Origin of the sequence: Qipengyuania huizhouensis (assembly GCF_019711635.1) — a bacterium.
Lineage (GTDB): Bacteria > Pseudomonadota > Alphaproteobacteria > Sphingomonadales > Sphingomonadaceae > Qipengyuania > Qipengyuania huizhouensis.
Genome location: NZ_JAIGNT010000014.1, coordinates 1 through 57671, shown reverse-complemented (window position 1 = coordinate 57671; position 57671 = coordinate 1). Strand labels below are relative to the sequence as shown.

Sequence of the window (57671 nt, the reverse complement as noted above, 5' to 3'; positions counted from 1 at the left end):
CACATGGTATCGGTGATGTCGAACGGATCGAGTTCGCCAATGGCGTAAAGGCTCTGTTGATGGCGAACAGTCATGAGCCTGGTCGTGTGGCGGTGAAAGTGCGGTTCGGTGCGGGGCTGCGTGCCTTCGATCCCGAAGATGCACCCTATATCGATCTTGGTCAGGTGGCGTTGATCCAGTCGGGGCTGGGCGAGCTCGGGCAGGAAGAACTCGACCGCATCTCGACCGGGCGAAAGATGGGCTTTGATTTCGGTATCGAAGAAGGCACGTTCACCTTTGGCGCCCAGACGCGGCGCCAGGATCTTGCCGACCAGCTTTATCTCTTCGCTGCGAAGCTAGGTATGCCGCGCTGGGACCCCAACCCGGTTATCCGGGCAAAGGCTGCCGGGCGGCTGGCCTACGAGAGCTATGCTTCCAGTCCCGGCGGCGTCCTGAATCGTGACCTCGAATATTATATCTATGACGAGAATCCGATCTTCCGCACGGCTTCGCCCGAGGAACTCGAAGCCACCACGGTCGAAGGCTTCCGTCAAGTGTGGGAGCCGATCCTGTCTCAAGGTCCGGTGGAAGTGCTGATTTTCGGCGACTTCGACCGCGAGGAGGCGATCGAAACGCTTTCGCGCACCTTTGGCGCTTTGCCAGATCGCAAGCCTATCCCTCCTGCCATGCTCGACCGTGCGATCGAGATTGCCCCGGCGGGGGAAACGGTGGTGCGCTATCACAAGGGCGAAGCGAACCAGGCAGCGGCAGTTATCTCTTGGCCGACGGGTGGCGGCATGGGCGAAATTCGCAAATCGCGCCAACTTTCTATCCTGACCGAAGTGTTCAGCAATCGGCTTCTCGATGCCATGCGAGAAAAGGCGGGGGCGAGCTATTCACCTTCGGTTCGACTGGATTGGCCAACCGATGTCGATAGCGGCGGGTCGATCACCGGTTTCGCCCAGCTACAGCCCAAGGACGTGCCGGTTTTCTTTGCCGAAGCCGACCGGATCGCACGTGAACTGACCGAAACGCCGCCGTCTGCCGACGAATTGGCGCGCGCCACCGAGCCGCTGCGCAACTATTACGAGCGGATATCGAGCGGGAATTATTTCTATTTGCTCGAACTCGAAGGCTCGACGCAGGACCCGCGGCGGATGCAGGCGCTAAGAGGTCTGATTAACGATTACTCGCAGACCACGCCAGAAGCCATGCTGGCGCTGGCGCGCGAATATTTCGGCGGAACTGCCGGCTGGCGTATGGCTGTGATACCCGAGGGTCAGCAACTCGCCACCCCGTCTGCCAGAGCCGGTTCGGCGCAAAGCGGTCGCTGAGGCGATCAGCGCAATCGCTCTTTTGCGCTGGCCAAGTTTATGCTGCTTGCGCGAAAAGGGCGTGTCGGCTTGGGTTTTGGCCTTAATTGATTGCAACTGGAATAATGATGGCACGCGAATGGGCACCCGATAGCTGGCAGACTTTCGAAGCGAAGCACCTGCCACGCTATGAAAGCGCCGAAGCTCTGGACGAGGCGACACAGGCGCTCTCCAGCCATCCACCGCTTGTCTTTGCGGGTGAAGCGCGTGCGCTCAAGGCGGACCTTGCTGAAGTAGCGCAAGGCAACGGATTTCTGTTGCAGGGCGGCGATTGTGCGGAAAGCTTCGCCGAATTCCATCCGAACAACATCCGGGACACTTTTCGTGTGCTGTTGCAGATGGCGGTCGTAATGACCTTCGCCAGCAAGAAGCCGGTGGTTAAGGTCGGCCGTATGGCGGGCCAATTCGCCAAGCCGCGCAGCTCTGATACTGAAACGCAGGGCGATGTGACCCTACCCAGCTACTTCGGCGACAATGTCAACGGCATCGAATTCGACGCTGAGACCCGTACCAACGATCCCCAGCGCATGGTCCGCGCCTATTTCCAGGCTTCGGCCACGCTCAACCTCCTGCGCGCGTTCGCTGGCGGTGGCTACGCAAACCTGCGGCAGGTCCACCAGTGGACGCTGGACTTCATGGGGCGTAGCCCCTGGGCAGACAAGTTCTCCGACGTCGCCGACCGGATCGGGGAATCCCTCGACTTCATGGAAGCTTGCGGGATCGACCCTGCAACCGTGCCCCAGTTGCAGGGCACCAGCTTCTACACCAGCCACGAGGCACTGCTCCTGCCCTACGAACAGGCGCTGACCCGCCGCGACAGCCTCACCGGCGACTGGTACGATACCAGCGCACATATGGTCTGGATTGGGGACCGTACGCGTTTCGAGGGCAGTGCACATGTCGAGTTTGCGCGCGGAATAGGCAATCCGCTGGGTATGAAGTGCGGACCGAGCCTGGAGACCGACACCATGCTGCGGTTGCTGGATACGCTCAACCCAGCACGCGAACCAGGTCGCATCACGCTGATCAGTCGCTTCGGACATGACAAGGTCGCAGATGGCCTGCCGCGCCTTGTCCGTGCGGTGAAGGCGGAAGGTCATCCGGTCGTGTGGAGCTGCGATCCGATGCATGGCAATGTCGTCAAATCGGAGAGTGGTTACAAGACCCGCCCATTCGACCGCATCCTGACCGAAGTGAAGGACTTTTTCGCCGTGCATCGTGCCGAAGGCACGCACCCGGGCGGCATCCATGTCGAGATGACCGGGCAGGATGTGACGGAATGCGTAGGCGGAGCTGTTGCCATTACGGACGAAGCGCTCAAAGATCGTTATCACACGCATTGCGATCCGCGTCTTAATGCTGCGCAATCGCTGGAATTGGCATTCCTGATCGCGGAAACGCTCAATGCCGAACACGCGCAGAAGCAGGCGGACGCAGCCTAGCGCAGCGCGCAACCGCCGGAACCTCTTGGCCTTTCGACCGTCTGGTTCGAAAGCTCGCTCGATCTCGGAATTGGCTTGACCAAGCACCGGACCCATGGTGGGCAACGTTGAATAGCGGCCTTTAAACCGATACTTAAATACGCCATGGTGCTCGCCGGTTGTCGCTGCCGGCAACTGCAAGAGGAGAGCAGGGCTATGCCCGGCGTTCAGGCCAGACAATCCGCGGCCACAGGGGATCTTGCAGAACGATACGCCAGGGTGCGCTCCCTGAGCGAGGCTCTGGTCGGACCCCTTTCCGAAACCGATGCCACTTTGCAGTCGATGGAGGATGCGTCCCCCGCCAAATGGCATTTGGCGCATGTGACCTGGTTCTGGGAAACCTTCCTCTTGCGCGACCACGAGGACGGCTATTCGCTTTATGACGAAGATTGGCCTTTCGTCTTCAATTCCTATTACGAAGCGGAAGGTAAGCGGATCGCGCGCTTTTCCCGGGGGATGCTCTCGCGACCCACATTGGAAAACATCCTTGCCTGGCGCGCCCATGTCGATGACGCCATGCAGCCCTTGCTTGAGCGCGAAGAATTGCGCCCACTTGTCGAACTCGGTTTTGCGCATGAGCAGCAGCATCAGGAACTACTGCTAACCGATATCAAGCACGCCCTCTTCCAGAACCCGCTTGGCCCCGCCATGTGGGACACACAGGTTCCTTCGGCGCGAAAACAGGCGGATGATTGGTATGAGCATCCCGGCGGCATTGCCCGGATCGGACACCAGTCGGATGGTTTCGCTTTCGACAACGAAGGCCTCGCACACCGTGTCCTGCTCGAACCTTTCGCCCTGTCATCGCGCCTCGTCACGAACGGGGAATGGTCCGAATTCATCGCGGATGGTGGCTATGATGAGGCGACTCTATGGCTGTCCGATGGCTGGGCCTGGGTCCAGGAAAACGGGGTTCGCGCGCCTTTGTATTGGCGTGAGCAACAGCATTTCACGCATAGCGGCTGGCAGGAGCGCGATCCTGACGCGCCGGTCACTCACATTTCCTATTACGAAGCAGATGCGTTCGCGACCTGGGCGGGCAAGCGTCTGCCGACGGAATTCGAGTGGGAAGCGATCGCCCGTGGTCAGGAGGGCGAACTGGCGGCACATGATCCGGCAAGCGGCAACCAGTTGGACGATGCGTCCCCGCCTCTCCCGATCGGCTCCGATAGCCTGTTTGGCGATTGCTGGCAGTTCACGCGTTCCGGCTATCTACCCTATCCCCGCTTCCAGCCAGCAGAAGGCGCGGTGGGTGAGTACAACGGTAAGTTCATGAGTGGGCAGTTCGTTCTGAAGGGCGCCAGCTGCGCCACCGCGCGGGGGCACTCGCGCGCCAGCTATCGCAACTTTTTCTATCCCCACCAGCGCTGGCAATACACGGGGCTGAGATTGGCAAAGGATTTATGAGTACCGAACAGGGAATAGCGCTCGTCGATCGCGATGAGGATGGTGTGGATCGTGCCTTTCGCGAAGATGTGCTTGCAGGCTTGCACCAGCGCCAGAAGGCCATTCCCGCGCGTTGGCTCTATGACGATGCCGGTTCGCAGCTTTTCGAAGATATTACCGAACTCGAGGAATATTACCCAACCCGCGCGGAAACCGAGATTCTCGAAGCTCGCGGTCAGCAATTCGCCGAGCTGATCGGCAAGGGCAGGGCAGTGGTCGAGTTCGGTTCGGGTAGTTCGGTGAAGACCCCGCTCCTGTTGCGCGCCATAGAGCCCGCCGCCTATGTCCCGCTCGATATTTCGGGCGATTTCCTGCGGATGTCGGCAGCCGCATTGGCGGAGAAGTTTCCCGCACTGAATGTCTATCCGGTCGAAGCGGATTTCATGCGCCAGGTGGAATTGCCGAGCGAGGTTTTCGGCGCGAAAAAACTGGGGTTTTTTCCCGGATCGACCATCGGAAACATGGTGGCCCGAACGGCGGTGGACCTGCTGCGCTCGATGCGCGCGACACTCGGGGCCGGACGGGACGAAATGCCACTGCTGCTCATCGGGATGGATCTCGTGAAGGACCGGCAGGTACTCGAAGCCGCCTACGATGATGCGCGGGGGGTAACTGGCGAGTTCAATCTCAATCTTGCTCGCCGGATCAACCGCGAACTCGGCGGAAACATTCCTGTCGATGCGCTACGACATCTGGCCCGATGGAACGACGATTTTGCGCGTATCGAGATGCATCTGCAGGCAGTGCGCGATATCGCCTTCACGGTCGCAGGCGAGAGCTTTACAATGAGCGAAGGCGAAACCATCCATACGGAAAACAGCCACAAATTCACGCGTCGAAGCGCGAACATGCTGTTGTTGGCGGGGGGCTGGGCTCCTAAAAAGCGTTGGACCGACGAGCAGGGCCGCTTTTCGCTAATCCTCGCCGAAGCAACGGAAAAGCGGGACGCGCCCTGATTTTTCCGGCCCATTCATCGACGCGATCAGTTCTGCTCCCTATATCTGCGTGATGGACCCGCAAAGCGCCTTCGACGCCATCGCAGAAGTCATCCGTGCAATTCCGCGATCCGGCCTGCTGGCCGGGACGATAGCCGCCCTTTTACTCGGCTGGATCGGCGCTCTGATGCTGCGCAACAAGATTGCCGGAGGGCGGCTGGTTCGCTCCGTCAGTACTATTGCACTGGTGGGGATACTCGCCACCGTATTCCTTCAACTTGCTCGTTTTGATCCGCGGCTGGACGCCGTGACCCAGATCGGCATGCCCGAACAGCGCATCGTGGGCGAAGAGACGCTCGTGCCCATGGCGGCAGACGGGCATTATTGGGTTGTGGCCGAAGTGAACGGCGTACCTACGCGGTTCTTGATCGATACCGGGGCCACGCTGACGGCCTTGTCCGGAGAAGCGGCGGCGCGTGCCGGTCTCGAACCTCGCACGGGCGGCTTGCCGGTCATGCTTAGCACCGCCAACGGAACGGTCACCGCCGAACTCACCACTCTCGGCCACCTGAGCTTCGGGAACATTGCTGCGGAGGGACTGGACGCAGTGATCGCACCCAATCTGGGCAATACCAATGTGCTGGGTATGAATTTCCTTTCGCGTCTAGAGGGTTGGCGCGTCGAGAACGGCGACCTGATCCTCGATCCGGGAGCTATTGCCGATAGCTGATCGTTTGACCTCGGCGGCAAGGTCGCTAAGGCCCCTTTCGATGGCCAGCAGCACTCCGCTCCCATCCCCGCCGCCCTTTGCCGAGCTGCTTGCAGCCGGGTCCGTGGCGCTGTTTCTCGATTTTGACGGCACGCTGGTGGACATCGCGCACGAACCTGGCGCCATCGACGTGCCCGATACGCTTGCTGATTCTCTTCACTCGCTGCGAGACCGGCTCGAGGGACGCCTGGCTTTGATAACCGGTAGGGCGCTCGACGATCTGGCCTCGCATTTGGGCGATATAACTCTATGCCGGGCAGGGTCGCATGGTGCTTCGAGGCTATTGCCCGACGGTTCGAGGCTCGGTGATGAGCCAGCGGCCCTCTCCGAGGAATGTGTGAGGGAGCTTCGTGCCTATGCAGAACTGCATGAACTCTTCTACGAGACGAAGTTGCATGGAGGAGCGCTGCATTATCGTGGGAGCCCCACCAAAGCCGAAGCGACCTTATCGTTTGCGCGTGAAGTTGCCGAGCGTCACGAACTCTGCGTTACCAGCGGTAAGAGTGTTGCTGAACTCGTCCGACCGGGCGCTGACAAGGGCGGTGCCGTGCGCGCTTTCATGGCGGAGCGTCCTTTTGCCGGATCGGTCCCGATCTTCATTGGCGACGACACGACCGATGAAGACGGAATGACTGCTGCAATCGAATTCTCGGGTTTCGGTATTGCCGTCGGGGAACGGGATAGCGAGGCTGCTCGCTATCACCTCGAAGATGTCGCTGCAGTGCACAAATGGCTGGATCTATGACCGAACCTAACCTCGAACTTTCTCCTATCGGCAATTGCCAGGTCAGCGCCCTGGTCGACGAAGCGGCAGGTTTTGTGTGGGGCTGCGTCCCCCGCGTGGACGGTGACCCGGTGTTCTGTTCGTTACTGAACGGCGACCGGCAGGACGAGGGCGTATGGCGGTTCGAACTGGAAGGACAGGTTTCCGCCACGCAGCACTATGTCCGCAACACACCGATCCTCGTCACCCGTCTCGAAGCGGAAGATGGTAGCGCGCTCGATATTTACGACTTCGCCCCGCGTTTCGAACGATCGGGGCGCATGTATCGGCCCGTGGCATTCATCAGGATCGCACGACCGGTGTCGGGCGCTCCCCGCCTGCGTGTTCGCCTCAAGCCGATGCGCAACTATGGCGAAGAACTGAGCAAGACTACGAGCGGAACGAACCATATCCGTTACCTGCTCGGCGATCAGACGATGCGGCTTACCACCGATGCGCCTGTCGGGTATATTCTCGAAGATTGTAGCTATCGCGTCGAAAGCGACCAGCATTTCTTTCTCGGGCCGGACGAGCCCTTCGTAGGCAACATCCGCAGCGAAGTCCGCGGAATGGAAGCCAATACGAGGAAATATTGGCAACACTGGGTTCGAGGCCTGCACATCCCGCTCGAATGGCAAGAAGAGGTCATCCGCGCAGCCATCGCATTGAAGTTGTGTCAGCATGAGGAAACCGGGGCGATCGTGGCCGCGCTGACCACCTCCATCCCCGAGGCGCCGGCTAGCCAGAGAAACTGGGACTATCGATTCTGCTGGATTCGCGACAGTTACTACACGGTCCAGGCCCTGAACCGGCTGGGCGCGTTGGATGTGCTGGAAAAATACCTCGCTTATCTTCGCAATATTATCGATCAGGCGCGGGGGGGACAAATTCAGCCGCTCTATTCGGTGATGGGCCTTGCCGAACTGCACGAATTCGAGGCCGAGAATCTTGCGGGCTATCGCGGCAACGGCCCGGTACGTATCGGCAACGCGGCTTACACGCAGGTCCAGTACGATTGCTACGGCCAGATCGTGATGCCGACCGCGCAGGCATTCTTCGACACGCGGCTCCTGCGGATGGCGGACGAGCGGGATTTCACTCATCTTGAAGAAGTAGGCGAGGCGGCGTGGGCCAAGCACGACAAGCCCGATGCCGGCCTCTGGGAATTTCGCACGCGACAAGAGGTCCATACCTATTCGGCAGTCATGTGCTGGGCCGCCTGCGACCGTCTGTCCAATGTGGCGGCACGGCTTGGCAAGGCCGATCGAGCTACCTTCTGGAAAGAACGCGCGGAGACCATCCGGGCCACCATCGATGCCCGGGCTTGGAGCGAAGAGGACGGACACTACGTCGCAAGCTTCGAGAGCAATTATCTCGACGCCAGCCTGCTTCAGATGGTCGAACTACGCTATCTGAAGCCTGACGATGAGCGATTTCTCGCTACATTCGAGGCTGTGGAGCGCGAATTGCGGCGCGGGGATCACATGCTGCGATATGCTGCCGAGGATGATTTCGGGGCGCCCGAAACAGCGTTCAATGTCTGCACCTTCTGGCTGATCGAAGCATTGCACCTGACCGGCAGGAGCGAAGAAGCGCGCAAGATGTTCGAAGCCATGCTGGGACACACGACGCGTTCCGGAATGCTAAGCGAAGACCTGGACTACACGACGGGCGAGCTTTGGGGGAACTTCCCGCAGACCTATTCGCTGGTAGGTATTATCAACTCAGCCGGTCATCTTTCGAAAAGCTGGAGCGAAGTGCGATGAGCGCCGACGCCCGCCTTGTTGTAATTTCCAATCGTGTTGCCGTACCGAAGGCGCGTGGAGCAGCGGGGGCGCAAGGTGGGCTTGCCGGCGCACTGCATTCCGCGCTCAAGAACCGCCAGGGTTTGTGGTTCGGCTGGTCGGGCAAACAAAGCGAAAGCGGTCGAACAGGGAATATCTCCACGCAGACCAGCGACGATGTCACCACGGCCACCATCGACTTGTCCGAAAGGGATATCGAGGAATATTACAACGGCTATGCCAACTCGACGCTATGGCCACTGTTCCACTACCGGCTCGATCTCGCCAAATTCGAACGCGAAACGGGGAAGGGCTACGAGCGCGTCAATGAACGTTTTGCGGAACTTGTCGCCCCGTTGATCGAACCTGACGATGTCGTGTGGGTGCACGATTATCACCTTGTTCCCCTTGGAGAGCGCCTGCGTTCCCGTGGGTGCAAGAACCGCATCGGTTTTTTCCTGCACATCCCTTGGCCCGCGACCCGGCTGTTCGTCTCGCTGCCCTATCACGAGCGTTTGGTACGCACGATGCTGCATTACGACCTCGTCGGCTTTCAAACACAGGAATGGCTCGATAGCTTCCTGCATTACTGCCGTGAGGAACTTGGTGCTGATGTGGACGAAGAGAGCGGGTCCGTTACGCTGGATGGGCGAACCACGATTGCTCGGGCCTATCCTATCGGGATCGACTGGGAACATTTCAGCAAACTCGGCGAGAAGGGAGAGGCCCGGCAAGCCCAGCAGCGCCTGATGAGTTCGACCCGGAGGCGCACCGCCATGATCGGTGTCGACCGCCTGGATTATTCAAAGGGACTGCCCGAGCGCCTCGACGGAATTTCGCGGTTCTTCGACAAGCATCCCGAACGGGTGCGCGACCTTGTTTTCGTGCAGATCGCCCCTCCGAGCAGGGAAGATGTCGAAAGCTATCAGGTAATTCGCGCTACGCTCGAACAGAAGACCGGCCAGATCAACGGTGCGCGCAGCGAAGTCGATGTCGTACCCGTACGCTACGTCAATCGGGGCTATACCCATGAGGAATTGTTCGGGTTCTTCCGGGCAGCGAAAATCGGGCTCGTTACACCTTTGCGCGACGGGATGAACCTCGTCGCCAAGGAGTACATCGCCGCACAGGACCCGGAGGATCCGGGAGTGTTGATCCTGTCGCAATTCGCCGGAGCGGCAGCGCAATTGCCGGACGCGGTGATGGTCAATCCGCACAGCCCCGACGATCTCGCGCATGCAATCCGGGTTGCTCTCGATATGCCGCTGGAAGAGCGCAAGGAGCGTCACGAGAAGCTGATAGGGACGGTGCGGGACGACAATGTCCAGAACTGGACCGAGACATTCCTCCGCGATCTCGACAACGTTCCGCACTGATCTCATTCTCCGCAATGATTATGTAGCTGGCCCCCCGCAAGCGTGGCTGCCACGGTCCTGTCCATGATTCGCAAACCTTTCCTCGACACCGAAGGCATTCACAACTTCCGCGATTACGGCGGCTGGACGACTCCTGGTGGGAGAAAGGTGAAGACCGGACTGTTGTGGCGTTCGGGGCAGCACATCGGCGCCAGCGACGCCGACCTGCTTGCCGTGAAGGCGCTGGACATCAGGACCGTCATCGACCTGCGCGGTATTTCGGAGCGTGAACGCAATCCTTGCCGGCGACCGTATGGCTTCGATGGCGAAGTTTTCTTCCATGATGGCGAAACCAGTTCCAGTCCGCCGCATATGGACGTCGACGAGAGCACCACGACCGAGGAATTCGCCCGCCAACGAATGATCGGTGTCTATACCCGTATGCCGCGCAATAAGGCGATGGTCTCGATGTTCGCCCGCTACTTCCGCCTGTTGGCGGAGCGGGACGGAGCCAGCCTTGTTCACTGCTTCGCGGGCAAAGACCGCACTGGCGTCGCCGCTATGCTGATGCTCCATGTTCTTGGGGTTAGCAGAGACGACCAGATGGCAGAGTTCCTGCGCACCAATGACGCGCCGACGCTCGAAGTGCTCGCTTCCCAGTCGGTACCGGGGATCGAGCAAAGACTTGGTCGCAAGCTGGACGAGGGTGCGATCCGGGCGCTGCTGGAGGTGAATGAGGACTATCTTCACACCTTCTGGCGGGAGGTCGAGGACGAGCATGGTTCGCTCGATGCCTTTGTCCAAGGCGCCTTAGGTGTGGACGAGTTGTTGAAGGACCGGCTTCGCGAACGCTTCGTGGCGTGACTCCGGCAAAGGCAATCCCCATATAGCCGCCTCACACAATTCCCATACGATCACGAGACAAGACATATGGCTACCCATCGCACCAAGATGCTGATCATCGGCTCCGGCCCGGCGGGTTATTCCGCTGCCATTTATGCTGCGCGTGCGATGATGGAGCCGATCGTGGTGCAGGGCCTCCAGCCTGGCGGCCAGCTCACCATCACTACAGATGTCGAGAACTATCCTGGCTTCGCCGACGTCATCCAGGGTCCTTGGCTGATGGAGCAGATGCAGAAGCAGGCCGAGCATGTCGGCACGCGGGTGATGTGGGACACGATCGTCGATGTCGATATCGGGGGCGGCTCGCCCTTCCGGGCAGTGGGCGATAGCGGGGACGAGTACATTGCCGATGTGCTGGTGATCGCTACAGGCGCGCAGGCCAAGTGGCTGGGCGTGCCGGGTGAAATGGAACTGGGCGGCAAGGGCGTATCGGCCTGCGCAACCTGTGACGGTTTCTTCTACCGCGGCAAGAAGGTCGCGGTGATCGGCGGCGGCAACACCGCGGTTGAAGAGGCGCTCTACCTTACCAACCATTCGGACGATGTGACGCTGATCCACCGCCGCGACGAATTGCGCGCGGAGAAGATCCTTCAGGAACGCCTGCTCAACCATCCGAAGATTTCGGTCATCTGGAACAAGACGGTGGAGAGCTTCGAGGCCGGCCCGAACGGCGCGCTGCATCATCTCAACCTGCGGGATACCGTGACCGGCGAAGACAGCACTTTCGAAGCCGACGGGGCCTTCGTGGCTATCGGTCACGCGCCCGCGACCGAACTGTTCAAGGGCAAGCTGCCGATGGACGATGGCGGCTATCTCCTCACCGAAGCGGGTTCGCCCAAGACCGACGTCCCGGGCGTGTTCGCGGCGGGCGACGTGACCGACCATGTGTACCGTCAGGCGGTCACCGCCGCTGGCATGGGCTGCATGGCCGCGCTCGATGCCGAGCGTTTCCTCGCCAATCTCGAGATTGATGCGGACGGGCATGCCCACGCCGCAGAGGCTGCCGAGTAAACCCCGGCTGAAGAAGGGCTCGCCCGCTGGCGAGCCCTTGCCAGCTCACATGTGAATGTCGAACGCCCAGATTGCGGCGTGGAAGATCAGCGCGATCAGCACGAGGCTCGACACCGCGAACAGCACGAAGCGCACCATCACCTTGTTGGCGGTGACCTGCACGACCGAGTGTATGATGCGCAGGCCGACGTAGATCCACGCCAGCAGCGCGTTCATCCCTTCGCCCCATCCGACCATCGCCAGCAGCAGGCAGACTGCGTAGAACAGGGTTGGCTGCTCGTGCAAATGGTTGTAATTATGCGCTTTCCACTGAACCTGATCGGGCAGCGCATCGTCCAGCCCCTTGGTCCTTCGAGCATCGTCGGGCTTGATGTTCGCCTTGCTCATCGCGGGGATACGCGTGGCGTACATCCAGAGCCACATGACCATGGTCCATGCCATGAGGACCACAACAGGTTGCAAGATGGCGGATTCGGTAATCACATTCATTCGTCAGGCTCCCATCATATCGGGGCGAGGGAAGGGTTGAAAAACAGCGTGGCCATCACCGCGCGAATGGCGAGAATGGTGAGTGCCAGGCTCGATAGCGCGAAGAACAGGAACCGTACCTTCACGACGTTGACGGTGGCCTGGTAGACCGAGTGAATGATGCGCAGGACCACGTAGATCCAGGCCAGCAGCACGTCCCACGATCCGGCTCCCATGATCGCAAGGATGATAACCGTCGGATAGAAGATCGTCGGCTGTTCCATCAGGTGAGCGTAATTATGCGCCTTCCAGTTGATCCTGTCGTCGATCACACCTTCCAGATCCTGGCCCCGACCGCCGGGCTTGGCTTCGCGCAGACCGCCGCCGCTGCCAAGCTTCTTCATCGCGGGCAGGCGTGTGAAAGCCATCCAGAAAAGCATGACGATAGACCACAGCACCAGTACTGCGGCAGGTGCGAGCATTTGAGCCTGCATCGTGAATTCCCTCCCTGTTACTTGACTGAACTGCTTCGAGATCGTCGCAAAGTCAAACGGCTGCCAGCGTTGCGGCAAAGCTTTCCGCATCAGTGTTTCCGCCAGTCAGCATGATGACGGTATCTTCGTCCAGCGGAACCTTGCCAAACAATGCTGCGGCGAGGGCTGCTGCGCCGCCCGGCTCCGCGACGAGGTTGAGCCGCGAAAAGGCGAAACGCTGGGCTTCGCGCACTTCCTCATCGGTGACGGTCACACCGGGTTCGGCGCGGCCATGCAAGACCTGCAGATTGATCGGCTTGGTCGCATCGGGCTGAAGCGCGTCGCAGATGGTAGCTGGCGGCTTATCGCCCACCCGCACGATTTCTCCTGCGGCAAGGGCCTGGCCGACCATATCCCACCCCTCGGGTTCGACAATATGGATCGCGCTTTCCAGGCAGGCGATAGCGAGCCCTGCCGCAAGGCCGCCACCGCCGCAGCACGCGACGATGCGAGAGGGCGTACGGCCCAGCTGCGTTTCGATTTCGACACCCGCGCTGCCCTGTCCCTCGATCACCCAAGGATCGCCGAAAGCATGAACCAGTGTAGCCCCGCGCGCCTCGACTTCGCGTGCGGCCACTTCGTCACGGTCCTCGCCGGGGCGGTCATAAAGCACAACTTCCGTCCCAAGTGCGCGGGTTGCCTCCAGTTTCACCTTCGGCGCATTGCGCGGCATCACTATGACAGCGTGGATTCCCAGTCGCCGCGCTGCCCACGCAACGCCCTGCGCATGATTGCCCGAAGATACGGCGACCACGCCGCGCGATCTCTCTTCCTCATTCAAGTTCGAAAGCCGCCACCAGCCTCCGCGGATTTTGAACGCGCCTACTGGCTGGAGGCTTTCCGCCTTTACGTGACAGCGCACTCCGGCAATCTCGACCGGAAGCAGGGGGCTGGGCGGGAGGATCTCGGTGATCGATCTGGTCGCGGCGAGCACACCGTCGCGATTCGGTACACGGAGATCGCTCATCGGTTCGTCGCTCCCAGGCAACACATGGACCGCCTGTTACACAGTCCAAGGCGAAAAAAGTTCACGGGTTCAGAGCCCTGTTTCGAATGCAGGGGAGAGGTGGGAAGGGCGATGGTCATGGCGTGCGCTATGCCTGATCCGGGCCCGTTAGGAAATGCGGCGAGCGGATCGTTTGGCGTGGCCTGCGCATTTCGCTAGGGGGCGCTAGATTCGCATTTTCAGGAAAGAGGTTTCATCCATGTCGACAGTTCTGGTCATCGGTGCGGGCGGCGTCAGCTCGGTCTGCGTTCACAAGATGGCGATGAACAAGGATATCTTCACCGATATCCATCTCGCCAGCCGCACCAAGTCCAAGTGCGATACGATCGCCGCAAGCGTGAAGGACCGCACCGGCGTCGACGTGGCGACTTACGAGATCGATGCGGAAGAAGTCCCGGCAATGGTGAACCTGATCAAAAAGGTGCAGCCCAGCCTCGTAGTGAACCTGGCTCTTCCGTATCAGGACCTGCCGATCATGGATGCCTGCCTCGAAGCGGGAGTGGATTACCTCGATACGGCGAATTACGAGCCCAAGGACGAGGCCAAGTTCGAATACCACTGGCAGTGGGCCTATCACGACCGGTTCAAGGAAGCCGGATTGATGGCGCTGCTGGGTTCAGGCTTCGATCCGGGCGTGACCAGTGTCTTCACCATGTGGCTGAAGAAGCACAAGCTGAAGAGCATCCGCCAGCTCGATATCCTCGACTGCAACGGCGGCGATCACGGTCAGGCCTTTGCCACCAACTTCAACCCGGAAATCAACATCCGCGAAGTGACCGCGCCTGCACGTCACTGGGAAAACGGCGAGTTCGTCGAAACCCCGGCAATGGGCAAGAAGGTCGAATTCGACTTCGAGGCTGTCGGGCCCAAGAACATGTACATGATGTACCACGAAGAGCTGGAAAGCCTCGCCAAGTTCAACCCGGAGATGGAGCGTGCGCGCTTCTGGATGACCTTCGGCGATGAATACATCAAGCATCTGACCGTGCTGCAGAACGTCGGCATGACGCGGATCGATCCGGTAAGGTATCAGGGCAAGGACATCATCCCGCTGCAGTTCCTCGCCGCCGTACTGCCCAAGCCCGAAACGCTGGGCGAAACGACCAAGGGCAACACCAATATCGGCGTGATCGCCACAGGCGAAGCACTCGACGGATCGGGCGAGAAGACCTTCTACATCAACAATATCTGCAGCCATGAGGCGGCTTACGAGGAAACCGGCAACCAGGCTGTTTCCTACACCACTGGTGTGCCCGCGATGATCGGATCGGCCATGATGGTTACCGGCAAGTGGAGCGGCGACGGCGTCTTCAACATGGAGGAATTCGATCCCGATCCCTTCATGGAGATGCTGAACCAGCATGGCCTGCCTTGGCAGGTGAAGGAACTGGATGGTCCGGTCGCATTTTAATGGAGTCCGGTTCACGCGAAGACGCGAAGATGTTGCGCCCGGACGAGATCGAGCGCACTGCCCGGATCGCCGTCGATTGCGGTTTTCATATTCATGACGATCTCGGACCGGGGCTGCTTGAAAGCGCCTATGAGGCATTAATGGCTGAAGCGCTGCAGCAAGCAGGGCTTGAGGTTCGGCGGCAGGTGTCGGTCCCCTTGCGGTATAAGGGCGTCGTCGTAGACAACGCGTTCAAGATCGATCTTCTGGTGGAAAATCGACTCATTCTCGAACTCAAGTCGGTCGAAAAATTAATGCCGGTTCACGGCAAGCAGGTCCTTACCTATTTGCGACTGACGCATTTGCCACTCGGCTTATTGATGAATTTCGGACAGCCGATGTTTAAGGACGGCCTCAAACGCATCGTCAACAAACATCGCGGTAGCCGTTTCGGAGACTGACCTCTTCGCGTCTTCGCGTGAAATTTATAGGAGCAAGGTCGAACTGTGGAAACTAGAGCTGGCGATCCGGGCGCCTTTGCCCAATTCGACCTGAACCGCGTCGATAGCCCCGCCTTCGTGGTGGATGCGGCGAAACTGCGCGCCAATTGCCAGGTGCTGGCCGAAATCCGGGACGAGGCGGACATCAAGGTTCTGTCCGCACTCAAGGCCTTTTCCATGTGGAGCGCGGCGCCGATCATCGGTGAATACCTGGACGGCGTATGCACATCCGGCCTGTGGGAAGCGCGGCTGGCGAGCGAATACTACGATGGCGAGATCGCCACCTATTCCGCCGCCTACAAGCCCGAGGAACTGGAAGAGGTCTGCCGCCTGTCGGACCATGTCATCTTCAATTCGCCCGGCCAGATGCAACGCGCCGCGCTGATCCTCGAAAATGCGCGAGCGAGTGGGCAGGATTTCGATACGGGCCTGCGCATCAATCCGCAGGTGCCGACCGGCGAGGTGCCGCGTTACGATCCGTCCAGTCCCGGCAGCCGTCTCGGCTTTCCGATCGACCAGCTGACGCCCGAGATCATGGAGCATGTCGAGGGCATCCATTTCCATAATCTGTGCGAGCAGGACCTCGAGCCGCTGCTGAGGACATGGGACCGCGTATTCGACGCGATCGAACCGTGGTTCGGCCAGCTCAAATGGATCAACATGGGCGGCGGCCATCACATCACCCGAGCCGATTACCAGCGCGAGGAGCTGATCGAATTCCTGCGCGATGCGAAGGAAGATACGGGCGCGGAGATCTATCTGGAACCGGGCGAGGCGGTTGCGCTGGATGCAGGTATCCTCGTCGGTACGATCCTTGATACCGGCTTCAATGGAGTGCCCGTCGCAGTCGCGGATATATCCGCCACTTGCCACATGCCCGACGTGATCGAGGCGCCCTATCGCCCGGCGATGCTGGGGGAGGCCAGCGAGCGCGAAATCCCGGAAGTGCGCATCGGCGGCCCTTCCTGCCTCGCCGGCGATGTGATCGGCGATTACCGAATTCCCGGCGGCGCAGAGATTGGCAAGCGCTTCGCTTTCCTCGACCAGGCGCATTATTCGATGGTGAAGACCAACACCTTCAACGGTGTGCAATTGCCGAGCATCTGGATGTGGGACAGCGAAACCGACCAGCTCGAGCTGGTGAAGGAATTCGGCTACGAGACCTTCCGCGACCGGTTGAGCTAGGTGCGTCCCGCCGCAACTCAGGCTCTGTGCGACCCGCGCAAACTTGCGGATATCGAGTCACATATTCACTTGCGTTTCATGACCGACAATTTATATGCGCCGCTCCCGCTGCCCCAAGGGGACTTCCTAACCGCAAGGCAGCTTGTCGTTTCATGGTCCGCCAGGACCGTTTAGGGGGTCCCTTGAGTTGCAGCATTTTCCTGACGCCCGGTCCGTAGTTCGCGCGCTCGCGCCCGACGAACCCATTATCCTCAACCGCCCGCATGCCGCGGCGCGCGCTGCCCGTTTCTTCGTCGAGAAGTTTCCGGGCAAGTCGCTCTATGCGGTGAAGGCCAATCCCTCGCCGGAGCTCGTGCAGATCCTCTGGGATAACGGCGTGACGCATTACGACGTCGCTTCGATCGCCGAAGTGCGCATGGTGCGTTCGGTGCTGCCCGAGGCGACGCTGTGTTTCATGCATCCGGTCAAATCGCCCGGCGCGATCCGCGAGGCCTATTTCCAGCATGGCGTGAAGACCTTCAGCCTCGATTCGAGCGAGGAGCTGGCGAAGATAGTCGACGCCACCCGCGCAGAGGACGGCAGCGAGGCAACCGACCTGCGCCTCTGCGTGCGCCTGCGCGTATCGTCGGAACACGCGGCGTTGAGCCTTGCCAGCAAGTTCGGCTGCGATCTCACCGAGGGACCGGCGCTGCTGCAGGAAAGCCGCCAGTATGCGGACTGGCTCGGTGTGTGCTTCCATGTCGGCAGCCAGGCGATGAGCCCGTTCGCTTATGTGCAGGCTCTGGACCGTACCCGTGCGGCCATTGCCGAGGCATCGGTGGTCATCGACATGATCGACGTGGGCGGGGGCTTCCCCAGCGTCTATCCGGGCATGGAGCCGCCGCCGCTGGAAGATTACTTCAAGATTATCCACCAGCACTTCTACGCGCTGCCGATCGCCTATAACGCCGAGCTGTGGTGTGAACCGGGCCGTGCGCTGTGCGCCGAGTACAGTAGCCTCGTGGTAAAGGTGGAGAAGCGCCGCGGCGAGGAGCTCTATATCAATGACGGCGCCTATGGCGCGCTGTTCGATGCGGCGCATGTGGACTGGAAATTCCCCGTTCGCGCGCTGGAAGACGATCTGATCAAGCCGGAAATGGACTTCGCCTTCTACGGCCCAACCTGCGACGATGCCGATTACATGCCCGGCCCCTTCGCGCTGCCTGAAGATATCCAAGCGGGTGATTATGTCGAAATCGGCATGCTCGGCGCTTACGGTGCGGCGATGAAAACCGATTTCAACGGCTTTGGCGCTGCGGAACGGATCATCGTGACGGACGAGCCGATGGCGAGCCTTTACGATGGCAGCCGCATGCGCCCGGCAGCGGACAATGTGGTGAGCCTGCGCTGAGCCCCGGCTCACCAGCACTTCCTATCCGATATTGAAACGAAAGCGGCCCGCACATTTCTGCGCGGGCCGCTAGCCGGTGAGAGGTCCGGCCGGGACGCCTGTTGGGGAGGGGGAGAGAGGCGTCCCTATTGGTTGCCGGTAGCTCAGTTGGTTTCCGGCTTATCGTCACCTTCTTCGCTATCTTCCTTCTTGTGCGCCGAATGATCCATCCTGGTATGGTCGACCGTGGTGGTGGTCTTGCCATCCGCGTCCGTGGTCCGGTCGATTGTCGTGCTATTGCCGGATGGCGTTTCGACCGACTGCATGGAATCGATCTCGGTCTCGACCTCTCCCATATCCGTTGTGGCGGTGGTGGTGGTCGTTTCGCGTGTGACTACCGCGCCTTCGCCATTGGCCGCGGGCGTGGCCGTGGTGGTTTCCGTCTCGATGCTGGTTTCCGCCGGGGGTGTTTCCTGCGCCGCCGCAGATACGCCGTGTAGTGCCATGAAAGAGCCGCTGGCGACCAAGAGAATGTTCTTCTTCATTTCTACTCTCCGCTTGCTGCCGGGAGGGGGATTTCCGGGCAATGGGGAGGGTCGCCTCGCGTTCCGCGCATGAATTTTGAATTAATGCAAAATGCGCTCGTCGCATGGAGAAAACCGCTGGCGGTCGGGCCGTTTTTGGGCGGCTGCGAGCGGAAAAATTATTTCGGTCGTGTGCAGTCCAGGCTCACGCCAAAGCTGCTGCCTATTGGCGAGGCCAAGCGACTCGTAAGGCCCGTATGCGAACCCTGCTGATCGACCTCAGCTGTGCCGGGTGCGATGCTTTTCGAGCACCGGAGCTACCCGTCCCAGCGCTTCGCCGATCAGATCGGGGAGTTTCTTCCGATCAAGCGGAAGTACCGCATTGTGTGCGGCAGCGATGCGGCGGGCTTCGGCCCATTCGATCCCCAGGTTGATCGCCCACTCGCGAAATTCGTCCGCCGCTCCGCTTCGCGGATGCAATGCCTTGGCAAGCGTGGGGTGGAACCCGAAGCGCCTGGTGAAGGGAAGCAGCGAAAGCGGAAAGCCCTTGCGCAGATAGACGAAGGTATCGTCGACATGGATCGTCCCGCTCGCCCGGTGAAAGGCAAGGATGGAGGAGAAATGCACGCTGTCGTCTTCGCAAACCAGCGGCACTCCGGCGGGCACGGAAAAATCGAAATCTGCCGAATATTTCTGCGCAAGTTCGTCCTGCTCGCAGCGGGTGTCGGACCACGGCAGGTCGGGAAGAACTTCATGGTGCCGGGCAGTACCGTAGAGAACCGCGTTCGGGAAAGCCTCATGCATCCATTCGCAGTGGACCGTGTGAAAGGGGTGCAGGTTGAGGATCGCCTCGACCTTGGCCCCGCCATCGGTCAGCGCGTCGACCTGCGCACGGATTTCGTCATCGAGAGGATAGCTGTCGAGAAAGACGAAATTCCCGGATGCGAGCCGGACGAGCGCACATTGCGTACCGATATCGAACAGCCCGCCGATGCGGAAACTTCCGCGTACGGACCAGAAGCCATCGCCGAAATCGATCAGTCTATCGCTCATTCAAACCCCACGAATCGCACTGCCTCGTCGACATTCTTGCGCTTGCTGACAACGGCATTGGCAGGAAAGCTCTCGTCCGGCCAGCCCATGGCGACGGCTTTCATGATTACCTGGTCGTCGGAGATCCCGGCATGTTCGCGGACGACGGGGCTTTGCATGATGCCCTGGCTGTTGATCACACAGCCAAGCCCGCGGGACCAGGCGGCGTTGACGAGCGAGGTCGTGACCGCTCCGCAATCGAATGCAGTATCATCGCTCCCGGAAAGTTCGCGGTCATAGGTGACGATTACGCAGACCGGTGCATCGAACTGCCGGAAGCCGCGCAGCACCCAGTCCTGACGGGCCTCCTTGTCGTCACGCGCAATTCCCATCGCTTCGAAGAGCTGTTTGGCGACACCGATCTGCCGTTCGCGGTGCACGCCGGCAAAGGGCTCGCCCCGGCGAAATTCGCGGCTGTCCGGCTCGCCTGCAAGTATCCGTTCGGTATTGCCCTTGCGGATACGGTCTAGCGGCTCGCCGGTGATGACGTGGAAATGCCAGGGCTGCGTATTCATGGAAGTGGGCGAGCGCATGGCGAGCGCAAGAACTTCCTCGATCAATTCGCGCGGGACGGGTTTGTCCAGATAGCCGCGAATGCTGCGGCGGCTTCGCACTATTTCGTCATAGGGTTGGTCAGGGCTGCCGCTCATAGTCTCTCCTCGATTTGAGGGAGGGATTAGCGCAGCCGGTTACCCCGGTAAAATCCGTTACGGCCTCGCGTTCGGCAGGCAGGTGCCGCTGCCGGGCGCAGTGAACATACGGCAATCGAAGAACACTGCTTCGCTTCCACCGGCGCCCCCTGCCATGAAGCTGAATCGCAGCGTGCGCCGGGCCTCCTCTGCCAGCGGGAGCCTGGATGGAATGTTGGCGGCATCGGTCCATCCCTGCACCCGGCAATACCCTTCGCCCGAACAAAGCTGGCGCGCGCGAGCGACAAGTTCGGACGGGGCATCGGTGGGCGAGATCAGCACGAAATGGACGCCCGCTCCCGGCGAAGGCGAAGCTTCTGCATCAGCGTCAGCCGCAGGCGTTTCCGCTACCTGTTCCTGCATGATGCTGCGCACTGCGGTGCCGCTTTCGAGCAGGGTGGGGAGAGGATTGGCTGCGGCCACCGCCTCGGCGGTCGCGCGCAGTGCCATCGGGTCTGGCTCGCCGCCGCTATACCGGGCGGAAAGCGCGCGCGCCGTCCCCCAGAACCCGCGCCAGCGGAAGAAGATGTGCGAGCCGACCTGGGCCACCTTGTCGAGCTCGTCGCTCCACCAGGGATACACATAGTCTGCGTGGAAATGGGTGCTGTTGCCGACCGGCGGATAGGTCGCACCGCCAAGCATTTCTTCCGCCCGGCGGCGCGATGCCTCCCACAGCTTGTCGCTATATCTGCGTGCAAGGGAGCCATCGCACGTGAAGCTGAACTGGCAACCGGTCGGGCGCTGCGATCCTTCGAAGACTACGCCGCATACCGAATTGGAAAAGGCCGGGTGGCGCACACGGTTGAGGATGACCTGCATGACCGCGCGCTGGTTGCCGTCGCCGCCACCGGCCTCCGCCATGCCGGCCAGCGCAAGGCAGTCGCGCGCGCGGAGCCTGTCTGCGGAGGAGCCATGAAAGGCGAAGGGGCGCGGATTGCCGGGTCCGACGGCAGCGAATTCTATCACCGCGTTGCGGGCCCGGGCCTCGTCCGGGGAAAGCCGGGAGAGAATGACGGTATCGTCCGCGGCGGCCGGAAGATCGTCGGTGGCCGGCAAAGTCTCATCCGTTGAGGCTTCGGCGAGACGCGAGTCAGTTATTTGAGATGCCGCCGTGTCCTTCGGTCCCCCGATTGCAGCCAGAGATATGAACACGGCGAGAAGGATGGCACTCACACCATAGAGAGGTCCGTTATTGCTGGAGAGGAAGGACGGCTGCAGTCGCATCGGACGTATTTAGGAAGCCGACAGGCACAAAACAGATGCCCTGCCTCAGGCATCTACCCACTTGCGGGCGGATTCGCGCCTGTGCGGACATCCCGGCCAGCAACAGGGGCGCTTTTTACCGTCGAGGACTTCTTCGTGGAGCCGAACTCGTCGTTTCTCGCGGGTGGCCTCCTGCTTGGCCGAGATTGCCCAGCAAATCCATTCGTTGCGGGCCAGCGGCGTCAGGGCCTGCCACTTTTCGGAAAGCGCCTGGTCCGATTCGAGCAGGGCCTTGATTTCATGCGGTGTGTCATGGCGAAAATCAGGATCGGCTGCCTTTGCCATCTCTTCCGCGCCTATGCCGCCCGGGCGAGTTCCAGTTCCATCCGATCCCAGATTTCGACCAGCGCGGCGACCAGTTCGTCCATCATGGTTTCGGTATGGGAAGGCCCGGGGGTGAAACGCAGGCGTTCGGTGCCGCGCGGCACGGTGGGGAAATTGATCGGCTGCACGTAGACGCCGTATTCGGCGAGCAGAATATCGCTGATCTTCTTGGCGCGGACCGGATCGCCCACCATCAGCGGGACGATGTGCGTGACCGAATTCATGACCGGCAAGCCGGCATCACGCATCTTGCCTTTCAGCAATGCGGCCGCCGCCTGCTGCGCGTCCCGTTCTTCGGAAGAACTCTTGAGGTGCTTCACCGCGGCGAGCACGCCCGCGACCAGCACGGGGCTGAGCGAAGTGGTGAAAATGAAGCCGGGCGCATAGCTGCGGATGCAGTCGATCACGCGCGTATCGGCTGCGATGTAACCGCCCATCACGCCGAACGCCTTGCCCAGCGTGCCTTCGATGATGTCGATCCGGTGCGCCGCTTCGTCACGTTCCGAAATGCCGCCCCCGCGCTTGCCGTACATGCCGACCGCGTGAACTTCGTCGACATAGGTCAGCGCATTGTATTTTTCCGCGAGGTCGCAGATCGCGTGGATCGGGGCGACGTCGCCATCCATCGAATAGACGCTCTCGAACGCGATCAGCTTGGGCGTGTCGGCATCCTCGGCCTCGAGCAGCTGTTCGAGATGCTCGAGATCGTTGTGACGGAAGACGCGCTTCTCGCAGCCCGAATTGCGGATGCCGGCGATCATGCTGGCGTGGTTCAACTCGTCGGAAAAGATCACGCAGCCGGGCAGCAGCTTCGCTAGAGTCGAGAGCGTTGCATCGTTCGAGACATAGCCGCTGGTGAACAGCAGCGCGCCGTCCTTCCCGTGAAGGTCGGCCAGTTCGCGTTCCAGCTCGACATGGAAGTGGGTGTTGCCGCCGATATTACGCGTGCCGCCTGAACCCGCGCCCACATCGTGCAGGGCGGCTTCCATCGCCTCGATAACCTTGGGATGCTGGCCCATGGCGAGATAGTCGTTGGAACACCAGACGGTGATCGGCTTCGGGCCATTATGGCCGTGGAAGCAGCGCGCATTGGGATAGGCACCCTTGTTGCGCATGATGTCGATGAACACGCGGTAGCGGCCCTCCGCATGGAGCCGTCCGATCGCTTCGTCGAAAATCTGGTCGTAGTTCACGCGGGATTACCCGTCACAGCGCCGCCCGTCTGCGGCAAAATATGGCGCTGCACATAGGCAAACGCGCCGGGCTTTGCCACCGCGATCTTTGCGAACGACTCGCAAATCCTCAGAACTTTTCGAGGATATCGATTCCATAGTTCGCAAAGGCCCGGTCGAGCTTCTCGAAGTCTGCCAGTTCACCGGTGGTCACGGCGAAATCGGGCTTTGCGCGGGCGAACTCCTGACCCTTCGTCAAGAAGGCGATCCGCTGCGCAATTCCCTGCGCGCCATGGACGAAGGTGATGTCCTTGCCCATCGCCTCGCGCAGTTCGGGTTCGAGCAAGGGGAAATGGGTGCAGGCAAGCACGACGGTGTCCAGTTCGCGCCCGCCGGGCTGGAGAACCAGAGCCTTCACCTCGTCCGCAACGGCACCGATGCTGACCTCTTCGCCGCGCAGTTTGGCCTCCGCGATCGCGACGAGGCCGTTGGCACCATGCCGCAACAGACGCTTGCCCGAGGCAAACTCCTGCTCGAGCTTGTCGACATAGGCCTGACGCATGGTCGCTTCCGTGCCGAGCAGGCCGAATGTGCCGGTGCGCGTGATGCTTGCCGCCGGCTTGATCGCAGGCACGGTGCCGACGATCGGCGTTTCCAGCACCTCGCGCACCATTCCGAGCGCAATGGTCGAGGCGGTGTTGCAGGCGATGCAGATCAGGCGCGGATGGTAACGCTCGGCCATACGCCCGAGCAGGCCGGCGACGCGTGCGGCGACCTCGGCCTCGCTCTTCGCACCATAGGGAAGCCCGGCGATGTCGGCCGCATAGATTACCGGTGCTGCGGGCAGGAGCTTGCGCAGTTCGCCAAGGACCGTGAGTCCGCCGACGCCGGAATCGAACAGCAGGATAGGGGAATTTTTGTCCAAAGCTTCGAATCCGTTCGGGCTGAGCTCTTCGAAGCCCTGCTTTTTCTTCCAAAACGGTCTTAAAAGGAAGTACGGCCCTTCGACAAGCTCAGGGCGAACGGTTAGGGAAAAGAAATGGATATCGGGACCGATTTTAGCATCAACATGCTCTGGGCCGCTCTGCTAGGCTATGCTTTTGGCTCGATACCCTTCGGCCTGATCCTCGCGAAACTCGCGGGCAAGGGCGACATCCGCCAGCAGGGCAGCGGCAATATCGGTGCGACCAATGTGCTGCGAACGGGGAGTAAGGGGCTGGCTGCGGCGACCTTGTTGCTCGACCTCGCGAAAGGCCTGGTTCCGGTTCTGCTCGCCTATCGATATTTTCCGCAGGAAGTGGGCTTTGCGGCGCTCTTCGCGGTGATCGGGCACTGCTTCCCGGTGTGGCTCGGCTTCAAGGGCGGGAAGGGCGTGGCGACCAATGCCGGGGTATGTTTCGGGCTCGCCTGGCAGCTGGGTGCGATTTATGCGGTAGTCTGGATCGCCGTCCTGGCGATCACGCGGATAAGCTCGCTGGCGGGGATGGCCGCGGTCGTCGCCGCTACAGTCGCTGCGGTGATATTCGGCTGGACCGCCTTGTCGGGATTTCTCGCGATTATCGCCGTGCTGGTAATCTGGCTGCACCGCGAGAATATCAAACGTCTGGCTGCTGGCACCGAACCCAAGGTCGGCTCGAAAGGGTGAACGAGGTCTGCCATCCTTCTCCTGCAATGTTGACGCAGGAAGAGGCTTTTGCCCGCATTCGCCTGCTGCGTTCGCCCAATATCGGGCCGGTCAGCTATTCCATGCTGCTGGCGCGATTTGGCACGGCGGCAGAAGCGCTGGCCGCGTTGCCCGATCTGGGTGGGCGGGGCGGAAAGCAATATCGTGCAGCGCCAGCCGACCGGATCGAGCGCGAAGTCGAGGCCGTCCGGAGGGCAGGCGCGAAATATCTCTTCCACGACCAGCCCGATTATCCGCGCCTGCTGGGCGAAATGGACGGCTCGCCGCCGATACTGACATGGCGGGGAGACATCTCGCTTGCGTCGAAGCCCTGCGTGGCCATGGTCGGCGCGCGCAACGCCAGCGCTGCCGCCGTCAAACTGGCGCGCGATTTCGCCAAGGGTCTTTCGCAATCGGGGTTCACCGTTGTATCCGGCCTTGCACGCGGGATCGACGGCGCGGCCCACGAAGGTGCTTTTCCGCAGACCACCGGGGTGATCGCCAGCGGAATCGACATCGCCTATCCACCGCAGCACTCCGAGCTTCAGGAGCGGATCGCGCAGGAAGGTCTGCTGCTGGCGGAACAGCCGCCGGGGACCGAGCCGCGCGGCAGCCACTTCCCCAGCCGCAACCGCATCATCGCGGGACTGGCGGCAGGTACGCTGGTGGTCGAGGCCGCAGTCAAGTCGGGCAGCCTGATCACCGCGCGGCTGGCAGGCGAGGCGGGCAGGGAGGTGATGGCGATCCCCGGCAGCCCGCTGGAGGCGCGCAGCCATGGCTGTAATCACCTCATTCGTGAGGGCGCGGTCCTGGTTCAATCGCCCGAAGACGTCACCGAACTGCTATCGGGTTTCGAAGGTGCGCCGCGCTCGACGTTCCGTGAGCCCGTTTCCCCATTCGAGTATACGCCCGAGGATCTGGCCGACGTAGAACCTGCGGACATTGCCAGCCTCCTGACCACGGCACCAGTCTATGTTGACGAACTCGTGCGCCAGTCGGGGCAAGGGGCCGCTGCGGTGCAGCTAGCACTGCTGGAACTCGAAATCGCAGGGCGTTTGGAGCGTCATGCTGCCGGGAAGGTCAGCCTGTCATCCTGACATTTGCCGCTCGTCAGCAACGGTTCATCTTCCCTACGCATTGTTATGTGACAGAATATCACGAGGTCTGCCGGGGAGAGTCGAGATGAAGAAGCTAATAGCCGGAGCCTGTTGCCTGTCCCTGCTGGCGCCGGGACCCGCAATATTGCAGGCGCAGAATAGCACGACGCCTATCACCGCATCATCGGTCCGTACCTATTGTCACACCCCTGCACCGCTACCCGAACTGGGCCGGGAAGCCGTCGTCAATCAGCAGCAGCCGCGCCGCACTCCGCCCCCACCGGCCATGGCTGTCGCTCCTACAGCCGATGTTGCAACGGAAGGTGCCGTACCGAGCGCGCCTCCGCCTCCGCCACCACCCCCACCGCCGCCTCCTGCCTCCGCTGGCGAGCGTGATGGAACCAGCGTCGTGGTCACCGGCAGCCGCATCGAGCGCGAGGAAGGGGCTGCCGCATCGGACGTCAGCCGTTCCATGCCCGGCTACCCGCCGCCCCCCTATCCCCCGCGTCCGCCGCAGCCGCGTCCGCAAAGCGGGTTGCTGACGGCGGGCGAACACGACGACCTCCTCAACCCCGAACTTTACGCCGATTACGTCCGCAAATCCGATCTCGGCCAGCGGGTGCAGGCACTGCCGGTGCTCGACACATCGCGCATCCTGCGGGTCGAAGCGCGCGATAGCCGCGGCCGGGCCGTTCCCTTCATGCCGATCGAGCTGCGCTGCGAGGATGGCAATTCGATCATCCTCAATTCGGTCGCCGATGGCAGCGCGGTGTTCTTCCCCGGCCTCGACCGGTTGAGCAATACAGTCTGGGTGCGGGCAGGCGGCAGCGAGTGGCGCATGCTGCGCGTTGCCGATGCCCCGGGCGCGCAGAGCGTCACGATCCGCAGCGACGATGCCGCCACACCAGTGCGCCAGCTCGACCTTGCGCTGGTGGTCGACGTGACGGGCTCGATGAGCGACGAGCTTCGCTTCCTGCAAGCGGAACTGCGCTCGATCATCGACTCGCTCGAAGCGCGGCACAGGGACATCGATATCCGCGTCGCCTTCAGCTTCTACCGCGACGAGGGGGACGATTTCGTCACCCAGACTTTCGACTTCGACAGCGATATCGCACGGGCGCAGACCCGGCTTGCCGCCCAGCATGCCAATGGCGGCGGAGATTACGAAGAAGCGATGCAGGATGCACTCGTCCGCGCCGCGCAGCTCGAATGGCGCGGAGATGCAGTGAAGTCGCTGCTGCTGGTCGGCGATGCACCGCCGCACGACGAGGATATCCCGCTGACTTGGCTCGCTGCCGAGCACCTGCGGGCGGAGCGCGTGCACGTGGTCCCGGTCGGTGCTTCCGGCGTGGCCGATGTGGCCGAATACGTCATGCGGGCGATGGCCGCGGCCACCCAGTCGCGTTACACCTTCCTTACAGACGACAGCGGGATCGGCAATCCGCATGCCGAGCCGGCAATCGATTGCTACCTCGTCACCCGGCTCGACCAGTTGCTGCGCCGCGTGATCGACAGCCAGATCTCCGGCCGCCGCATCGAACCGGAAAAGAACGAGGTTATCCGCGCGGTGGGACAATATGATGCAGGCAAGTGCATCCTGCCGCCCGATTTCGCACGCCGGTCGAAAGCGAACGAAGATGCTTGACGCTGTGTGAGGCCGATCCCCATTTTCGCGCGTATACGCACGTACACACGTAAGGGATTGCCTCACACCTCATGCAACTGGTCATCGTAGAATCGCCGGCAAAGGCGAAGACAATCGAGAAATACCTCGGCAAGGACTTCAAGGTCCTCGCCTCATACGGTCACGTCCGCGACCTGCCGCCCAAGGACGGCAGCGTTCGCCCGGACGAGGACTTCGCGATGGACTGGGAGCTCTATCGGGACAAGCAGAGCCGCTTCAAGGAAATCGCCGACAACGCCAAGAAGGCGGACCGGCTGGTTCTCGCGACCGACCCTGATCGCGAGGGCGAAGCGATCAGCTGGCACGTTCGCGAGCTGTTGCAGAAGCGCAAGGCCCTGCCTGCGAAGGTCGACCGCGTGACTTTCAACGCGATTACGAAGCAAGCGGTTACCGATGCGATGAAGGCCCCGCGCGAGCTCGACCAGGACCTGATCGATGCCTACCTCGCCCGCCGCGCGCTGGACTACCTTTATGGCTTCACCCTCTCGCCGGTACTCTGGCGCCGCCTTCCGGGTGCGAAGAGTGCGGGCCGCGTGCAGTCGGTCGCGCTGCGCCTGATCGTCGACCGCGAGATCGAGATCGAGCATTTCCGGGCCGACGAATACTGGTCGGTCCTTGCAAAGCTGGAGCAGGACGGGACCGAGTTTGATGCCCGGCTGGTCAAGTTCGACGGCAAGAAGCTGCAGAAGCTGACGCTGGGCGACGAAGGCAGCGCCAAGGCGGCGAAGAAGGCGGTCGAGGATTCGCGCTTCATCGTCGAGGAGATCGAAACCAAGCCGCTGAAACGCAGCCCCGCGCCGCCGTTCACCACCTCGACCCTGCAGCAGGAAGCATCGCGCAAGCTCGGCTATTCGGCCAGCCACACGATGCGTCTGGCGCAGTCGCTCTACGAGGCCGGACACATAACCTACATGCGTACCGACGGCGTGCAGATGGACGGCAGCGCGATCGATGCCTGCCGCAAGGCAATCGCAGATCGCTACGATGCCTATTACCTTCCCGACAAGCCGCGGTTCTACGCCACCAAGGCGAAAAACGCGCAGGAGGCCCACGAGGCAATCCGTCCGACTGATTTCAAACGCGACCGCGCGGGATCGGGGGATGAGGGCAAGCTCTACGACCTTATCTTCAAACGTGCGATGGCCAGCCAGATGGCTTCCGCCAATCTCGAACGCACCACGATCACCCTTCGCGACGGCACGGGCAAGCACGAGCTGCGCGCGACTGGTCAGGTGGTGAAATTCCCGGGCTATTTCGCGGTCTATCAGGAAGGCCGGGACGAACCCTCGGAAGATGACGAGGACGGTCTGCTGCCGAATGTGAGCAAGGGCGACAGCCCGCTCAAGAAATCGGTCGAGGCGAACCAGCATTTCACCCAGCCGCCGCCGCGTTTCAGCGAGGCCAGCCTTGTGAAACGGCTGGAGGAACTCGGCATCGGTCGTCCATCGACCTATGCCTCCACCCTCCAGACCCTGCGCGATCGAAACTATGTCCGGATGGAGAAAAACCGTTTCTTTGCAGAAGAATCGGGGCGTCTTCTCACGGCGTTTCTCGAACGGTTCTTCGAAAGATACGTGTCCTTCGATTTTACCGCCGGGATGGAGGGCGAACTCGATACCGTCTCCGATGGGCGCGAGGAATGGAAGAAGCTGCTCGCCGATTTCTGGCGCGACTTCAAACCCAAGACCGAAGAGGTGATGGAGAAAAAGCCTTCGGAAGTAACCGAGGTGCTGGACGAGTTTCTATCCGACTATCTTTTCCCCGAACGCGCCGACGGCAAGGATCCGCGCCATTGTCCGCTGTGCGAAACGGAGGGTCGCGAAGGCGGACGGCTGGCGCTGCGCGGAGGCCGCTACGGTGCGTTCGTCGCCTGTGCCAACTATCCCGAATGCAAGTTCACCCGCCAATTCGCCAAGCCCGGCAGCGATGGGGACGATGGCGCGAACGATGGCGCGATGGGCGAGGATCCGGAAACAGGCCTGCCGGTCGAGCGCAAGACGGGCCGTTTCGGCCCATATATCCAACTGGGCGAGGGTAAGGATGCCAAGCGCGCCAGCATTCCAAAGGATATCGACGACTTCGATCTCGAATGGGCGCTCAAGCTGCTCAGCCTGCCGCGCATCGTCGGCATGCATCCGGAAACGGGTAAGGAGATCGAGGCGAATATCGGCCGATACGGCCCCTATCTTCGCCATGATGGCAAATATGCCAAGCTGACCAGCACCCGCGATGTGTTCGACACCGGCATGAACGCCGCCGTTTCGCTGCTGGCCGAAGCGGCCAACCGCAAGGGCGGCGGACGCGGCAAGGCCGAACCGATCAAGACGCTGGGCGAACATCCGACCAGCGGCGGCGAGATCAAGGTGATGCCGGGGCGCTATGGCCCCTATGTTACCGACGGCACCACCAATGCCACGATCCCCAAGGACGTGAAGCCTGAAGACGTGACCGAGGCACAGGCCATCGAACTCATCGATGCCCGCGCAGCCAAGGGTCCGGCGAAGAAAAAGGCCAAGAAGAAGGCGGCGCCGAAGAAGAAGACCGCTGCGAAGAAGAAAGCTCCGGCCAAGAAGAAGGCCCCGGCGAAAAAGGACGCGGACTGATGGCGAAGGAGCGTTTCGAGCGCCACAAGCAACCTTGGAAATCCGAAGAGGCCGGCCAACTCCGCACGCTGGCCGGCAAGGGCAAGGGCCTCAAGGAAATCGCCAAGGCCATCGGCCGCAGCGAGGAATCGACCAAGGACTTCGCCAAGAAAAACAAGATCGAGATTATGAAGAAGCGGTAAGTGGCGGGGTTAGAGCCGGGCGTAGCCAATCACGACGCTCGCTGCCAAAGCCACCATGCTGGCTCCTAGCGCCAAGGCGGCCGGGCGGGCCTCGCGCTTCCCATAGGCGAGCGTCACGCCCAGTTTGACAGCCATATTAGCGAGGATCGTGCCCGCGATGGCCAGTGCTGCGAGGCCGGGTGCGATTGTGCCCGGTTCCAGCCCGCCTGCGGTAACGATTGCCGCATCGACGTCCATGCTGCCCATCAGCAGCAGGAGCACGGCGATGCCCTGCTCCCCGAATTCGCCCTGCGCCCAGCGCGCCGCGACGGCGGCGGTCGCCACGAAAATTACGAAGGTGAGCGCCGGCACCAATGCGATGGGATTGCCCGGCGGTGCGGGGCCGGTCGTTGAAGGAGCCTTGCGATAGAGCCACCAGGCCGCGGCAAAGCCGACGATCAGCGCTGGTGCGACGACGATCACGAAATGGGGGAGAAGGCTCGTCGCGAGGACCGCGACAAGCACGACGACCCGTAGATACATCACTGCGCTTGCCAAGGCGATTCCTGCGTTCTCTGCTCCGCCCCCGTTACCCACACCGATTTTCTGGGCGAAGGAATGGGTGACGGCTGTCGAACTGTAGGCCCCACCGATCACGGCGGTCGCGATCGTTCCGTGGCGAGCACCGAACAGGCGGTTGGCGACATAGCCGGCGAAGGAGAAGCCCGTGACGATGACTACCACGAGCCACAGATTGCGCGGCTCCCAGGCGTCGTATGGACCGAAGCGGCCCTCGGGCAGAAATGGAAACACCGCGAGCGCAATGACCGCATAGCGCGCAAAAGCCTTGATATCGTCTTCGTCCAACGCCCCGACCCAGCGATGCACCTCGTTGCGCAGCGCGAGGAGTAGCGTGACCACTGCTCCTCCTGCCACGGCCAGCATCGCCTCGCCCGACCCGGCAATGAAGCCGAAGCCCATAGTCACCATCGCGGCAATTGCCGATGTGGCATCGGGCCGGCCGTTGGCGCTAACCGCACGGGAATAGCCGATCGCCACTATCGCCGCGGCTCCGGCGACGAGCACACCCGCGACGATTTCATAACCCGAGAGTGCAAGCCGACCGGAGAGGCCGGCGGTGACTGCAAGCAGGGTAAAGGTCCGGATACCCGCAACTCGCTGGCCATCCTGGGCTCCGCGCAGCTTCCAGCCACGTTCCAGACCGATCATCAGACCGACGGCAAGTGCCGCGCCAAGATGGCTCAGGGTGTCTGACCAACCCATCGCCGCTAAAGCCTCAACGTGTCCAGTCGAGGCCCATTTCCTCGAACATTTCCTTGTCTTCGCTCCAGCGCTCGTCGGTCTTGACGTGGAGGAAGAGGTGGACCTTCTGGCCCAATAGTTCGCTCAGCTCCTCGCGCGCGGCCTGGCCGATGGCCTTGATGCGGCTACCGCCCTTGCCGAGCACGATGGCGCGCTGGTTGTCGCGCATCACGACGATCTGCTGGTGGATCTCGACGCTGCCGTCCTTGCGCTGGATGTATTTCTCCGGCCTCACGGCGCTGTCGTAGGGCAGTTCCTCGTGCAATTGCTGGTAGAGCTGCTCGCGGGTGATCTCTGCGGCCAGCAGCCGTTCGCTGGCGTCGGAGACCTGGTCTTCGGGATACATCCACGGACCTTCGGGCATCAGCTCGGCAAGCGCCTGCTTCATCTCGGGCACGCCGTCGCCGGTGAGCGCGGAGACGAAATAAACTTCGGAAAATTCGACCTTCTCGCCCAGCTCCTGCGCCAGTGCGAGCAAAGGCTCCTTCTTCGCCACGTCGACCTTGTTGAGCACGAGGATCTTGCGTTCGGGCCGGTCCTTCAGGGCCTCCACCAGAGGCTCCAGTTCGTGCCGCCGCTGCTTGATCGGATCGACCAGCAGCAGCACCGCATCGGCACTTTCCGCGCCTTCCCATGCGGCGCTGACCATCGCGCGGTCGAGCCGGCGCTTGGGCGCGAAGATGCCGGGCGTGTCGACGAGGATCATCTGCGTATCGCCGTGCAGGGCAATGCCCAGCATGCGGGCACGGGTGGTCTGCGCCTTGGCCGATGTGATCGCGACCTTCTGGCCGACCAGCTGGTTCACCAGCGTGGACTTGCCCGCATTGGGCGCGCCGATCACGGCCACGAGGCCGCAGCGCGATTCCCGCTCACCCTGAGCCTGTCGAAGGGTCATCCGAACTTCTCCATGAATTCCTTGGCTGCGGCCTTTTCGGCTTCGCCCTTGCTGTTGGCGGTGGCGGTGGCCTCGCCTACCTTGTGGACCTTTACCCGGACGGTGAACTGCGCCGCGTGATCGGGGCCGGAACGGTCGACCACTTCGTATTCGGGGGGCTTGCGGCGGTTACCCGCGGCCCATTCCTGCAATGCGCTCTTGGGGTGCTTGCTTTCGCCCGCGCCGCTTTCCAGCGCCGGGCGCCAGAGCTGGTGAACGAGATCGCGCGCCGCTGCGAAGCCGTTGTCGAGAAACTGCGCGCCGAGCAGCGATTCCATCACGTCGCCCAGGATATTGTCGCTATCCGTTCCGCCATCGGCGCGGGCCTGCTTCGAAATGCGCATATGTTCGGACAGGCCGATCCCGCGGGCCACGGTGGCGCACATCTGGCGGCTGACGATGGCGTTGAGGCGCTGGGCGAGCTTGCCCTCGGGCGCCTCGCTCCGTTCGTAGAGCCAGTGCGCTATGGACAGGCCCAGCACGCGGTCGCCGAGGAATTCGAGCCGCTCGTAATCGTCCTTCTCCCCCATGCTGCCGTGGGTGAGGGCAGCCAGCCAGAGGCTATCGTCGCGGACCGTGAAGCCGGTCGCCTCCAGCCAGCCGCGCGTTTCGGGCTTGAGGCCTTTCATATGTCGCTGCCGATCCGGTCCCAGCGGGCCGCGGTGAACCACGTCCAGGGCAGCAGCCATTCGGCGCTGCCATCGGTCGACCACAGTACCATGCTGGCGCGCGCCACCAGCAGGTCCGCATCGACAAGCCCCACGCCCCCACCGGGTGTGGCCGGGAAGCGGCTGTCGAGCGAATTGTCGCGGTTATCGCCCATCACGAAGATCTTGCCCTGCGGCACCACGATCGGCTCGAAATCGTCCTGCATGGAGCGCCCGAAATCGATCGTGGCATAGCTTTTACCGGAGGGCAGAGTCTCGATGACCTGGCGATAGCGACAGGTGCTTTCGCCCACGATAATTCCGCCATCCGTGCGGCACTGGGTGTTGGCGCTCATCGGGATGTCGACGAATCCGCCGCGTTCCTGCGGCAGGGGGTCGCCGTTGAGATAGACCGTTCCGCGCCGCACGGCGACCGTATCACCCGGCAGGCCGATCGCGCGTTTCACATAGTCGGTGCCGTCGACCGGATGCTTGAAGATCACCACGTCGCCGCGCTCGGGCAGGTCGGCGAAGATGCGTCCTGGGATCAGCGGAGCCTCGAACGGCAAAGAGAGGCTGGAATAGCCATAGGGCCATTTCGCCGCGACGAGATAATCGCCGTTGCGCAGGCCGGGCAGCATGCTTTCGCTGGGAATGGTGAAGGGCGAGAAGATGAAGCTGCGGAAGATCAGCACCACGGCCACCAGCTTCAGGACGAACTTGAGGAAATCTCCCCAGCTTTCCTGCTCTTCCTGCGGCGTGTCGGTTGCGGCGGTTTCTGCCGGATCGATATCGGCATCCGGCTGTATATGGCGGGGGTTCTCATTCATCGCCGAAAGCCCTAGTCGCACAGGCGCGACCATCAAAGGATTTTTGCCCGCCATGACCAAATCTGCCGCCGCTATCTGGACCGATCTCGCCAGCCTGCCGCAGCCTACCCTGCTCGAATTGTTCAGCGCCGAACGCGATGGCGGCGAGGGTGTGGACGAGCCGGGCGGGGCGGAGCGTGTGGCGATGCTTTCGGGCAGGATCGAACTGGCCGGCGATACCGCAGAGGACCTGATGGCACCGGGCGGCATACTGTTCGACTGGTCGAAGACCCATCTCGACCGCGCGGTTCTGGCGAAATTCGCCGAACTGGCCGAGGCGATGGACTTTGCGGGCCAGCGCCGCAAGCTGTTCGCGGGCGAGGTGGTGAATCCGACCGAAGGCCGCGCCGCCGACCACGCCACCCTGCGCGGGGTGGGCGACGAGGCGAAGGCGGAAGAAGCCGCCGCGCTGATCGACCGCATGGGCATGCTGGTCGAGGCGATCCACCAAGGGGCCCTCGGCGAGATCGAGCATCTCATCCATATCGGCATCGGCGGCAGCGCGCTGGGGCCCGCGCTGGGCGTGGACGCGCTGAGCCGTGACTTTGCCCGCTGCGATGTCCATGTCGTCTCGAATATCGATGGCGTGGCGCTGGAAGCGGCCTTTGCGAAATGCGATCCGGCCAAGACGCTGATCGCGGTGGCGAGCAAGACCTTCACCACCATCGAGACGATGACCAATGCCCAGAGCGCGCTCAAATGGCTGGCCGACAACGGCGTATCCGATCCGGGTGGCCGGGTGGTGGCGCTGACCGCCAATCCCGAAGGCGCGGTGGAATGGGGCGTCGACGAGACGCGCATCCTGCCGTTCCAGGAAAGCGTCGGCGGGCGCTATTCGATCTGGTCCAGCATCGGCTTTCCCATCGCCATGGCCGTGGGGATGGACGATTTCCGCGAAATGCTGGCCGGGGCAGCAGCGGTCGATGCCCATTTCCGCGACGCGGAGGTGGCCGAAAACCTCGTCCTGCGCGCGGCCTTCGCCGATCTCTACTACACCCGGGTGCGCGGTTGCCAGACGCGCGCCGTTTTCGCCTATGATGAGCGGTTGGGTCTGTTTCCGGACTATCTCCAGCAGCTGGAGATGGAGAGCAACGGCAAACGCGTGACTGCGGACATGCAGCCGGTCGACGGCCCGACCGCGCCCGTCACATGGGGCGGGGTGGGAACCGATGCGCAGCATGCCGTGTTCCAGCTCTTGCATCAGGGCACGCACCTGATCCCGGTCGATTTCATCGCCAGCATCGCCCCGGGCGACGCTCTGGACCCGGCGCATCATCGCATCCTGCTGATGAACTGCTTCGCGCAAGGAGCGGCGCTGATGGCGGGCAAGAAGGGCTCTGACCCGGCGCGCAATTATCCCGGCGATCGCCCCTCGGCCACGATCCTGTGCGACGATCTCGATGCCGCCACGCTGGGCGCGCTGATCGCCTTCCACGAACACCGCACCTTCGCCAATGCCGTGCTGATGGGGATCAATCCCTTCGACCAGTTCGGCGTCGAACTGGGCAAGCAGATGGCGAAAGCGATCGAACAGGGTGGCGAGGAGTTCGATGCGAGTACGGAGGGGCTGTTGAAGGTGGCGGGGTTAGGTTGACGAGGTGTCCGATTACGACGCCTGACCCTTTATCGTCATCCCAGCGAAAGCTGGGATCGCTATCGGTCAGGCGAGCCGTTCGTAGAGATCGCTCCATTCGGGATTGATCTGCTCGATCAACTCGATCTTCCACGCCCGTTTCCACGCTTTAAGCGCCTTTTCGCGCGCTATGGCAGCCGCGATGTCATCGTGCTTTTCGGCGTAGACGAGCCGTTTCAACCCATAGCGACGGCAGAATGATGAACCTTTGCCCGTTCGATGTTGCTCGATGCGGGGCGGAAGATCGGAGGTGACGCCGATGTAGAGTACACCGGCGCGCTTGTTCGTCATGATATAGACCCAGCCGCCCATTTTTCGGCCTATACACCAGGCGGAGAGCGATCCCAGCTTTCGCTGGGATGACGGGAGAGGGACGCTGTCGGCACTTTGACTAACACCGTCACTTCGCAATTCGATTGACTTTTTGCACTGCAGCATCCACATGACGGCCATCGAAGCGCGCTAGCCAGCGTGAAGTGGCGATTGGCAGACATCCATCGCCCCGGCCGCGCCTCGGTCAATTTTCCAAAGACTTCCCTTTTCACGCGGGTCGTTTGACACCCGCGCCGCGCGAGCTGTGACTCTGCGCGCCGCATATTATGCGAGCTAAACACTCAAACATGACACAGTTTACCGATCTCGGACTTTCGCAGCCCGTGCTCCAGGCCCTCGACATGAAGGGCTATACCACGCCGACGCCGATCCAGGCGCAGGCCATTCCTCCCGTGCTCGAAGGGCGCGACCTGATGGGCATCGCCCAGACGGGTACCGGCAAGACCGCCGCCTTCATGCTCCCCAGCATCGACCGGCTGCGCGATGCCGAAAACCAGACACCGTTCAAATCCTGCCGCATGCTGGTGCTTGCACCGACGCGCGAACTGGCCGGACAGATTGCCGAAGCCGCAAAGGACTATGGCGCACTTGCCGGTCTGAAGGTGCACAGCATCGTCGGCGGCACCTCGGTCAACAAGGACCGCAACAAGCTGCACCGCGGCACCGACATCCTCGTCGCCACGCCGGGCCGTCTGCTCGACCTGATCGACCAGAAGGCGTTCACGCTCGACAAGGTCGAAATCCTCGTCCTCGACGAAGCGGACCAGATGCTCGACCTCGGCTTCATCCACGCCCTGCGCCGGATCAGCGAGCTTGTACCGGACAACCGCCAGACGCTGTTCTTCAGCGCCACCATGCCCAAGCAGATCCAGGAACTGGTCGGCAAATATTGCCGCAACCCGGTCAAGGTCAGCGTGACACCCGAAAGCACCACGGCCGAGCGGATCGACCAGTATCTCTTCATGGTCCAGCAGGACGAAAAGCAGACGCTGCTCGAGATGATCCTGTCCGAGCGCCATGCAGTCCCCGGCAAGTTCGAGCGCGTGCTCATCTTCGCGCGGACCAAGCATGGCTGCGACAGGATCGTGAAGAAGCTCAGCCAGAGCGGCATCCCCGCCAACGCCATCCACGGCAACAAGAGCCAGCCGCAGCGCGAGCGCGCGCTGGACGAGTTCAAGCGCGCCAAGACACCGATCCTCGTCGCGACCGATGTCGCCGCGCGCGGGATCGACATCCCGGGCGTCAGCCACGTGCTCAATTATGAGCTGCCGAACGTGCCCGAACAGTATGTTCACCGTATCGGACGTACCGCGCGTGCGGGCCGTGACGGGGTGGCCATTGCCTTCTGCGCCGAGGACGAACGCGATTATCTCAAGGATATTCGCAAGAAGACCGACGCGGAATTCGAGCGTCTGCCGCTTCCCGACAATTTCCGCGCAGTTGTGGAAGGCGTCGGGCCGACCAAGCGCGAACAGAAGCCCAAGCTGGCGCGGCCCAGGGTCCGTCCCACGGGCGATGCAGCGGCCAGGAAGCCCAAGCAGAAGCACCCGGCGCGCAAGGGCCGGCCTGCAGGTGCGGGCGAAGGAAAGCCGCAGGGCGGTCGTCCGGGCGGCAACCGCAACCGCAATCGCAACCGGCGCCGCAGCCAGGGTTGATCGCGCAAGCGGTTGCCCTTGTAACTCCCACTCGCCATATCGCGCGCTCACGCTGACAGGAGCGCCGTATGGCTGACGAATACGATTACGACCTTTTCACCATCGGTGCCGGGTCCGGCGGCGTGCGCGCAAGCCGCGTGTCGGCGGCGCATGGTGCGAAGGTCGCGATTGCCGAGGAACACCGGGTCGGCGGCACCTGCGTCATCCGCGGCTGCGTGCCGAAGAAGATGCTCGTCTACGGCGCACATTTTGCCGAGGACCTCGAGGATTGCCGCCGTTTCGGCTGGGAGATCGGCGAAAAGAAATTCGACTGGAAGACCCTGCGCGACAATGTCCTTGCCGATGTCGACCGGTTGGAAGGGGCCTATACCGACACGCTCGAGAACCACGATGTCACGATCTTCAACGAACGTGCGGAGATAACCGGCGCTCACGAAATCACGCTCGCCAGCGGACGCAAGGTCACGGCGAAGAACATTCTGATCGCCACGGGTGCGCGCCCACGGATGCCGGAATGCCAGGGCGCGGAACACGCCATCAGCTCCAACGAGGTGTTCCATCTCGACGAACTTCCGAAGAAGATCATCATTGCCGGCGGCGGCTACATCGCGAATGAATTTGCGGGTATTTTCAACGAGTTCGGCTGTGAAGTTCACGTGGTAAATCGCGGCGACCGTCTCTTGCGCAGCTATGACGAAGCGGTCCGCGACCGGCTGCTCCAGATCTCGACGACCAAGGGAATCCAGTTCCGCTTCAATACGACCTTCGAATACATCAAGCCGTGCAAGGATGGCGGCTACTTCGTGAAGCTGTCGGATTGCGACGAGGAGAAAGCCGACCTCGTGTTGTTTGCCGTCGGGCGCATTCCCAACACCGAAAATCTCGGCCTCGACAAGGCCGGGGTCGTTATGGGTGAGAATGGCGAAATCAAGGTCGACCGCTTCTCCAGGACCAGCGTCGATCACATCTATGCCGTCGGCGACGTGACCGACCGCGTGCAGCTCACGCCGGTCGCCATCCGCGAGGGGCAGGCCTTCGCAGACACGGTATTCGGCAAGGGCGAACCGGTGGCGGTCGACCATAGCTGCATCCCCAGCGCAGTCTTCAGCCATCCGCCGATCGCGGCGGTCGGCATGACCGAGGGCGAAGCCAAGAACAAGCTCGGCAGCGTGAAGGTCTACCTCTCCGACTTCCGCCCGATGAAGAACGTCCTGGCGGGCCGCAACGAACGCAGCCTGATGAAGATGGTGTGCGATGGCGATAGCGGAAAGATCGTCGGCATCCACATGATCGCGCCGGAAGCGCCGGAGATGATGCAGGCCGCGGCAATCGCGGTGAAGGCCGGACTGACCAAGGCCGATTTCGATGCGACGACGGCGATCCACCCGACCATGGCCGAAGAACTTGTCCTGATGCGCTAGATGGCTAGGCTGCCGCCAAACACAGGTGGGAGCGCAGCATGACAGGCACGATACTGGTAACAGGCGGCACCGGCTACATAGGCGGGGAGGTCATCGACCAACTCCTCGCCAGGGGATACACCGTCCATACCACGGTGCGAGATGCAGCGAAGAGCGAAGCGAAACTGCGCAGGCGCTGGCCCGATGCAGGTGAGAAGCTGAAGGTCTTTTCTGCCGATCTCCTGTCGGACGAAGGATGGGCACAGGCCAACGCCGGGTGCGATGCGGTGATGCATGTGGCATCGCCGTTCCCGCTCGACGTTCCGAAGAATGCGGACGATCTCATCATTCCGGCTAGGGATGGAACACTTCGAGCGCTAGAGCATGCGCTCAGTGCCGGTATCAAGCGCTTCATTCACACCAGTTCTGCAGCGGCTATCGCCTATGGGCAACCACACAAGAACCATTTCGATTACACCGACTGGACCGACCTGACGAAGAAGCCACCGCCCTATATCCAGTCCAAGACCGTCGCCGAACGCGCCGCGCGCGACTGGGTAGCCATGAACGCGCCGGACATGGTATATTGCTCGATCAATCCGGTCGCCGTCTTCGGTCCGGTCTATGACGACGACATGTCCACCAGCGTCGAAATGGTGAAGAAGATCGTTGACGGCTCGATTCCGCTGATCCCGAACATGGGCATATGCATCACCGATGTGCGCGACGTAGCCGAGGCGCATATCCGCGCGCTCGAAGCTCCCGCCGACACGGTCCGCGGCGAACGCTTCCCGACTTCCCAGAAGTTCATGTGGATCAGCGAGATGGCCGATACGATCCGCGCACGGGTGCCAGAGCATGCCGGCAAGGTGCCTACCCGTCGGATGCCCGATTGGCTGGCGAAATTTCTCGCGCTTTTCATGCCCGAGATGCGGCAGATCAAGGGTGAGCTGGGAAATGTTCGCGACGTGTCGGGCAAGCATACCGAGGAGAAGCTGGGCTACCGCTTCATTCCCGCCGAACAGACGCTGGAAGACACGGTCCGCAGCCTCGTCGCGAAGGGTATAGTGAGGATCTGAGGTGTAGCGGGGTGCGTGCCGGATCGAGCGTGATTGCGCTCATTGCTGCGCCGCGTCACAAGGAAGCATGACGATTCGGGGCGCTTGAGGGACTTTATGCCATGAACATGCTGGCTTCACGCGGACAGCTTCGCGCCAGTTTCATTCGCTGGGCGCTCTTCACAGTGCCGCTATGCGTGTTGCTCGGTTTCCTTTCCGGGCAGCTAGGGGCTGGTGCGGATAGCGCGTGGTTCCAGGCTCTCGAAAAGCCGTCTATTTTCCCCGAGCCAAAGTGGTTCGGCATCGTCTGGACGATCCTCTACGTGATGATCGGGCTCTCGGTTGCCCTTGTTGCTTCGGCATGGGGAGCGCGCGGACGCACGGCGGCGCTGTGGATGTTCGCCGTTCATTTCGTGCTCAACCTCGCATGGACGCCCGTGTTCTTCTCCATGCAGCAGATCACTGCTGCCTTGGTCGTCATCGCACTGATCGTGCTGACCCTGCTGGCGGTGATCGCCCTGTTCTGGAAGGTGAGGAAACTCGCCGCGCTCCTGCTTCTGCCCTATCTCGCATGGGTCTGCTTCGCCACGCTGCTCAACTACGAATTCATGCGCCTCAATCCCGATGCGGAAAGCGCGGGACGCGGCGATGCGATCGAGCGGGTGCGCATCGGCAATTGAACTGCAATCGTTGCCAGCCTAGATAGCTGTTATGCAAAGCCAGAATCCGATGATCGCCGATTTCGTCAAACTCGCCAATTCGGCGGCCGGAACGCTTGCCGGCATGACTCGTGAAGCACGTGAGACGGCACGTGAACGCGCCAAAGAAGCTTTTGGCGGGATGGATTTCGTTACTCGCGAGGAATTCGACGCGGTCAAGACGATGGCGGCCAAGGCACGCGAGCAGGCCGAAGACCTTGCCGCCCGTGTCACCGCGCTGGAAGCCAGGCACAAGTGAAGTATGCCTCTGCCGCAGGGTAGGGGTTCTCAATGCAACTTCGTGCACCCGCTATCCTGATCGCTGCCCGCTCTCATGGCGAGACGGCGGTAATAGCGCGGTTATTCACCGAGAAAAGCGGAGTGGCGGCGGCCTATGTCGCAGGCGGACGTGGAAGACAGCTACGCCCGGTCGTGATTCCGGGCAATCTGGTCGAAGCCGAGATCCGTGCGAAGTCCGACAGCCAGCTACCTTTCGCGCGGCTGGAGCTGGCACGAAGTCGCGGCCCCTGGTTGACCGAACCGCTACCTGCCGCTGCCATTGCGTGGACCTGCGCGCTCACCGCGAGCGTCCTGCCGGAACGCAGCCCGTATCCCAGCCTTTACCGGGCGCTCTCCGCCCTGCTCGACGCGATCTGCAACGCGCCGTCGGCGCGGGGTTGGGCACCGGCGCTCGCATCCTATGAAGTACTGTTGCTGCGCGAGATGGGATATGGCGGCGCCAAGCCGGAGATAGCGGGGCTTGAGCAAGCTCTGGAAATTCTGCGTGCCAGTGAGGCCCCGATTGCCCGCTATCTGCTTGCCGATACCCGCGCCGACGTTCTAGCCGCTAGGTCTCTCCTGATGCAGCGGCTCGAACGGATGGCCTGAATGAAGATTGCGATTTTTCCCGGTGACGGGATCGGCCCCGAAGTAACTGCCGAGGCGAAGCGCGTGCTAGAGGCGCTCTCGCTACCACAACTCTCGCTGTTCGAGGGTGATGTCGGAGGAATAGCCTACCGGCGGCATGGTACGCCCCTACCGGAGGAAACGTTGAAGATGGCTCGCGCTGCCGATGCAGTGCTTTTCGGTGCAGTCGGCGATCCTACCTGCGATGAGTTGCCGCGCGAGCACAGGCCCGAACAAGCCATCCTCGGCTTGCGTAGCGAGCTCGGCCTCTTCGCCAATCTGCGACCTGCGGCGGGCTATCCCGGGCTCGAGGATATGTCGTCGCTGAAACCCGAAGTGGCACGCGGGATCGACCTGCTCGTGGTGCGCGAACTGAACGGCGATGTCTATTTCGGCGAGAAGGGAGAGCGTGCCAGCGAGGACGGACGCGAGGGGTGGGACGCCATGTCTTACAACGAAACCGAGGTGCGGCGCATCGCCCATATCGGATTCCAGGCCGCGCAGAAGCGGCGAAAGCGCCTCACCAGCGTGGACAAGGCGAACGTGCTGGAAACCAGCCGCATCTGGCGCGAGACGGTGATCGAGGTCGCGCGCGAATACCCCGACATCCAGCTCGATCACATGTATGTCGACAATGCCGCCATGCAGATGGTGCGCAGTCCTGGCCAGTTCGACGTGATCCTGACCGGAAACCTTTTCGGCGACATCCTTTCCGACCAGGCGAGCGCATGTGTCGGCTCCATCGGCCTGCTCGCCAGTGCCAGTCTCGGCGAACGACGGACCGAATTCGGCACGTTCGGCCTTTATGAGCCAATTCACGGCAGTGCGCCCGATATTGCCGGGGAAGGAAAGGCCAACCCCGTCGCTGCGATTCTCAGCCTGGCTATGCTGCTGCGCCACTCGCTCGGACGGGAGAGCGATGCGGGCCGGATCGAACGCGCCGTGGCGCAGGTCGTGGCCAGCGACGTGCGCGGCGCGGACCTCGGGGGAACCGCTTCTACCGGTGAGATCGGTGATGCCGTCCTGAGGGCGCTTGCCGCAGTGTCTTGAATTCCCGATTGATCCGCGCCAGTCCGCAACCATGGCGCTCGTCCTCGCGATCATCCTCCCTACGCTGAATGAGCGCGACAACCTTGCTCCGTTAGTAGAACGGATCGAACAGGCCCTCGGCGCCCACGGCTGGGAAGTGCTCATCGTCGATGACAATTCGGCAGATGGGACCGCCGATGAGGCACGCCGTCTTGCGCGCAGCGACAATCGAATTCGCGTGATCCAGCGGATCGGCAGGCGCGGCCTTTCAAGCGCCGCCATCGAAGGTTTCTGCGCCACCGCCGCGCCCTTCGTTGCCGTCATGGATGCGGACCACCAGCATGATCCCGCGCTGCTCGCGCCGATGCTGGAGGCGGTGAAGTCCGGCGAAGTCGATGTCTCGGTAGCAAGCCGTTTCGCAGAAGGCGCGAGTACGGAGGACTGGGCAAGCCCCGAGCGGGAAAGGATATCCGGCCTTGCCAATCGGTTGGCGAGGAAGCTGACCGGCGCGGAGCTATCGGATCCGATGAGCGGCTATTTTCTCCTGAAGACGGATACCGCGCTGGCACTCGTGCCGAAGCTTTCGGGCATCGGGTTCAAGATACTTCTCGATCTGCTGGCGACGTCGGACCGGCCGCTCGAGGTGCGCGACTTTCCGATGAATTTTGCGCAGCGCCGCGCGGGCGAAAGCAAGCTCGATCGCGCCATAGCGCTCGATTTCCTCGCCGGACTCTACGACAAGACATTCGGGCGCGTCATACCTACACGATTTGCCCTGTTCGGGACGGTCGGGGCGTTGGGGGTGCTGGTACACCTCGCCACCCTCTACCTTTGTTTACTCGTCGCAGGGGCGCAGTTCGCCTGGAGCCAGGCCGTTGCGACTCTGGTTGCGATGACTTTCAATTTCTGGCTCAACAATTTCCTGACCTATCGCGACCGGCGTCTGAAGACCGTAGGCGAGATCCTGCGCGGCTGGGCCAGCTTCGTCGCAGCATGTTCCATCGGCGCCCTTGCCAATGTAGCTGTGGCAAGCCTGCTTTATGCCCGCGACATCCACTCGCTTCTTGCCGCACTGGTCGGGATCGTGATCGGATCAGTATGGAACTACGCGCTATCGAGCCGCTTCGTCTGGGGCCGATACTGATAACCTAGATCCAGCTGGTGAGCCAGGTCCAGGTGCGGAAGCTGTTCGCGTGGGCGAGAGGTTCTGCCGCCAGCACCTCGTAGAAGAACGCGAACAGGAGTACGCTTGCGACCAGCACGCCGCTGGTAAGGCGTTTCCAGCCAGCCTCGCGCAAATCGCTCAGGGTAAGTGCCAAGCCGATCAGCATGACGGTGCTCGGCAGGAAATAGTGGTAGTAGAACTGAACCGGTTTAGCGGCGAGGATCCAGAAACCGAGGCTGATAGTATAAAGCAGCGCCACAGCGCCATGCAGCGGTTTTCTGGCTGCAATCCCCTGCCACGCACACCACAAAAGGGCGGGCAGCCCAATTAACATGGTCAGCGGGTTGCCGATCAGGATCACCCCGCGCTGCGCCCCGTCTATCGGTTCGTAAAGGTACCAGATCGCGCGCCAGTTGATCACCCATTCGGGCCAGGTCGACTGATAAGGATGGGCTTTGAGCACCTGCGTCTGCAAATCGAGCATCAAAAGGTGATGCGCCACGATTCCGTCGGTTATCGCATTCGTCGTATAGAAATAGCCGGGGAGAAAGGTTGCTGCATAAATCGCAAGCGGCAGCAAGCCGAGCCAGACGAATGCCTCGACCAATGTTATCCCCGGCACCGGCATGCCGCGCCGGCTTATGAGCAGGCGGCGGCGACCGGCAAACCAGCGCAGAACGAAGAAGGCGAGGCCGGGCAAGGCTGCGATGACCAGCGCATTCCATTTCGAAGCCATGGCCAGGCCGAGCGCAATCCCGGAGGCGATCAGGCGCCTGCGCCCCATCTCGGGTTCGCGCATGGCAGCGGCCATCTGCCAGAAGGCCACTGCCAAGCCGGCAATCATGAAGATATCGAGCATTGCGATGCGAGAATGGACGAAGAGGTGAAAACCGGTCGCCACAAGTATACCGGCGGCGATCGTCGCATAGCGATCAAGCGTCCCGAACCAGACGCATCGCATGATTGCTAATAGTGCCACGGCACCGGCCACCGATGGGATGAGGCGCCAGCCCCAGGGATTGTCGCCGAAGATCGCGATACCCATTGCGATCATTTCCTTGCCGAAAAGGGGATGCTCCCGGTTCGAAAAGGTCGACAGGTCGAGCAGGTCTCGCGCAGCAGGAAGGTAATGGATCTCGTCGAAATAAGGCGCACTGGGAATCGCGAGATTCCATAATACCAGCACCCAGAAAGCGAAGGCCAAGGCGGCGCACCATCGGATTGGGTCAATCGGTTGCTCGGGCGCGCGGCTCATCGGTTATCGCGATTAAGCGAGCGTATTGATGCTGACAACAGCCTTTGCTTGCCGCGCTCCGGCTCCGTGCTATCCCGCTTGCCATGAAAAAGACTACTGGCACCGACCGCAAGATCACCAGCAACTGGCGTCCCGCCACCCAAGCCGTACGGGGTGGAACCTGGCGGAGCGAGCATGGGGAAACGAGCGAGGCGTTATTCCTTACTTCCGGCTACACTTATGACGACGCGCAGACGGTGGCGGATCGCTTCGCGGGCGAGGTCGAAGGGATGACCTACTCGCGGCTGCAGAACCCGACTGTCGCGATGCTGGAAGAACGAATAGCGCTGATGGAAGGCGCGGAGGCCTGTCGCGCGCAGGCGAGCGGTATGGCCGCCATGACCGCGGCACTGCTATGCCAGCTCTCTGCTGGCGACCATGTGGTCGGTGCACGCGCGGCTTTCGGTTCATGCCGGTGGCTGCTCGACCATTTGCTGCCGCGCTTCGCGATCGAGACGACTATAGTCGACAGCGCGGATAACGAGGCCTGGGAAGCGGCGATCCGTCCGAACACTAAGGTGTTCTTCTTCGAGACGCCAGCCAATCCCACGCTGGATGTGGTCGACCTCGCCCATGTCTGCGGCCTCGCGAAGTCGCGCGGAATCACAAGCGTTGTCGACAACGCCTTTGCCACCAGCGCTCTGCAACGGCCAATGGATTTCGGGGCCGATGTAGTCGCCTATTCGGCGACCAAGCTGATGGATGGCCAAGGCAGGGTGCTCGCCGGCGCGGTATGCGGTTCACGCGAATGGATCGAAGAAGTGCTGTTGCCATTCCAGCGAAATACCGGACCGAATTGTGCCCCCTTCAATGCCTGGGTGGTGCTGAAAGGTCTCGAAACACTCGGCTTGCGTGCGCAACGGCAAAGCGAGAGCGCGGTCGGGCTTGGCCGTTTCCTCGAAAGCCGGGTCCCCCGTATCCTGCATCCCGGCCTCGAAAGTCATCCACGCCACGCGCTCGCAATGAAGCAGATGAGTGCAACCGGACCGATTTTTGCGCTGGATGTCGAGAGCCGCGAGAAGGCTTTTTCCCTCCTCGATGCGCTCGAACTGATCGACATCTCGAACAACATCGGTGACGCGCGCAGTCTCATGTGCCATCCTGCGAGCACCACGCATGCCGGAATGAGCGACGAGGATCGCGCCGACATGGGTGTGACAGAGGGACTTCTGCGCATCAATGTCGGGCTGGAGGATATCGAAGACCTGAAGGAAGATCTCGATCAAGCCCTCAAGAAAGCCGGGTTTTAGACCAAGACTTTCATGTCTGTGATTTTCGGGTCAGATTTTTTCCCGGAACGATCTCGACAAGGTCGAAAGCTATCCTTTCGGAGCAAGTCCTGAGCCGGCCGGGGCTCTGCTATCAGAGAGCGATTGCGGCGAGCACGACCTGCGCGGCGAGCATCAGTTCGATGCGTCCTTCACCGTCTTGGTCTGCAATCAACCGGTTTATGAAAGCGAAAAACATTTCGCGTCCCCTTTCCCGAAATGCAATATGACCCTTGCTGCTTATGATTTCTTGATACAATCTGGTTAACCGATCTTAAGACGTTCGGATAAGCATGCGTCATACCCTTGCACGTTGGTGCGCAACCATTAGGTTGAGCGAGTGATCAAGGAACTCTTCCAGCATAGCGCCATGACCGATGGCATTACTGTCCGGGTTGCGGTGAACTTCCTGCCCGAGCAATCGCAGCCGGAAGCTCAAAAGTGGTTCTGGGTCTATCACATCCGTATAGAAAACGCATCTCACGAGCGGGTCCAGTTGATGACCCGTCACTGGCGGATTACTGACGGTATCGGGATGGTCGCCCATGTTGATGGCGACGGCGTGGTTGGGGAGCAGCCGGTCCTCAATCCGGGCGATAGCCATGATTATGTTTCGGGTTGTCCGCTCGATACCCCTCACGGCACGATGGAGGGCTTTTACACCTTCCACCGTGAGGATGGAGAGCCGTTTGAAGTCCGTATTCCGTTCTTCCCGCTTGCGGCCCCCGCAACCGCCAACTGACCGCTAATCGTCGCTTTCGAGTTCGTCCTCGAAATCATATGTGCCGATCTTGATCTTCGGTTTGCGGTCCATCCATTCAGCAAGAATCTCGAGCTCGTTGGTCAACGGCCAGGTGGCCAGCGCGGCGCGACTTTCGTCGAGGTAGAGCACAAGCGACTTTTTCTTCAGTCTCAATCTGCTGTTGCCGAGCGAGTTGCGTGAGCCGGCTCCGAGACGGCGAGCGAGGCGGAAACTGAGGCCCCACGTCAACCCTTCGCGCAAATCCTCGTCATCGGCGAGTTCTCGGAGCTTTGCCGGCAGTTCTGTCCGTCCAAGACTTCCGAACAGGGCGGCGCAGATCATCGCACGGTCCCGTGCCGAACATTCGATCCAGCGCTTGTCGAGAGCCCATTCGGTGGCATGATTGACTCGCAGATTGGGCTCGACCCGCTGGAGCGCTGCGGCGAGCTGGGCTGCAGCCAGACGCAGACGTTCGTTACGCTTGCCCTTGCCGTTGGCAAGTTCGACCGTCCAGCCCGCGACCCGCGCTGCGTCGGTCACCGGCGCATCACGCTGTTCGGCGAAAGCATGGACACCCGATAAAAGCGGATCGTGCGAGCGCTGTAGCTCATTTAGTCGCGAATAGAGCAGGCCCTCACGAATGCCCCAGCTCGAAAAGACAAGTTCATCCGGCTGCAATTCGTCCAGCAGCGGCAGCAACAAGGCGGCAGCGTCGGGGAGATACGCAGCACGCATGTCGCTGATCCCGGGAATGGTTTCGAGCTCTGCCGGATCGGAGTTGCACAAGGCCTTGGCGTGGCGCTTCGTATCTTCGACCGAGAGACAGAAGCCATGAGGGTCGGTAAGCGGGTAATCGACCGCCTGCATCGCGTAATGGGCCAGGGCGCGCCATGTTCCCCCGATCATGTACAGCGGGCCGGAATGGGTCTTGGCCCAACCGACACTTTCCAGCTTTTCGTGTACGGTATTCGTCAGATTCCGATCCGTTGCTCGGAAGGAGGGTAGGCGGAGCGTGCCGAAAGGCAGGCTGACTGCATCGCGGCAATCACCAGCTCCGATCGAGACCAATTCAAGACTGCCGCCCCCCAGATCGGCGACGATACCCTCCGCCCCCGGGAAAGCCCCGATCGCACCATAGGCCGACGTGCAGGCTTCTTCTTCGCCGGTCAGCAAGCGTGGTTCCAGACCCAGGTCGGCCACCTTGTCGAGAAACTCCCTGCCGTTCTCGGCGTCGCGTGTTGCGGCTGTCGCTACTGTCTGGACATCTTCGATCCCGCGATCCCGGATCAGAAGCGCGTAGCGGCCAAGCGCGGCGAGGGCTTCCTCGCTCGCTTCGTCGGGAATGCGGCCGGTTTCGGAAAGATCGCGCCCCAGCCGTGCCGCGACCTTTTCGTTCCAGACGGTTTCAGGGGCACGCCCGGTCCCTTCATAGATCACGAGGCGAACGGTGTTCGACCCGATGTCGATAACTGCACGGGGCGGGTGGATCAGGCGGCGCTGCCACTTGGGGCTGCGGGTTTTGGATTTGTTCACGCTTCACGCCTCGGCAGGGTTAGGTGCGGCACGTCATGGCTGTCCAGTGCAGATCCGCGCCCCGATAGAGAGGGGTTGGACATGAAGTATTCGTGGCAGTTGAAGCCGCTCTCGCCCTTGCGCATCCGCCGGTACTGACCGTCCGTATCGAGCTGCCAGCTTTGTTCGGTATCGAGGATGTTGGCGAGCATGACCTGTTTGAGCAACTGATCGTGCACTGTCTTGTTCGTTACCGGGACCAGCACTTCCACCCGGCGTTCGAGATTGCGGCTCATTGCATCTGCACTGGTCAGGAAAACCTTCGCCTGGCGGCTCGGCAGTTCTTTGCCATCGGCGAAGACCCACATCCGGGCGTGTTCCAGAAACCGGCCGATGATCGACTTCACACTGATGTTTTCGCTCAGGCCTGGAATACCTGCACGCAGCGAGCAGATACCCCGGACTACCATGCGGATCTCCACGCCGGCCTGGCTGGCTTCGTAGAGCTTGTCGATCATGGCACGATTGGTGATGGAGTTCAGCTTAACCCAGATACCGGAAGGCTTGCCCGCCTTGGCGTTGGCGATCTCCACATCGATCATGTGGTAAAGTTTCTCGCTCAGTCCGATAGGCGAAATGGCAAGATGCTCCAGATCGTCTGGTTCGATATAGCCGGTGATGAAGTTGAACATCTTGGCGGCATCGCGCCCCAGCGCCGGATCGGCGGTGAAATAGCTGAGGTCGGTGTAGATCTTGGCGTTTACCGGATGGTAGTTGCCGGTGCCGAAGTGGCAATAGGTGCGGTAGCCATCCTCTTCGCGCCGCACAACGAGGCTGACCTTGGCGTGGGTCTTCCACTCGGTGAAGCCGTATATGACTTGTACGCCTGCCCGTTCCAGTTCGTTGGCCCAGCGGATGTTGCGTTCCTCGTCGAAGCGCGCCTTCAGTTCCACCACAGCCGTCACAGCCTTGCCATTCTGTGCTGCCTCCACCAGCGCGGCGATCACGGGAGACTGGTCGCCCGCGCGATAGAGAGTCTGCTTGATCGATACGACATTGGGATCGATCGCGGCCTGATGGAGGAAATCGACCACCACCTCGAAACTTTCGTAAGGGTGGTGAATGACCATGTCCTTCTCGCGGATCGCGGTGAAGACATCGCCATCATGCGCCAGCACGCGCTCGGGATAGCGCGGCGAAAAGGGGGTGAACTTCAGATCGGGCCGCGGCTCGCCGCAGATCGCGTCGAGATCGCGCAGGCCCAGCATGCCGCCTGTCTTGACGATCATGGCTGCATCGACGTCGAACTGATCGCGCAGGAGCGCTTCGGCCGCTGCATCGCACTCGTCATCCAGTTCGAGCAGGACAGCGCGGCCGCGTCGCCGACGCTGGATAGCGGTGCGGTAGAAGCGGACCAGATCCTCTGCCTCGTCCTCGACCTCGATATCGCTGTCGCGCAGCACGCGAAAAATGCCGTCGCCGAGAATCTTGAAACCGGGGAACATCCGGTCGGCGAATTTCGTGACGAGCTGTTCGATGGCAACATAGATCGCCTGTTCGCCCGGCACACGCACATAGCGCGGCACACCGCTCGGGATCAGGACCATCTCGACCAGCTCGCCCTTGCGCTTGCCGCGCTTCAGGCGGAAGAGGACGCCCATCCCTCCGCTGGCGACAAAGGGGAAGGGGTGGGAAGGATCGATCGCCTGCGGTGTGATCAGCGGGAGGATATCGGTCTCGAAATATTCCTCCAGCCATTGCTGCTGCCCTTTGGGAAGCTCTTCGACCAGGGCAATGACGATACCTTCCTCCGCTAGCAATCCGCGTAGGATCTCGAGGCTTTCCTGCTGGCGATGCTCAAGTTCGAGAACCTGTTCGCGAATGGCGTCGAGCTGCTGCCGGGGGCTGCGACCATCGATTCCGGTTGTCTCGATACCGCGCTGCAGTTGTCCTTCCAGACCCGCGATACGTACCGTGGTGAATTCGTCGAGGTTGCTTCCCGAGATTGAAAGAAAGCGAAGTCGTTCGAGTAGCGGGTAATTGGCATTCTCGCTCTCGGCTAGCACGCGGCGGTTGAAGCTTAGCCAGCTCAATTCCCTGTTCACATAGCGATCTTCCGCCGCATCCGGTGCGGCGGGAAGATCGCGCACCGGTGTTTCGTCACCGGTAGTGCCGGTGGCGGGATTCATCGCATCGCCAAGGGTCACAGGAGGACCTTTCGTCTCATTTCAGCGCAGGTTAGGACGCTGGCTGGCTATTGAAAAGACTTTCGCCCCGCCACCGGTTCTGCCGCCCTGTCAGAAGAGGGTCACATTTCAGCGTAGCGCGCAGCCAGCTCGTCCCAGAGTGCGGGTGTGGCGGCACCGAGCAGGCCCTTGCGGTCCCATTCGTCCACCCGATAGGACGAGCCATCGGGCCGCGCGACCCTGCCGCCCGCTTCCTCCAGCCACAACGCTCCCGCAGCATGGTCCCAGGCCAGCGTGCGCTCGAAGATCGAAACATCGTTTTCGCCCAGCGCGAGACGCGGATATTGTTCGGCGGCGCAGTAGGGGATGTCGACCAACTGGTAATTGGGCGAAATATGCCGGCGGGTGGCCTGCCGACGCGCTTCTTCCATGAAGATCAGCGAAATGGCGGCAACGGGCGGGTTCTTGCCTGAACCGCGCGAAAATATCCGCTCGCCGTCGATGAGCGCGCCTGCTCCTCTGTGTGCGACGCAGAAGCGGCCCGACAGGCAATCGTAGATCCAGCCCGACTGCGCCAGACCGCCATCGGCACGCGCGATAATGATCCCGAAAGGCGGCTTGCCGCAGGCAAAATTTCGAGTTCCGTCGATCGGGTCGACGATCCAGCAGGGAGAATCGAGCCGCGCGAGGATCGTGGGATCGGCATGGGCCGCTTCCTCGCCCACGAAATCGATTGTGTCATCCAGCCGGGACAACCCCTCGCGGAGCAATACTTCGGATTCCTTGTCGGCGATCGTGACGGGATCGTTACCGCCCTTGTCCTCGACCTCCCCCTCGGCGAGCTTGCGGAAACGTGGCAGAATCGCCTGCTCGGTCACACGCTTCATCAGCGTGAGAATTTCGTCGTCGAGTTTGCTCACGAACGATAGTCCGCGTTGATCGAGATATAACCGTGCGTCAGGTCACAAGTCCATACGGTCGCGTGGCCATCGCCCATTCCGAGGTCCACGTCGATGCGAATGTCCTGCCCCGCGAGATGCGCTGCCACGGGCGTCTCGTCGTAATCGGCCAGCGGCTGACCGTCCTTCGCCGCCCAGGTGCCGCCGAACCCGATCGATAGCCGATCGCGGTCGGCCGGCTCGCCCGCCTTTCCTATGGCCATGACCACGCGGCCCCAATTGGCGTCGCCGCCAGCGATTGCGGTCTTCACAAGCGGTGAGTTGGCGATAGCAAGCCCGACGCGCCGTGCACTTGCGGCACTCGCTGCGCCGGTCACGGCAATCTCTATGAATTTCTGCGCACCTTCCCCATCGCGGACCACGAGCTGGGCCAGTTCCAGACATACACCGAGCAAGGCGGCATAGAAGGCATCAGCTCCGGTATCTTCCCACGAGGAAAGCGCTGTATTTCCTGCCTTTCCGGTTGCGAATGCCAGCACGGTGTCACTTGTCGAGGTGTCCCCATCGACGGTAATGCAGGAAAAGGTTTCGTCATTCGCCTTGGACAGCATTTCTTGAAGGAATGCCGGTTCCACCGCAGCGTCAGTGAAAATATACCCGAGCATGGTCGCCATATCTGGCGCGATCATTCCGCTGCCCTTGATTATTCCGGCAAGTTCGACCCGCCTGTCGCCCAGCATCGCCATGGCGGCCGATCCTTTGAGAAACGTGTCGGTGGTGCCGATGGCCTCGGCAGCTTGTTCCCAACTGCATGGTTCGGCTGCCAGAACCGCGGCCACTCCGTTTCGCGCCTTGTCCTTGGGGAGTGGGACGCCGATTACGCCGGTGGAAGAGACGAACACTTCGCTCGGCTCGCAATCCAGCGCTTCGGCGACTTGCGCCATGATCTGCTCCACCGCCTCGCGCCCGCGGACTCCGGTAAAGGCGTTGGAATTACCGGCATTGACGATCAGCGCGCGCGCCTTGCCGAGCTTGGCCTGCTCGCGGCCCATTTCGACCTCGCTCGATGCACACGCCGACTTGGTGAAAACCCCGGCCACGCTGGTGCCCTGGGTCAATTCTGCAAAGGTGAGATCGGCGCGGTCCCAATTCTTGTAACGAGCCTGCGCCACGCGCAGCGTCACACCGTCAATGGCGGGCAGGTCGGGAAAGGGGCGCGAGAGGGGCGAAGAGGGTAGATCCATCCTCAGTGCGCTATACCGCGCTGCATCGACCTGCAAGCACCGCTCGCCGCGGAAAAATCACGCTCTGCTCTTTAATCCTTGGCCTTTGTGCGCTATCTCGACGGGCAATCATGCTGCGCCAGCTTCTTGCCCTTCTTGCTCTTTTGACCGGCCTTGCCGCCATTGGCGCGCCTGTCCAGGCTGCGGTGAACAGTGCTGTGGGTGTTGGTGTTGAGCAGCCGTCGGACTCCCGAGATACCGAGACCCGCGATGCGCAGAATGTCTGTGCTGACAAGCAGCGCAAGCAAAAGCTGCGCGGCGAGAAGGTAACGCCCTGCAAGAAGCAGGAACCCGTTACGGTTTATATTCCCTCGGTGATGTTCGGCGTCGACCGCGCTTACGAATAGCCCTTCCGGCACATTCAGATACGCTTGCCCGGCACCGACTATGTGCGCGGGTATTCCGCATACGATCCCCCAGATATTCAAGGTCTTCGCCCACCCATGTTCAATACGCTCATGAAGTCCGTTTTCGGCTCGTCCAACGACCGTTACGTCAATTCCATCCGCAAGATCGTCGATCAGATTAACGCGCTCGAACCCCAGATACAGGAACTCAGCGACGACGAACTCCGCGCGCAGACGGACAAGTTTCGTCAGCAACTGGCAGACGGCAAGACGCTGGATGATATCCTGCCCGAAGCCTTCGCAACCGTGCGGGAAGCTTCGGTTCGCGTCCTCGGGATGCGTCACTTCGATGTGCAGATGATCGGCGGTGTGGTGCTTCATCGAGGTGAAATCGCCGAGATGCGCACGGGTGAGGGCAAGACGCTGGTGGCTACGCTCGCCACCTATTTGAACGCGATCGAAGGCAAGGGCGTGCACGTCGTCACGGTAAACGACTATCTCGCCCGCCGCGATGCGGAATGGATGGGCCAGTTGCACAACTTCCTCGGCCTGACCGTAGGTGTGATCGTCCCCAATCTCGGGGAAATGCAGCGCCGTGATGCCTATGGCGCCGACATTACGTACGGAACGAATAACGAATTCGGTTTCGATTACCTGCGCGACAACATGAAGCACGATCGCGGCCAGATGGTGCAGCGGCCCTTCAACTTCGCCATTGTCGACGAGGTAGACTCCATCCTCATTGACGAAGCCCGGACCCCGCTGATCATCTCTGGTCCTACAGAGGACAAATCGGACCTCTACGTGTCGATCGACGAGATCGTGAAGAAGATCGAGCCCGAGTGGTACGATGCGGACGAGAAGACCAAGAACATCACCTGGACGGAAGAAGGCACGGACGCGATCGAGGCAATGCTGACGGAAGCCGGCCTTCTCGAAACCGACAATCTCTACGACGTCGAGAATACCCAGGTGGTCCACCATCTCGACCAGGCGCTGAAAGCGAACATCATGTTCAAGCGCGATACGGACTACATCGTCAAATATGAGAAGAAGATGCAGCCCGACGGGACCATGGCTGAAGAGGGCAAGGTCGTTATCATCGACGAATTCACCGGCCGCATGATGGAAGGCCGCCGGTGGTCTAATGGCCTGCATCAGGCGGTTGAAGCCAAGGAAGGTGTGAAGATCGAACCGGAGAACCAGACTCTCGCTTCGATCACGTTCCAGAACTACTTCCGCATGTATCCTAAGCTGTCCGGCATGACCGGTACTGCAGCCACTGAAGCAGCGGAATTCTGGGACATCTACAAGATGAACGTGGTCGAAATTCCGACCAATGTCCCCGTCCAGCGCATCGACGAAGAGGACGAGTTCTACAAGAACACGCAGGACAAGTTCCAGGCAATTGCCAAGGCGATCAAGGAAAAGAACGAAATAGGGCAGCCGGTACTCGTCGGTACGGTCTCGATCGAGAAGTCCGAATTGCTCTCCAGCTTCCTCGACAAGGAAGGCGTGAAGCACGAAATCCTCAACGCGCGCCAGCACGAACGAGAAGCACATATCGTGGCGCAGGCTGGCCGCATCGGGGCGGTAACAATCGCGACCAACATGGCGGGACGCGGCACCGACATTCAGCTGGGCGGCAATGCCGAATTCCGGATCGACGATGAACTTTCCGAACTTGCGGAGGATGATCCGAAGCGTCAGCAGGCAGTGGATCGGATCAAGGCTGAGGTCGCGGCGGAGCGCGAGCGTGTGCTCGAGGCAGGAGGCCTGTTCGTCCTGGCGACAGAGCGCCACGAAAGTCGCCGCATCGACAACCAGTTGCGCGGACGTTCGGGTCGTCAGGGGGACCCGGGTCTCAGCCGTTTCTATCTCTGTCTGGAAGACGACCTGCTGCGTATCTTCGGTCCGGACACGCTGTTTGCTCGCATGATGAACTCGAATCTCGAAGACGGTGAGGCAATCGGCTCGAAATGGCTCTCCAAGGCCATTGAAACTGCACAGAAAAAGGTCGAGGCGCGCAATTACGAGATCCGTAAGCAGGTCGTCCAGTACGATGACGTGATGAACGATCAGCGCAAGGTTATTTACGAACAGCGCGCCGAAATCATGGACAGCGAGGCAGTGGACGATGTCGTGGTCGATATGCGCCACGATGCTATCAACGCGATCGTTGGCGAACACTGCCCACCGGGTTCCTATCCCGAGCAATGGGATATGGATGGTCTCAAGGCCAAGGTAGAGGACGTCTTCGGCATGTCCTTCCCGATGGAAGAGTGGCTTGAAGAAGATCATATAGAGCCCGAACTGATCGAAGAGCGCATTCGTGAGGAAGCCGACAGGCGCATGGAGGAGAAGATCGCCAAGGCTGATCCTTCGATCTGGCGCCGGATCGAAAAGAGCCTGCTCCTCCAGGAACTCGATCACCAGTGGAAGGAGCACCTCGCCACTCTCGACGCGCTGCGGCAGGTCGTGGGTTTGCGGGCCCATGCGCAGAAACAGCCACTGAACGAATACAAGCAGGAAGCTTTCGCGCTGTTCGAAAGCATGCTCGACAAGTTGCGTGAAGATGTGACAGCGAAGCTGCTAACAATCCAGTTGGCAGAGCCGGCCCCACTCCCTCAGGTGAACCTACCGGATCTGCCCGACTTCCTTACCGGCCATATCGACCCACTCACTGGCCTGGACGATTCAAACGATGGCGACGGTTCGGACCAACGCGCTGCTCTGTTTGGCGCACTGGCGGGCAGCGCGCGCGCTGCCGTGGGCCCCGGTGGCTCGGTTACCGAAAACCCGTATGCCGACAAGCAAATTAGCCGTAATGACCCGTGTCCGTGCGGTTCAGGCAACAAATACAAACATTGTCACGGAGCGATACGCGCGAAGGTATGATGAGCACCTTTCGCGCGATGCGTGAATCGAACAAGGCAGCGTGGGTTTGATCTGGCTCATCGCCGCCTTTTTCATTACGGCTTTGCTCTATGCGAGTGTCGGTTTCGGAGGCGGATCGACCTACAACGCTTTGTTGGCGCTATATGGTGTGGATTATCGTATCCTTCCGTTGATCGCGCTGTCCTGTAACATTGTGGTTGTGGCGGGCAGCACTGTTCGGTTCGCTCGCGCAGGCGTTACACCCTGGAGAGAAGCGCTGAAATTAACCGCATTCGCGGCTCCGGCAGCAATTCTCGGCGGCCTGACTCCGATCGGTGAGGGGACTTTCCTGACTATTCTGGGCGTCAGCCTTGTTGTGACCGCGATGACCATGGCGTTTCCGATTGCTAGTTCCGAGGGTGAACCCCGTCGCTGGGCTTGCTCGGTCCTATTCATGGCGGCTCCGCTGGGGTATCTCGCCGGGCTTGTCGGTATTGGCGGCGGAATTTTCCTGGCACCGCTTCTCCACCTGACGCGTTGGCAAAACGCCAAAGCCATAGCAGCGACTGCGAGCCTGTTCATCCTGGTCAACTCGTCCTTCGGTCTCGCAGGCCAGATATTGAAAGGCGGAGAGGGGCGTTTTCTGGCCGCTGTTGATTATGGACTGCCTTTAATCGTTGCAGTCGCAATCGCTGGACAAATTGGAAGTCTACTGGCGCTAAAATTCCTGCCGCAGCAATGGATACGGTGGGGAACCGCCTTGCTGACCGCATGGGTGGGCTTGAGGCTGCTCTTAGCGATCCGAGTTGGATTATAACCCAATCCCACTAATACATTGCTACATTACAAGTATATGCGAGAATTGCGCGTAAGAAAATGAGGCGTTCCCCACGTGTTCCCCCCACCGAGTTTCCGATAAGCCGCGTATACTAACGGACGCGTGCGGCTGGCGACGAAAGTGATTTGAAGTCCAACTTGTCGCTGGCTTTTAACTGACGCACGTCTCTAAGCCATTTAGGCCCTGTTGACAAACTGGATTCACAATCGCTGCGAGATGTGATTCAAGATAGCTTTTGCGGAGGTTATCTTGG

Annotated in this window: 53 protein-coding genes (1 of these 53 running past the window's edge); 33 read left to right on the top strand and 20 right to left on the bottom strand. The window is 61.3% G+C overall.

Annotated elements, in window-relative coordinates; genetic code table 11:
* The 10 genes from K3180_RS11360 to trxB all read left to right on the top strand — a co-directional run.
* Positions 1–1313 carry the 3' end of a M16 family metallopeptidase gene (locus tag K3180_RS11360; RefSeq protein ID WP_221540961.1) on the top strand. 1624 nt of this gene lie to the left of the window's left edge, so 1313 of the gene's 2937 nt are visible here — the last part of the coding sequence; the start codon falls outside the window, past its left edge; it ends in the stop codon at positions 1311–1313.
* Between the two features lie 107 nt (positions 1314–1420).
* The gene (locus tag K3180_RS11355; RefSeq protein ID WP_221541005.1) at positions 1421–2794 is read left to right on the top strand and encodes a class II 3-deoxy-7-phosphoheptulonate synthase; all 1374 of its coding nucleotides are present in this window, start codon (positions 1421–1423) and stop codon (positions 2792–2794) included.
* Between the two features lie 195 nt (positions 2795–2989).
* A complete protein-coding gene (egtB, locus tag K3180_RS11350) occupies positions 2990–4240 on the top strand; it encodes an ergothioneine biosynthesis protein EgtB (RefSeq protein WP_221540959.1) in 1251 nt (416 codons plus the stop codon).
* The gene (egtD, locus tag K3180_RS11345; protein WP_221540957.1) at positions 4237–5235 is read left to right on the top strand and encodes an L-histidine N(alpha)-methyltransferase; all 999 of its coding nucleotides are present in this window, start codon (positions 4237–4239) and stop codon (positions 5233–5235) included. The genes egtB and egtD overlap by 4 nt, the downstream gene beginning before the upstream one ends.
* Positions 5236–5287: 52 nt before the next feature.
* The gene (locus K3180_RS11340) at positions 5288–5944 is read left to right on the top strand and encodes a retropepsin-like aspartic protease family protein (protein WP_221540955.1); all 657 of its coding nucleotides are present in this window, start codon (positions 5288–5290) and stop codon (positions 5942–5944) included.
* 40 nt (positions 5945–5984) lie between these two features.
* Positions 5985–6728 (top strand): trehalose-phosphatase, encoded by a 744-nt coding sequence (otsB, locus tag K3180_RS11335; protein WP_221540954.1) that lies wholly within the window; start codon positions 5985–5987, stop codon positions 6726–6728.
* Positions 6725–8512, top strand: a complete 1788-nt coding sequence (locus K3180_RS11330) for a glycoside hydrolase family 15 protein (RefSeq protein WP_221540951.1) — start codon at positions 6725–6727, stop codon at positions 8510–8512. Before otsB ends, K3180_RS11330 begins: the two co-directional genes overlap by 4 nt.
* On the top strand, positions 8509–9906 hold the full coding sequence (locus tag K3180_RS11325) for an alpha,alpha-trehalose-phosphate synthase (UDP-forming) (RefSeq protein WP_221540950.1): 1398 nt from the start codon (positions 8509–8511) through the stop codon (positions 9904–9906). The genes K3180_RS11330 and K3180_RS11325 overlap by 4 nt, the downstream gene beginning before the upstream one ends.
* Positions 9907–9969: 63 nt before the next feature.
* Entirely contained in the window at positions 9970–10749 is a 780-nt protein-coding gene (locus K3180_RS11320) for a tyrosine-protein phosphatase (protein ID WP_221540948.1), read from the top strand.
* Between the two features lie 66 nt (positions 10750–10815).
* Positions 10816–11799 carry a thioredoxin-disulfide reductase gene (gene trxB, locus K3180_RS11315; RefSeq protein WP_221540947.1) on the top strand — a complete coding sequence of 328 codons (984 nt, stop codon included), beginning with the start codon at positions 10816–10818 and terminating at the stop codon, positions 11797–11799.
* Positions 11800–11844: 45 nt separating this feature from the next.
* On the opposite strand, the gene K3180_RS11310 is transcribed toward trxB, so the two are convergent.
* From K3180_RS11310 to K3180_RS11300, 3 genes are read right to left on the bottom strand one after another with little or no spacing between them, the layout of a single operon-like run.
* Positions 11845–12288 carry an MAPEG family protein gene (locus K3180_RS11310; protein ID WP_221540945.1) on the bottom strand — a complete coding sequence of 148 codons (444 nt, stop codon included), beginning with the start codon at positions 12286–12288 and terminating at the stop codon, positions 11845–11847.
* Positions 12289–12302: 14 nt separating this feature from the next.
* The gene (locus K3180_RS11305; RefSeq protein WP_221540944.1) at positions 12303–12761 is read right to left on the bottom strand and encodes an MAPEG family protein; all 459 of its coding nucleotides are present in this window, start codon (positions 12759–12761) and stop codon (positions 12303–12305) included.
* 52 nt (positions 12762–12813) lie between these two features.
* Positions 12814–13767 carry a threonine ammonia-lyase gene (locus tag K3180_RS11300; RefSeq protein WP_221540943.1) on the bottom strand — a complete coding sequence of 318 codons (954 nt, stop codon included), beginning with the start codon at positions 13765–13767 and terminating at the stop codon, positions 12814–12816.
* Between the two features lie 238 nt (positions 13768–14005).
* Between K3180_RS11300 and K3180_RS11295 the strand changes: the two genes are divergently transcribed.
* From K3180_RS11295 to K3180_RS11280, 4 genes are all read left to right on the top strand, one after another.
* Complete coding sequence (locus K3180_RS11295) at positions 14006–15217, top strand: saccharopine dehydrogenase family protein (RefSeq protein WP_221540942.1); 1212 nt, start codon at positions 14006–14008, stop codon at positions 15215–15217.
* A 29-nt stretch (positions 15218–15246) separates the two neighbouring features.
* A complete protein-coding gene (locus tag K3180_RS11290; RefSeq protein ID WP_221540941.1) occupies positions 15247–15657 on the top strand; it encodes a GxxExxY protein in 411 nt (136 codons plus the stop codon).
* Positions 15658–15702: 45 nt separating this feature from the next.
* Positions 15703–16881, top strand: coding sequence for a carboxynorspermidine decarboxylase (locus K3180_RS11285; RefSeq protein WP_221540940.1), 1179 nt, complete (start codon positions 15703–15705; stop codon positions 16879–16881).
* Between the two features lie 187 nt (positions 16882–17068).
* On the top strand, positions 17069–18271 hold the full coding sequence (locus K3180_RS11280) for a type III PLP-dependent enzyme (protein ID WP_221540939.1): 1203 nt from the start codon (positions 17069–17071) through the stop codon (positions 18269–18271).
* Between the two features lie 143 nt (positions 18272–18414).
* Here K3180_RS11280 and K3180_RS11275 read toward each other — a convergent pair whose 3' ends face one another.
* From K3180_RS11275 to murI, 7 genes are all read right to left on the bottom strand, one after another.
* Positions 18415–18795 (bottom strand): hypothetical protein, encoded by a 381-nt coding sequence (locus K3180_RS11275; RefSeq protein ID WP_221540938.1) that lies wholly within the window; start codon positions 18793–18795, stop codon positions 18415–18417.
* Positions 18796–19053: 258 nt separating this feature from the next.
* Positions 19054–19827, bottom strand: a complete 774-nt coding sequence (locus K3180_RS11270; RefSeq protein WP_221540937.1) for a hypothetical protein — start codon at positions 19825–19827, stop codon at positions 19054–19056.
* Positions 19824–20516, bottom strand: coding sequence for a nitroreductase (locus tag K3180_RS11265; RefSeq protein ID WP_221540936.1), 693 nt, complete (start codon positions 20514–20516; stop codon positions 19824–19826). The genes K3180_RS11270 and K3180_RS11265 overlap by 4 nt, the downstream gene beginning before the upstream one ends.
* Before the next feature lie 57 nt (positions 20517–20573).
* Positions 20574–21728 carry a cell wall hydrolase gene (locus tag K3180_RS11260; RefSeq protein WP_345719471.1) on the bottom strand — a complete coding sequence of 385 codons (1155 nt, stop codon included), beginning with the start codon at positions 21726–21728 and terminating at the stop codon, positions 20574–20576.
* Between the two features lie 96 nt (positions 21729–21824).
* Entirely contained in the window at positions 21825–22103 is a 279-nt protein-coding gene (locus K3180_RS11255; protein ID WP_221540934.1) for a YdeI/OmpD-associated family protein, read from the bottom strand.
* An 11-nt stretch (positions 22104–22114) separates the two neighbouring features.
* Complete coding sequence (gene hemA, locus K3180_RS11250) at positions 22115–23335, bottom strand: 5-aminolevulinate synthase (RefSeq protein WP_221540933.1); 1221 nt, start codon at positions 23333–23335, stop codon at positions 22115–22117.
* Positions 23336–23444: 109 nt separating this feature from the next.
* Positions 23445–24239 (bottom strand): glutamate racemase, encoded by a 795-nt coding sequence (gene murI / locus K3180_RS11245; protein WP_221540932.1) that lies wholly within the window; start codon positions 24237–24239, stop codon positions 23445–23447.
* Between the two features lie 114 nt (positions 24240–24353).
* On the opposite strand from murI, the gene plsY reads away from it, so the two are divergent.
* From plsY to K3180_RS11220, 5 genes are all read left to right on the top strand, one after another.
* Positions 24354–24959 carry a glycerol-3-phosphate 1-O-acyltransferase PlsY gene (gene plsY / locus K3180_RS11240; RefSeq protein WP_221540931.1) on the top strand — a complete coding sequence of 202 codons (606 nt, stop codon included), beginning with the start codon at positions 24354–24356 and terminating at the stop codon, positions 24957–24959.
* A 26-nt stretch (positions 24960–24985) separates the two neighbouring features.
* A complete protein-coding gene (dprA, locus tag K3180_RS11235; protein ID WP_221540930.1) occupies positions 24986–26074 on the top strand; it encodes a DNA-processing protein DprA in 1089 nt (362 codons plus the stop codon).
* An 85-nt stretch (positions 26075–26159) separates the two neighbouring features.
* Positions 26160–27719 carry a vWA domain-containing protein gene (locus tag K3180_RS11230; protein ID WP_221540929.1) on the top strand — a complete coding sequence of 520 codons (1560 nt, stop codon included), beginning with the start codon at positions 26160–26162 and terminating at the stop codon, positions 27717–27719.
* 71 nt (positions 27720–27790) lie between these two features.
* Positions 27791–30361, top strand: a complete 2571-nt coding sequence (gene topA, locus K3180_RS11225) for a type I DNA topoisomerase (protein ID WP_221540928.1) — start codon at positions 27791–27793, stop codon at positions 30359–30361.
* Positions 30361–30543 carry a hypothetical protein gene (locus K3180_RS11220; RefSeq protein ID WP_221540927.1) on the top strand — a complete coding sequence of 61 codons (183 nt, stop codon included), beginning with the start codon at positions 30361–30363 and terminating at the stop codon, positions 30541–30543. The genes topA and K3180_RS11220 overlap by 1 nt, the downstream gene beginning before the upstream one ends.
* Before the next feature lie 9 nt (positions 30544–30552).
* Here the strand turns inward: K3180_RS11220 and K3180_RS11215 are convergent, their stop codons facing one another.
* The 4 genes from K3180_RS11215 to lepB are packed head-to-tail and all read right to left on the bottom strand — an operon-like array spanning position 30553 to position 34256.
* On the bottom strand, positions 30553–31806 hold the full coding sequence (locus tag K3180_RS11215; protein WP_221540926.1) for an MgtC/SapB family protein: 1254 nt from the start codon (positions 31804–31806) through the stop codon (positions 30553–30555).
* A gap of 13 nt (positions 31807–31819) precedes the next feature.
* A complete protein-coding gene (gene era / locus K3180_RS11210; RefSeq protein WP_221540924.1) occupies positions 31820–32740 on the bottom strand; it encodes a GTPase Era in 921 nt (306 codons plus the stop codon).
* A complete protein-coding gene (gene rnc, locus K3180_RS11205) occupies positions 32737–33408 on the bottom strand; it encodes a ribonuclease III (RefSeq protein ID WP_221540921.1) in 672 nt (223 codons plus the stop codon). The genes era and rnc overlap by 4 nt, the downstream gene beginning before the upstream one ends.
* Positions 33405–34256, bottom strand: a complete 852-nt coding sequence (gene lepB / locus K3180_RS11200; RefSeq protein WP_221540919.1) for a signal peptidase I — start codon at positions 34254–34256, stop codon at positions 33405–33407. The genes rnc and lepB overlap by 4 nt, the downstream gene beginning before the upstream one ends.
* A 52-nt stretch (positions 34257–34308) precedes the next feature.
* On the opposite strand from lepB, the gene pgi reads away from it, so the two are divergent.
* Positions 34309–35889, top strand: coding sequence for a glucose-6-phosphate isomerase (pgi, locus tag K3180_RS11195; protein ID WP_221540917.1), 1581 nt, complete (start codon positions 34309–34311; stop codon positions 35887–35889).
* Positions 35890–35955: 66 nt separating this feature from the next.
* On the opposite strand, the gene K3180_RS11190 is transcribed toward pgi, so the two are convergent.
* Complete coding sequence (locus K3180_RS11190; RefSeq protein WP_221540916.1) at positions 35956–36240, bottom strand: GIY-YIG nuclease family protein; 285 nt, start codon at positions 36238–36240, stop codon at positions 35956–35958.
* A gap of 308 nt (positions 36241–36548) precedes the next feature.
* Between K3180_RS11190 and K3180_RS11185 the strand changes: the two genes are divergently transcribed.
* The 8 genes from K3180_RS11185 to K3180_RS11150 all read left to right on the top strand — a co-directional run bounded on the left by K3180_RS11185 (position 36549) and on the right by K3180_RS11150 (position 44151).
* The gene (locus tag K3180_RS11185; RefSeq protein WP_221540914.1) at positions 36549–37916 is read left to right on the top strand and encodes a DEAD/DEAH box helicase; all 1368 of its coding nucleotides are present in this window, start codon (positions 36549–36551) and stop codon (positions 37914–37916) included.
* 68 nt (positions 37917–37984) lie between these two features.
* A complete protein-coding gene (gorA, locus tag K3180_RS11180; RefSeq protein ID WP_221540913.1) occupies positions 37985–39337 on the top strand; it encodes a glutathione-disulfide reductase in 1353 nt (450 codons plus the stop codon).
* A gap of 38 nt (positions 39338–39375) precedes the next feature.
* Positions 39376–40395 (top strand): NAD-dependent epimerase/dehydratase family protein, encoded by a 1020-nt coding sequence (locus tag K3180_RS11175; protein ID WP_221540911.1) that lies wholly within the window; start codon positions 39376–39378, stop codon positions 40393–40395.
* Between the two features lie 101 nt (positions 40396–40496).
* Entirely contained in the window at positions 40497–41054 is a 558-nt protein-coding gene (locus K3180_RS11170) for a TspO/MBR family protein (protein WP_221540909.1), read from the top strand.
* A gap of 31 nt (positions 41055–41085) precedes the next feature.
* The gene (locus tag K3180_RS11165; protein ID WP_221540908.1) at positions 41086–41331 is read left to right on the top strand and encodes an accessory factor UbiK family protein; all 246 of its coding nucleotides are present in this window, start codon (positions 41086–41088) and stop codon (positions 41329–41331) included.
* A 32-nt stretch (positions 41332–41363) separates the two neighbouring features.
* Entirely contained in the window at positions 41364–41960 is a 597-nt protein-coding gene (recO, locus tag K3180_RS11160) for a DNA repair protein RecO (protein ID WP_221540906.1), read from the top strand.
* A complete protein-coding gene (gene leuB / locus K3180_RS11155) occupies positions 41961–43028 on the top strand; it encodes a 3-isopropylmalate dehydrogenase (protein ID WP_221540904.1) in 1068 nt (355 codons plus the stop codon).
* A 31-nt stretch (positions 43029–43059) separates the two neighbouring features.
* Positions 43060–44151: a glycosyltransferase family 2 protein gene (locus K3180_RS11150; protein ID WP_221540902.1), complete on the top strand. Its 1092-nt coding sequence runs from the start codon at positions 43060–43062 to the stop codon at positions 44149–44151.
* 4 nt (positions 44152–44155) lie between these two features.
* On the opposite strand, the gene K3180_RS11145 is transcribed toward K3180_RS11150, so the two are convergent.
* Positions 44156–45376 (bottom strand): phospholipid carrier-dependent glycosyltransferase, encoded by a 1221-nt coding sequence (locus K3180_RS11145; protein ID WP_247710509.1) that lies wholly within the window; start codon positions 45374–45376, stop codon positions 44156–44158.
* Between the two features lie 134 nt (positions 45377–45510).
* Between K3180_RS11145 and K3180_RS11140 the strand changes: the two genes are divergently transcribed.
* Positions 45511–46716 carry a trans-sulfuration enzyme family protein gene (locus K3180_RS11140; protein ID WP_221540898.1) on the top strand — a complete coding sequence of 402 codons (1206 nt, stop codon included), beginning with the start codon at positions 45511–45513 and terminating at the stop codon, positions 46714–46716.
* A gap of 361 nt (positions 46717–47077) precedes the next feature.
* Positions 47078–47476, top strand: coding sequence for a Co2+/Mg2+ efflux protein ApaG (apaG, locus tag K3180_RS11135; RefSeq protein ID WP_221541003.1), 399 nt, complete (start codon positions 47078–47080; stop codon positions 47474–47476).
* A 3-nt stretch (positions 47477–47479) separates the two neighbouring features.
* On the opposite strand, the gene K3180_RS11130 is transcribed toward apaG, so the two are convergent.
* The 4 genes from K3180_RS11130 to argJ form a co-directional block, all read right to left on the bottom strand.
* Positions 47480–49009, bottom strand: coding sequence for a Ppx/GppA phosphatase family protein (locus K3180_RS11130; protein WP_221540895.1), 1530 nt, complete (start codon positions 49007–49009; stop codon positions 47480–47482).
* Complete coding sequence (locus K3180_RS11125; RefSeq protein WP_221541001.1) at positions 49006–51177, bottom strand: RNA degradosome polyphosphate kinase; 2172 nt, start codon at positions 51175–51177, stop codon at positions 49006–49008. Before K3180_RS11125 ends, K3180_RS11130 begins: the two co-directional genes overlap by 4 nt.
* 119 nt (positions 51178–51296) lie before the next feature.
* Positions 51297–52061, bottom strand: coding sequence for an inositol monophosphatase family protein (locus K3180_RS11120; protein ID WP_221540998.1), 765 nt, complete (start codon positions 52059–52061; stop codon positions 51297–51299).
* A 29-nt stretch (positions 52062–52090) separates the two neighbouring features.
* Complete coding sequence (argJ, locus tag K3180_RS11115; protein ID WP_221540892.1) at positions 52091–53317, bottom strand: bifunctional glutamate N-acetyltransferase/amino-acid acetyltransferase ArgJ; 1227 nt, start codon at positions 53315–53317, stop codon at positions 52091–52093.
* A gap of 110 nt (positions 53318–53427) precedes the next feature.
* Here argJ and K3180_RS11110 point away from each other — a divergent pair, with 110 nt between their 5' ends.
* The 3 genes from K3180_RS11110 to K3180_RS11100 all read left to right on the top strand — a co-directional run bounded on the left by K3180_RS11110 (position 53428) and on the right by K3180_RS11100 (position 57397).
* Positions 53428–53703, top strand: coding sequence for a hypothetical protein (locus K3180_RS11110; RefSeq protein WP_221540891.1), 276 nt, complete (start codon positions 53428–53430; stop codon positions 53701–53703).
* A 96-nt stretch (positions 53704–53799) separates the two neighbouring features.
* A complete protein-coding gene (gene secA, locus K3180_RS11105) occupies positions 53800–56601 on the top strand; it encodes a preprotein translocase subunit SecA (RefSeq protein ID WP_221540889.1) in 2802 nt (933 codons plus the stop codon).
* Between the two features lie 46 nt (positions 56602–56647).
* Positions 56648–57397 carry a sulfite exporter TauE/SafE family protein gene (locus tag K3180_RS11100; RefSeq protein ID WP_221540887.1) on the top strand — a complete coding sequence of 250 codons (750 nt, stop codon included), beginning with the start codon at positions 56648–56650 and terminating at the stop codon, positions 57395–57397.
* Positions 57398–57671: the final 274 nt, after the last annotated feature.

Coding starts and splice junctions, on each gene's coding strand:
- K3180_RS11355 (WP_221541005.1), top strand. CDS start 1,421: ATGGCACGCGAATGGGCACCCGATAGCTGGCAGACTTTCGAAGCGAAG.
- egtB (WP_221540959.1), top strand. CDS start 2,990: ATGCCCGGCGTTCAGGCCAGACAATCCGCGGCCACAGGGGATCTTGCA.
- egtD (WP_221540957.1), top strand. CDS start 4,237: ATGAGTACCGAACAGGGAATAGCGCTCGTCGATCGCGATGAGGATGGT.
- K3180_RS11340 (WP_221540955.1), top strand. CDS start 5,288: ATGGACCCGCAAAGCGCCTTCGACGCCATCGCAGAAGTCATCCGTGCA.
- otsB (WP_221540954.1), top strand. CDS start 5,985: ATGGCCAGCAGCACTCCGCTCCCATCCCCGCCGCCCTTTGCCGAGCTG.
- K3180_RS11330 (WP_221540951.1), top strand. CDS start 6,725: ATGACCGAACCTAACCTCGAACTTTCTCCTATCGGCAATTGCCAGGTC.
- K3180_RS11325 (WP_221540950.1), top strand. CDS start 8,509: ATGAGCGCCGACGCCCGCCTTGTTGTAATTTCCAATCGTGTTGCCGTA.
- K3180_RS11320 (WP_221540948.1), top strand. CDS start 9,970: ATGATTCGCAAACCTTTCCTCGACACCGAAGGCATTCACAACTTCCGC.
- trxB (WP_221540947.1), top strand. CDS start 10,816: ATGGCTACCCATCGCACCAAGATGCTGATCATCGGCTCCGGCCCGGCG.
- K3180_RS11310 (WP_221540945.1), bottom strand. CDS start 12,288: ATGAATGTGATTACCGAATCCGCCATCTTGCAACCTGTTGTGGTCCTC.
- K3180_RS11305 (WP_221540944.1), bottom strand. CDS start 12,761: ATGCAGGCTCAAATGCTCGCACCTGCCGCAGTACTGGTGCTGTGGTCT.
- K3180_RS11300 (WP_221540943.1), bottom strand. CDS start 13,767: ATGAGCGATCTCCGTGTACCGAATCGCGACGGTGTGCTCGCCGCGACC.
- K3180_RS11295 (WP_221540942.1), top strand. CDS start 14,006: ATGTCGACAGTTCTGGTCATCGGTGCGGGCGGCGTCAGCTCGGTCTGC.
- K3180_RS11290 (WP_221540941.1), top strand. CDS start 15,247: ATGTTGCGCCCGGACGAGATCGAGCGCACTGCCCGGATCGCCGTCGAT.
- K3180_RS11275 (WP_221540938.1), bottom strand. CDS start 18,795: ATGAAGAAGAACATTCTCTTGGTCGCCAGCGGCTCTTTCATGGCACTA.
- K3180_RS11270 (WP_221540937.1), bottom strand. CDS start 19,827: ATGAGCGATAGACTGATCGATTTCGGCGATGGCTTCTGGTCCGTACGC.
- K3180_RS11265 (WP_221540936.1), bottom strand. CDS start 20,516: ATGAGCGGCAGCCCTGACCAACCCTATGACGAAATAGTGCGAAGCCGC.
- K3180_RS11255 (WP_221540934.1), bottom strand. CDS start 22,103: ATGGCAAAGGCAGCCGATCCTGATTTTCGCCATGACACACCGCATGAA.
- plsY (WP_221540931.1), top strand. CDS start 24,354: ATGGATATCGGGACCGATTTTAGCATCAACATGCTCTGGGCCGCTCTG.
- dprA (WP_221540930.1), top strand. CDS start 24,986: ATGTTGACGCAGGAAGAGGCTTTTGCCCGCATTCGCCTGCTGCGTTCG.
- K3180_RS11230 (WP_221540929.1), top strand. CDS start 26,160: ATGAAGAAGCTAATAGCCGGAGCCTGTTGCCTGTCCCTGCTGGCGCCG.
- topA (WP_221540928.1), top strand. CDS start 27,791: ATGCAACTGGTCATCGTAGAATCGCCGGCAAAGGCGAAGACAATCGAG.
- K3180_RS11220 (WP_221540927.1), top strand. CDS start 30,361: ATGGCGAAGGAGCGTTTCGAGCGCCACAAGCAACCTTGGAAATCCGAA.
- K3180_RS11215 (WP_221540926.1), bottom strand. CDS start 31,806: ATGGGTTGGTCAGACACCCTGAGCCATCTTGGCGCGGCACTTGCCGTC.
- era (WP_221540924.1), bottom strand. CDS start 32,740: ATGACCCTTCGACAGGCTCAGGGTGAGCGGGAATCGCGCTGCGGCCTC.
- rnc (WP_221540921.1), bottom strand. CDS start 33,408: ATGAAAGGCCTCAAGCCCGAAACGCGCGGCTGGCTGGAGGCGACCGGC.
- lepB (WP_221540919.1), bottom strand. CDS start 34,256: ATGAATGAGAACCCCCGCCATATACAGCCGGATGCCGATATCGATCCG.
- pgi (WP_221540917.1), top strand. CDS start 34,309: ATGACCAAATCTGCCGCCGCTATCTGGACCGATCTCGCCAGCCTGCCG.
- K3180_RS11190 (WP_221540916.1), bottom strand. CDS start 36,240: ATGGGCGGCTGGGTCTATATCATGACGAACAAGCGCGCCGGTGTACTC.
- K3180_RS11185 (WP_221540914.1), top strand. CDS start 36,549: ATGACACAGTTTACCGATCTCGGACTTTCGCAGCCCGTGCTCCAGGCC.
- gorA (WP_221540913.1), top strand. CDS start 37,985: ATGGCTGACGAATACGATTACGACCTTTTCACCATCGGTGCCGGGTCC.
- K3180_RS11175 (WP_221540911.1), top strand. CDS start 39,376: ATGACAGGCACGATACTGGTAACAGGCGGCACCGGCTACATAGGCGGG.
- K3180_RS11170 (WP_221540909.1), top strand. CDS start 40,497: ATGAACATGCTGGCTTCACGCGGACAGCTTCGCGCCAGTTTCATTCGC.
- K3180_RS11165 (WP_221540908.1), top strand. CDS start 41,086: ATGCAAAGCCAGAATCCGATGATCGCCGATTTCGTCAAACTCGCCAAT.
- recO (WP_221540906.1), top strand. CDS start 41,364: ATGCAACTTCGTGCACCCGCTATCCTGATCGCTGCCCGCTCTCATGGC.
- leuB (WP_221540904.1), top strand. CDS start 41,961: ATGAAGATTGCGATTTTTCCCGGTGACGGGATCGGCCCCGAAGTAACT.
- K3180_RS11150 (WP_221540902.1), top strand. CDS start 43,060: ATGGCGCTCGTCCTCGCGATCATCCTCCCTACGCTGAATGAGCGCGAC.
- K3180_RS11140 (WP_221540898.1), top strand. CDS start 45,511: ATGAAAAAGACTACTGGCACCGACCGCAAGATCACCAGCAACTGGCGT.
- K3180_RS11125 (WP_221541001.1), bottom strand. CDS start 51,177: ATGAATCCCGCCACCGGCACTACCGGTGACGAAACACCGGTGCGCGAT.
- K3180_RS11120 (WP_221540998.1), bottom strand. CDS start 52,061: ATGAAGCGTGTGACCGAGCAGGCGATTCTGCCACGTTTCCGCAAGCTC.
- argJ (WP_221540892.1), bottom strand. CDS start 53,317: ATGGATCTACCCTCTTCGCCCCTCTCGCGCCCCTTTCCCGACCTGCCC.
- K3180_RS11110 (WP_221540891.1), top strand. CDS start 53,428: ATGCTGCGCCAGCTTCTTGCCCTTCTTGCTCTTTTGACCGGCCTTGCC.
- secA (WP_221540889.1), top strand. CDS start 53,800: ATGTTCAATACGCTCATGAAGTCCGTTTTCGGCTCGTCCAACGACCGT.